Below are 57,671 nucleotides of genomic sequence, written 5' to 3' on the forward strand. Positions count from 1 at the left end.
TGCCCGGGGTGCAGGGACGTGGTCACCAGGCCCCCGGAGGCGGTCTCCTCCTTCAGCATCCGGGCGATCCGGTCCTTCTGGATGCCGTACTCCCCGACCGGCGGGGTGCCCGTGGCCTCGGAGATCGGCAGCTTGTCGGCGGGGCCGTGGCGCCACACGCTGCCGCAGTGCACCAGGTGCCCGGCCTCGCCGCGCAGCCGCTCGACCAGCGCGGTGGCCGAGTCCAGGGTGAAGCAGACGAGGTCGATCACGGCGTCAGGCTCCAGCCGGGCCACGCGGTCGCCGAAGGTCCCCTCGCGGTCCTCCTGCTCCCGGTCGGCGACCACCTGACGCACGTGGTGCCATTCGGGAGCCTCGGCGTAGGCGGTACGGCTGCCACGGCTGATGTTGATGACTTCATGGCCGGCGCGGACCAGTCGGGGGACCAGGAAGGTGCCGATGTGCCCGCTACCGCCGATGACGACGACTCGCATGTTCTTCCCATCAGTGTCAGGTCGGTCAGGTCAGTCTGATCAGGCCCCCGGCGGCACCGTCAAGCTCCACAGGCAGGTCGGCCCGGCGCGGGGCTTGGCAGGCGGTCACTGTCGCGAACACCGCAGCCCGTCGAACTCCCGGCGGGCCAGGGCCTGATACCCGCCTTCGCGAGCCGTCCCTCCGCACACGAGCCGCCGGCCGCGGCCGCGAAACCGCGGCCCTCGGTGGACATCTCGGTGGCACAGGACCGTTGTCAGTGGCGGCGACTAGCCTGCGGGCATGATCGAGACGACCGAGGGCGACCGCGCCTTTCCGCCCGCACTGGCCGAGCTGGCCGGCGTGGAGTTCGACTACGACGACGGCGAGGGCGTCGACTTCGAGCCGTACGACGCCTTCGACTCCGCCGAGGAGACCACCGACTGGCTGCGCCACTGGACCGGCAACCACGAACTGGACGGCGACGCCTACCGGGTCTTCGGACAGGACGGCACCGGTGGCCTCGCCGCCCTGTGGCGCGTGCGACCGGGGCGGCCCCTCGTCGAACAGCCCGTGGTGTTCCTGGGCTCGGAGGGCGAGCGCGGTGTGGTCGCGGCCAACCTGTCCGACTTCCTGTGGGTGCTGGCCGACGGCCTGGGGCCGATGGAGGTCGTGGAGCACGAGGAGTACGAAGCCCGCCCGAACCCGGCGCTGGCCGAACTCGCCGAGCGCCACGCGACCACCCCGCGCCGGACCACCCGCGACATCGTCACAGCCGCCCGGTCCCAGTTCCCGACGTTCTCCGAGGACATCGACGCCCTCTGCCGGTGAGCGGCCTCAAGGCCGACTCCACTCCACGGCCAGGGCCCGGCCAGGGTTGTCGACGAGGATGTGCCCCACCAGTTCCTCACCCAGCTCCACCACGAGCCGCGGACCCACCCGGCGCAGCAGATACGGCATCCCGGGGCCACCGTTGACGGACCGGGCGGCCGCGGTCGTGGTGTCACCGCCCAGGAGCAGACGATCCCCGTGGCCCGCCTCGGCCAGGGCCCGTACCGCGTCCGGCATGCGCCAGTCCGTGGCGTGGTTGGCGCGCGAGGGCCCGTCGAAGGCGAGATAGCAGCCCGATGCCGCGGCCTGGAGGTGAACGGTGAAGTCGGGGGAGCGGTTGAGGTGGCCGAGGATCACCCGCTGCGGCGGCACCCCCAACTCTCCGCACAGCAGGTCCAGTACGTCCAGCGCGCCCGTCCCCAGCTCCAGGTGGACGGCGATCGGCGCCCCCGTCGCGTGGTGGGCCTCGGCCGCGGCGGTCATCGTCCAACGGGCGTGCGCGTCGAGCGCGTGAAAGCCGCCGGCCACCTTGATCAGCCCGGCGCGGACGCCGGACGTGCCGATGCCCTCGGTGAGTTCGGCGACGAACACCTCGGCGAGACGACCGCGCAGTCCGGCGAGGGTCGCGTCCTCGTAGTGGACGGCCTGGTGCAGCCCGGTCGCGGCGACGATCCGCACCCCGGTCTCCCGGGACAGCGCGGGCAGATCGGCGGCCCGCCGCCCCAGCCCGTACGGCGTCCACTGCACCACGGTGCCACCACCCAGCTCGGCGAACGCCGCCAGCTCGGCCCGCGCCGCCGAAAGGCTCCGCAGCTCCTGCCCGGGCAGCTGGGGACTGCCGAAGAACAGATGGTCGTGGGCGTCGCACACACCGAGCTGCCCGGCGGGAACGTCACCGGCCACGGTACGCACCGTGCCCGCGCTCACCACTGCCGTCCCCGCCCCAGCCGCTCCCGGCCCGGTGCCGACACATGCAGCACCTCGAACATCTCGCCGTTCGCCTTGGGCGACTTGTGCGTCCAGAGCGAGAAGTGGACGAGCTCCCAGCGGGCCGTGTCCACGGCGGCCGCCGCGCACACCGCGCCGTCCTCCCCGGCCAGCCGCTCCGTCTCACCCACCGCGTCCGCCATCACCTCAGCCAACTCCACGCCCTCGGCCACCGGTTGGCGCCGCCGTACGGCCCACCGGGCGGGGTCGCCGACGGTGCCGCCCTCCTCGTACGACAGGCCGGTCCACTGGCGCACCGACGGCCGCCCGAAGTCGTTGCTCAACCCCTGGAAAGCGCCTCCCCACAGGAAGGCGTTCATGCCCTCCATGGTGTTCCACAGGTAGAAGGGCGCGTACTGGTTGACGGGCGAGCCGTTCACCCCGCGTTCGCGCAGCAGGTACGTCTTGAAACCGAGCCCCTCCCAGTCGTCCAGCAGATGCCCGACCCGGGCCACGCGGGCGCGGATGACGTCCATGTCGTAATCGGCGGGCAGGGTGAGCTCGTACTGCATGGCGTGCACCGGTCGGCCTCCTCAGGCGGGGTAGTCCTCGGGAGCGACATGCGCGTCCCAGTCGGCTGTCGTGCCGTCCTCCGCGGCCTCGACCACCGCGAGATGGGTCATGAAGGTGCGTGGCCCGGCCCCGTGCCAGTGCCACTCGCCCGGCTCGATCCACACCGTGTCACCCGCGCGGATCGCCTCGACGGGAGCACCCCTGCGCTGCACCAGCCCCTCGCCCTCCAGGACATGGAGCACCTGGCCGTGCGGATGGCGGTGCCACGCGGTGTGCGCGCCGGGCGCGAAGTGGACGTTGAACATCCGCAGCCGGGACGGGGCGGCGGGTGCGGCTATCTCGTCGAGCCACACCGTCCCGGTGAAGTTCTCCGCCGCCCCCTGCGCGGTCCCGGGTCGCTGTCGGGTGATCTGCATGTGTGTCGACTCCTTTACGACGAGTGGGGTGCGAGCAGCGAGAGCAGGCCCCGCACGCCGGTGTCGAACGCGGCGGGCGAGCCGGACGCGCGGGCGAGGACATAGCCGCCCTGGACCGTCGCGAGCACGGTCGCCGCGATCTCCTCGCCGTCCAGCGTGGCCGCGAACTGGCCCTGTTCCTTGCCCTCTTCGACGATCCCGGCGATGCGCTCACGGATCCAGTCGATCGTCTCGTCGACCGGCGCGCGCAGTTCGTCGCTGGCGACGACGTCCGGATCCATCGTGAGCCGGCCGATCGGGCAGCCGCGCAGCACGTCACGCTCACGCCGCAGGTACGCCTCGATGCGCTCGTACGGCGTGCCGGGCCCGCCGAGCGCTCCCTCCGCGGAGGCGCGCAGTTCCTCGGCGGTCCTTCGGATCGCGGCCAGGGCGAGGTCGGGCTTGCCCTTGAAGTGGTGGTACATACTGCCCTGTCCGGCGCCGGCGCGCTCCAGGATGGCCTTGGGGCTGGTCCCCACATAGCCGCGCTCCCACAGCAGCTCACGGGTGGACTCGATCAGTCGGTCCGAAGTGCTCATGCCGTCACTGTACATACTAGTAGTTACAGAAGTCGAGCCCCCGGGGAGCAGACGGAACGGGCCCGCGTACTCCCCGCGAGGTACACGCACTGCCGCTGGCCGTACGACGACCCGAACCCCTCCCCGGAGCCAGTCTCGAAGCGTCACCGATCGACACCTTCAGAACTCCAGGGAGACGAACCGACATGCAGACTCTCGCGAACTGGGACGGCGGACCGGGCCCGTGGATCCTCTTCTTCCCGCTGATCTGGGCGGCCGTCGTGCTCGGCGTCGTCACCGTCCTGCGCCGCACTCTCTGGCGCGGCCGCCGCGGGCCGTGGCGTGCCATGGCCGACACCGGCCCCTCCGCCGACTCGCCGATCGCCATGCTCGGCCGCCGCTTCGCCTCCGGCGAGATCGACGAGGACGAGTACTGGCGCCGACTGTCCGTCCTGGACGAGCAGTTCGGCCGCGCGGCGGGCAAGGGCGGTGCGGCATGACCGCCACGACCGCCACGACCTTTCCGACGGAGACGCTGCCGGCCGCCCGGGTGGTCGACGCCGTGAAGGTGTACGGCAGCGGCGACACCGGCGTGCGGGCCCTGGACGGGGTGAGCGTCGACTTCCCGGCCGGCCGCTTCACCGCGATCATGGGGCCCTCGGGCTCCGGCAAGTCCACCCTCATGCACTGCGCGGCCGGCCTCGACACGCTCACCGAGGGCGCCTCCTACGTCGGCGACACCGACCTCGGCTCCCTCGACGACCGCCGTCTGACCCTCCTGCGCCGGGACCGCGTCGGTTTCGTGTTCCAGGCGTTCAACCTGGTGCCGACCCTGACCGTCGAGGAGAACATCCGGCTGCCGCTGGATCTCGCGGGCGGCAAGGGCGACCCCGAGTGGATCGACGCGCTGATCGACGTCGTCGGCCTGCGCGACCGGCTCCGTCACCGGCCGGCCGAGCTCTCGGGCGGCCAGCAGCAACGCGTCGCCGTGGCCCGGGCGTTCGCCGGCAGGCCCGACGTCGTCTTCGCCGACGAGCCGACCGGAAACCTCGACTCCCGCTCCGGCGGGGAGGTCCTCGGCCTCCTTGGCAGGACCGTGCGCCGTACGGCCCGCACCGTCGTGATGGTCACCCACGACCCGGTCGCCGCCGCCCACGCCGACGAGGTCGTCTTCCTCGCCGACGGACGCCTGGTGGACCGTATGGAGAGCCCGACCGCCGACAGGGTCCTGGACCGCATGAAGGCCTTCGAGGTGTCCTCGGGGACGGCGGCGACCTCGCGGACCCGGACGGAGGATCCCGCATGAGCGCCTCCCTGCGTCTGAGCGTGTCCTCCCTGCGCGCCCACAAGCGGCGCTTCGCCGGCACCTTCCTCGCCGTGTTCCTCGGTGTCGCCTTCCTCGCCGGAACGCTCGTCATGGGCGACACTCTCCGCGCCGGCTTCGACACCATGTTCGGCAACGCGACCAGCGGCACCGACGCCGTGGTCCGCAGCGCCGAGGCCATCACCACGCCGGGGGAGAGCCAGGGGGTACGTGCGCCGGTCGCCACCGACCTGGTCAGGACCGTCGAGCAGGTCCCCGGCGTCGCGGCGGCCGTCCCCGACATCCAGGGCGCCGGCCAGCTCGTGGGCGCGAACGGCAAGCCCATCGGCGGCCAGGGTCCGCCCACCCTCGCCGGCAACTGGATCGACGACCCGAAGCTCAACCCCTACGAGCTGGCCGAGGGGCGCGCCCCGAAGCGGTCCGGTGAGGTCGTCGTCAACCGCGGCACCGCCGAAAAGGGCGACCTGAAGATCGGCGACACCACGGTCCTGCGTACGCCCGACCCCGTCGAGGTGACCATCGTCGGTCTCGCGACCTTCGGCGGCGAGGACGGCATGGCCCAGGTGACCTTCACCGGCATGACCCGGGCCGACGCCGAGAAGTACCTCACGGCCAGGCCCGGCGAGGCGTCGAGCATCCAGGTGCGCGCGGGTCCCGGTGTCAGTCAGCGGGAGCTCGTCGACCGGCTGTCCCGCGTACTGCCCCAGGGCGTCGAGGCGATCACCGGTCAGGAGTCGACCGAGGAGAACACCGACATGATCTCCAGCCAGTTCCTGTCAATCTTCACCACCCTGCTCCTGGTGTTCTCGGGCATCGCCCTCCTGGTCGCCACCTTCTCCATCCACAACACCTTCGCGATCGTCGTCGCCCAACGGACCCGTGAGAACGCCCTGTTGAGGGCACTCGGCGCCTCCCGCCGCCAGGTCACCGCGTCGACGCTGACCGAGGCGAGCGTCGTCGCTGTCACCGCCTCCGCCGTGGGCATCGCGGGCGGCATCGGGGTGGCCGCCGGTCTCCAGGCGCTGTTCCCGACGATCGGATTCCCCTTCCCCGAGGGCGACTTGGTGATCAGCGCGCTGTCGATGCTGCTGCCGCTCGCGGTCGGCGTCGTGGTGTGCCTGGGCTCCGCGCTGCTGCCCGCCGTACGCGCCGGACGCACCGCGCCGCTGGCCGCACTGCGCGAGACGGCCGTGGACCAGTCGGGCGCCTCCCGCGTCCGTGCCGTCACCGGGGCCGGCCTGGCCGCACTCGCCGTGGCCCTCACCCTCACCGGCGTGCTGGTGTCACCGTCCCTCTGGCTCGCGGCAACCGGCGCTGTCCTGGCCCTCGCAGCCTTCGTGGTCCTCGGCCCGGTCGCCTCCACGACGGCCGTACGCGTGCTCGGCGGCCCTCTCGACCGGCTCCGTGGCGTCACCGGGTCCCTCGCCCGACGCAACGCCCTGCGCAGCCCCAGGCGCACGGCCGCCACCGCGAGCGCACTGATGATCGGCGTGGCCGTGGTCTCCCTGTTCACGGTGTTCGGGGCGTCCCTGAAGGCCACCATGGACCAGACCGTGTCCCGGTCCTTCGCGGGCGACGTCGCCGTCAGCACCCCGTCGTTCGGCGCGGGCGGCAGCGGCCTGAGCCCCAGGCTCGCCGGCGCGCTTCAGGCACTGTCCGAGGTGGACACGGCCGTGGGCCTCGGGCGCGGTGTCGCCGAAGTCGACGGCAAGGGAAGGGCGTTGACCGTCACCGACCCACTCGCCCTGGAGCGCACCTTCGACCTCGGCACCGTGCGTGGCTCCCTGCGCGACCTCGGCACCGACGGCATCGCCATCACCCGGGCGGAGGCCCAGAAGCAGGGCCTCACGACCGGGGACAAGGCCCGACTCACCTTCACCGACGGCGAGAAGACGGTCTTCACGGTCCGCGCGGTCTACGGCCGGTCCGAGCTGGCGGGCGATTACGTCATCACCCGCGCCGCCTGGGCCCCGCACCGCACGCAGGACTCCGACACGCTCGTCGCGGTCTCCTTCAAGGACGGCGTGAGCACCGGCGCGGGCAAGGCGGCGGTGGAGAAGGTGGCGGCGCGGTACGGCCATCCCGAGGTGCAGACCCGCGACGAGTACGCGCAGTCCTCAGCCGGCGGCATCGACATGATGCTGACGCTGGTCTACGCGCTGCTCGCCCTCGCGGTCCTCATCGCGCTGCTGGGCATCGCCAACACACTGACCCTGGCGATCCACGAACGCACTCGCGAACTGGGCCTGCTGAGGGCCGTGGGCCAGACCCGTTCCCAGCTCCGCGCCATGGTCCGCTGGGAGTCGGTCCTGGTCGCCGCCTTCGGCACGGTCGGTGGCCTCACCCTCGGCGCCTTCCTCGGCTGGGTCCTGGTCAGGGCCTCGGACGGCACGAGCGACAGCACCTTCGCCTTCGCCGTCCCGCCCCTGCAACTCGCGGTGGTCACCCTGGTGGGCCTCACCGCAGGAGCCCTCGCAGGCCTACGCCCGGCCCGCCGCGCCGCACGTCTCGACGTACTGCGGGCAATCGCGACCGAGTGAGAGGAGTGGGGGGCGACCGCCGGTCGCTCGATCGGCCGGGCGAGAGCGGGAGGGGCGGGCCGGGTGCCGAACGCGCGGGAAGCTTCGAGGGCGGCCCGCGCGTCTCGACGTACTGCGGGTGATCGCAACCGAATGAGTCGGGCGGGACCGAACCGCAGTGGCGAGTCGGGCGGGAGCGAACCACCGGGTGACACCGGCATGAGCCCACCAACACTCACGGAGGGGCACGCCCATGTCGGGACGGCGAACGTGCGGCGGCCCGAAGGGCCGGGCACGATCGTCGTCCCGACACCGCGTGGAAGCGCCCCGCAGGCTGACGAGCGAACGCGAACAGAAGAGTCGTCACCGCCCGGTCAGCCGGCAACGGCGGACCGGGCGGGAGCGTGTTCGGGCCTGCGGGCGTCGGCCCGCACCTCGACGAACCTGAGCGCGGTCTTGTCGAGGACGGTTCGCCGCTGTGGCCGCGCGGCGGAGGGCGTCGGCAGGGTGAACCACACGAACTTCCCCGACTCGCCGTCGGGCCGTACGCCCCAGCTCTCACTGACCGCGGCGACCATCGCGAGCCCGCGCCCGCACGTGGCGAGCAGTTCGGTGTCCTTGATGTCGGCCACGACCGGCAGACGCGGGTCGTGGTCGTGCACCGAGACCATGAGTCGGTCGAGCAGCAGCTCGATCTTCACGGTGCACGTCTTGTCGGGCTGCGCATGGCGGTGGACGTTGGTCAACAGCTCCGTCACACCGAGCACGGCCCGGTCTATGAGGGGATCCAGATGCCAGTAGCGCAACTGTGCAGAAAGGATTCTGCGGACCTGGCCGATCCGCGACGGCAGAGCCTGAAGCTCCACCGTGCAATGCCTGCTTGGGTGACTGATCACGGCTGCGACTCCCCGACGTGAGGTCCGGAAGAACACGGAGTTCGGATCGAGCAGGTGCCTGCGTGAAACGGCCGCCTGCTGTCGTGCCCGGCGGGCTGGTTTGCAGCGTGATCGCCGGTTAACCCAGAGTGATGTGAGACCAGCGTGACGCAGGAGGCGCGATACCGCAACTCGCGGTGACCTACCGATTACGCCCCGCAGCCCGGCGTACGGCCTCGATGAACCGGCGTGCCGCAGGCGGCCCCGGCTCGCCCGGAGCGGGGTCGTGCTCGCCCAGGGTCAGCAGATACCGGTTGCCGTTGAGGTCCGCGAGAGCCCGGTCGTCCGCGGCGAACCAGGGCTTGGAGGCGCGCACCGCCTGAACCGGCGCGCTGTCGATCTCGCTGCCGTAGCTGGTGAGCAGTTCCAGTCGGCCGTCGTTGATCCGGACCTGACCGGCCCGGGTGAGCGAGCGCAACCTCTTCCCGATCCGTACGCCCGTAGCCCTGAACTCCGGCTCCGCCATGCCGCCCCGCCCCCTTGTGCGCGTCGGTGTGCCGACCCGTGCGACCGCGTGGGCCCAGAGCCGGGTTCTGTCGTGATCCAGTGTGCCCCCCGTTCGAGACGTCCGTCCCGCCCGGTGCAGTCTGCCCGCCACGGGCGTCGAGCACCAGTACGCATGACATCTCGCAGGGAGCGCCCGGAGCACTTGTCCGAATGCGCCCCCGCCCCCGCACGCCGTTGCGACCCCAGGGTGCCTTTGAGGCTCTCAAAGGTGTGTTTATGCAGGTGAGAAGCGTGCGGAAGGTGTCTATGATCGAGTCATCGGCTGCGCGACGCGCCGTCGGCGCGAAGTGTTAGGAGCCCCGCCGTGAGCACCCCTCAACAGACCCGGACCGGCGACACCCTCGACATCGACCACAGCGACACCGCCTACCGCGGCTGGCTGAAAGAAGCCGTCCGCAAGGTCCAGGCCGACGCCAACCGCTCGGCCGACACCCACCTCCTGCGCTTCCCGCTTCCGGAGAAGTGGGGTATCGACCTGTACCTCAAGGACGAGTCGACCCACCCGACCGGCAGCCTCAAGCACCGGCTGGCCCGCTCGCTCTTCCTCTACGGCCTGTGCAATGGCTGGATCCGGCCGGGTTGCCCGGTGATCGAGGCGTCCAGCGGCTCCACCGCCGTGTCCGAGGCGTACTTCGCCAAGCTGATCGGCGTGCCCTTCATCGCGGTCATGCCGCGCACGACGAGCGCCGAGAAGATCCGCCTCATCGAGTTCCACGGCGGCCGGTGCCACTTCGTGGACGACCCGCGCACCATGTACGAGGAGTCCGCCCGCCTCGCGGGGGAGACGGGCGGCCACTACATGGACCAGTTCACCTACGCGGAACGGGCCACGGACTGGCGCGGCAACAACAACATCGCCGAATCCATCTTCCGGCAACTGGAGTTGGAGCGTTTCCCGGAGCCCGCGTGGATCGTCGCCACGGCAGGCACCGGCGGCACCTCGGCGACCATCGCGCGGTACGTCCACTACATGCAGCACGACACCCGCATCTGTGTGGCCGACCCGGAGAACTCCTGTTTCTTCGAGGGCTGGAGCACCGGCGATCCGGACGTCACGTGCGACTGTGGCTCGCGCATCGAGGGCATCGGCCGGCCGCGCATGGAGCCGAGCTTCGTGCCCGGGGCGATCGACCGCATGATGAAGGTCCCGGACGCGGCCAGTGTGGCCGCCGTGCGCGCCCTGGAACGGGCCATCGGCCGCCGGGCGGGCGGCTCGACCGGCACCGGACTGTGGAGCGCCCTGAAGATCATCGCCGAGATGGTGGCCGAGGGGCGCCGGGGGAGCGTCGTCACCCTTCTCTGCGACCCGGGCGACCGCTACCTGGACAAGTACTACTCGGACGCCTGGCTGGCCGAGCAGGGCCTGGACATCGAGCCGTACACGGCGGCGATCGCCTCCCTGCTGGACACGGGGGTCTGGCCCGGTCAGGCCGCTCTCAGCAGCCTCTAGCCGACGGTCTGCCTCTGGTCGAGGGGTGGCCTCTGCGCGAAGCTGCATGGTGAATCCGGCCGTCTGACGCGCATCCTCGCGCCCGCGGAGCGGACGTGCAGAAGGACCGGTGACCAGTCAGACGCCCCTTCCAAAGGGCTCCGGCTAGGAACTCTGCGCCGCGAGCCGCCGGTCCAGCCTGCGGACCGCGTCCCGGAAAGCCCGCCCCAGTCCGGGCCGCCCGAGCCTGGCGACCGCACGGAACGCCGCCGTGCCGTCCACGGCGAACGTCCAGCGCACGTGGGTGCCCGGCCCGGCGGGAGTGAGCCGCCACTCCTCGGCGATGGCACGGGCGCCGGGCGCGTTGGCCACGTCCACCCGGTAGGCGTACACCTCGGGGGCCTCGGCCGTGAGGATCGTTTCCTGGAAGCGTCCGCCGCCCCTGAGGTGGATCTCCCGGGTCGAGCCGTCCCCGGTCGAGCGGGCCAGCGTCACCGCGGAGAACCATTCCTCCCAGCCCGGTACGTCCTCCGCGAGCGCCCGGTGGACCGCCTTGGGCGGAGCCGACATCTCCTGCACGAACACCATCCGTACGGGCGCGGCCGCTATGAAGTCGAGCCCCACCTCGCGCAGTTGGTGAGCCATGGACACACTCCCCTGAAGTCCGACGGGAAGGGCCACCCTAGTTGACGCTCAGTCAGATGTCTGTACCGTCAACGGACTCGCCCGCCACGACCAGCCGCCGCAGATGCTCCGAGACCTCCGCGCGCGCCGACGCCGGCAGCCCGGCGTCCGTCACCAGCGTGTCGACCTGTTCCAGCGCGGCGAACGAACTCAGGCCCACGGTGCCCCACTTGGTGTGGTCGGCGACCACCACGACCCGCCGCGCCGACTGCACGAGACGCCGGTTGGTCTCGGCCTCCGCGAGGTTCGGCGTGGACAGGCCGGCCTCGACCGATATGCCGTGCACACCGAGGAAGAGCACGTCGAAGTGGAGCGCCCCGATCGCCTGGTCGGCCACCGGCCCCACCAGCGAGTCGGAGGGGGTGCGCACACCGCCGGTCAGCACGACCGTCGCCGCACCCTGACGGGGGCCCGTGGTGCGCTGCGCCGCGTGGAACACGTCGGCCACCCGGACCGAGTTGGTCACCACGGTCAGGTCCGGCACGTCGAGCAGATGGTGGGCCAGCGCGTATGTGGTCGTACCGCCCGACAGCGCGATCGCCGTACCCGGGGCGACCAGCTCCGCCGCGGACCGCGCGATGTCCTCCTTGGCGGTCAGCTCCAGACCCGACTTCGCCTCGAAACCGGGCTCGTGGGTGCTCGCCTCGACCACCGGGACCGCGCCGCCGTGCACCTTCTCCAGCACACCCTGGCGGGCCAGCGCGTCGAGATCACGCCGTACGGTCATGTCCGACACGCCGAGCTTGCGGGTCAGCTCGTTGACGCGCACCCCGCCTCGGCGCCGGACCTCGTCCAGGATCAGGGCGCGCCGCTGCTCCGCGAGGAGGTTCTGATTCTCACTCACGTACGCTCCGGTCCTTTCGCCTGGGGCCGTCCGACTCGCCTGCGCACCCTCTCCCACGAGGACATTTTGCCCGTCCCTGGTGCGCGGGACGTCCCATACTCGCACGGGCCCCCACCAGGAGCGCCACCGACCGCCCCTACGCGCTCACGTCACCTGGGTGCCAGGGGGCTCCGGCCGTCACCCGGATCGGGGAGATTCCGTGACGAGCGGTGCGCACAAGGCGCTGAGCGGAGATCCTTGTGCCAGCACGGACAGATGCCGACGGCGCGTCACGGGGGAAGTGCGAAGCAGTGGAACCTGTCACCACCATGGGCGCGGACGGCTCGGCCGCCCGGCCCGAGGAATCCGGAACCGCCCTGGAACTCCTGGTCCACGGAGTGGGCGGCACCACGCCGGAGAAGATGCTCGACGATCCGCGCACGGTGCGGATCACCGGCGACGAGGTCGCGGCCGTCTTCCGGCGCGCCGACGACGTCGACGCCGAGAAGCGACCACGCGACGGCCGTACCGGCCCGGTGCCCGAGGCGTACGTCTGGTGCAATCTCACCTCCGGCAACGGCACCCGCGCCCTGTGGCTGCTGTTGCTGCCGTTCATGGTGGTCAACCTCGCGCACTGGATGCGCCCCACCGCACGCGACCGTACACGGACCGTGCGCTTCTACGGCCTCCTGGTACGGCTCGCGAGCCTGACCCTGACCGTTCTGCTGGTCGCCGCCGCGTGCGAGGTCGCCCTGGATCTCGCGGCCTGGCAGTGCGCCGGCACACGCGCGTGCGCCGAGTCGCACTCCTGGCTGGGCTTCCTGTCGCCGGACCTGTCGGACGGCGGCTGGTGGAGCAGGCCGGGCCGCCGCCTCGCGCTGGCGGCCGTGGTCCCGGCCGCGCTGACCGGCCTGCTCTGGTACCTGTCCCACCGCACCTGGAGCGCTTACGAGTCCCAACAGCCCATGGCCCGCCACAGCGAGCCGGAGGAGGACAACGACCGCACCGCACTCGGCCGGCCCGGCTTCTGGTACGGCCGCCGCCTGGTCGCCCGCTTACGGGCCGCCCACACCGCGGCGGGTCTGCTGACGATCGCAGCGGCGGTCAGCTCCACGGCGGCCCGCTTCGACCGCGAACCGGGCGGCCCCGCCCTCCTCGACCCCCTCGGCCGCCTCCTGGAGGCCGGTCTCGTCGCTGCCGGGGTCGCCGTGGTCTGGGTGGTGTGCCGCCGCGGCCGCAGTGAGAAGTACCTGGACCGGCAGCTCGACGAGCATCTCGTACGACGCCTGCCGCTCGCCGCGCTCGTCCTGCTCGCCCTCGCCGCGGTGTACGCCGGCTGGGAACGGCCCGAGTGGCAGTCGCACGGCCGGCTGTCGGGGGACGCCACCTTCGGCGGGATCGCCTTCGTGCAGGGCCTGCTGGTCGTCGCCCTGGCCGTGGTCGCCCACCTGCTGTACCGCACGCATCCCGACCCGCGCGCCGCGATGCGTGGCCTGGCCGGCCCCGCCGTGGCGACGCTGGCCTGCGCCCTGGGCGGCGTGATGTCCGGCGGCGTCTCGCAGCGCGTCGCGGACTGGCTGGACGGCACCGGCGCCACCATCCTCGGCCCGCCGGTCCTGCTGACCTGGCAGGCGTCCGTGATCCCGCTGGTCCTCCTCGTGCTGCTGGCGCACTGCGCCTGGCTCGGCCGGCGCACCTGGCGCTCCGGCCGGGCCCAACGGGGCGCCGTCGAGAGCGAGTACCCCGCGGAGCCCAAGGACGCGGCACGCACCCGCCGCATCGCCCGCACCCGCGCCATGGCGGCCCTCACGGACCGGGGACCCCGCCTGCTCGGAGTGACGTCGGCCAGCACCCTGACCCTCGGCGCCGGAGCTCTCGTCGGCGCCCTGACCTCCCACAAGACACCGGCAAGGGCCACCGAGGGGGCGTACGCCTTCGTCCAGGGGGCCGCCGACACCGCGCAGGCACTCGGCTCCTGGCTGATCGGCCTTGGCTTCATCCTGTTCGTGACCTGGGGCCGCCGCGCCTACAAGGACCCCTCCGCGCGCCGGACCATCGGCATCCTCTGGGACGTGGGCACCTTCTGGCCGCGCGCCGCCCACCCCTTCGCCCCGCCCTGCTACGCCGAGCGCGCGGTACCGGATCTGACCTGGCGGATCGCGACCTGGATCCGTGCCACGCGCGGCCGACTGGTCATCTCCGGACACTCCCAGGGCAGCGTGCTGGCGGCCGCGGCGGCCTGGCAGCTGGAACCGTCGGTCCGGGGGCGGGTCGCCCTGCTCACCTACGGCTCCCCGCTGGAGCGCCTCTACGGCCGCTGGTTCCCGGCCCACTTCGGCCCGGCCGCGCTCACCGCCCTGCACCACGACGTGGACTGCTGGCGCAATCTCTACCGGCTCACCGACCCCATCGGCGGCCCGGTCCGGCTGCCCGGCGACTGCGGTCCCGAGGTGGACCGGGAGCCCCTGAAGGACCCGCTCGCCTACGGCCGCACCGATCTGCACCCGCTGCCCTCGGCGATCCTCGGTCACTCCGACTACCAGGCCGACCCGGTCTTCGCCGAGGAGCGGGCGAGACTGCTGGGCCGGCTCCAGCCGGACGTACCGGGCCCGCGCTCTCAGGACGACTCGGGCAGATCCTCGGCGTAGAGCAGGGTCAGGTCGTCCTTGGTCGGGTCGTCCACGTGGGCGACCCGGCTCGCGTGCCGCTCCACCATCGCCTCGAAGGTCTGACGCGCGGTACGGCCGTTGCCGAAGGCGGGACCCTTGGGCAGCACGGTGAAGTACTTCCGCAGGGCCTCCGCGGCGCCCGGCGCCAGCCGGTACTCGTGCTCCTCGGCCTGCTGCTCCACGATGCTGAGGAGTTCCTCGGGGTTGTAGTCGCTGAAGGTGATGGTCCTTGAGAAACGGGAGGCCACACCCGGGTTGACCGACAGGAACCGCTCCATCTCGGCGGTGTAGCCCGCGACGATCACCACGACCGCGTCCCGGTGGTCCTCCATCAGCTTCACCAGCGTGTCGATGGCCTCCTTGCCGAAGTCCCGGCCCGAGTCCTCCGGCGACAGCGCGTAGGCCTCGTCGATGAACAGCACTCCACCGCGCGCCCTGTCGAAGGCCTCCTGGGTGCGGATCGCGGTGGAACCGATGTGCTCGCCGACCAGGTCGACACGGGACACCTCGACGAGATGACCCTTCTCCAGCACGCCGAGGGAGGCGAGGATCTCGCCGTAGAGCCGGGCGACCGTCGTCTTGCCGGTGCCGGGGGAGCCGGTGAAGACCAGGTGGCGCTTGACGGACGCCGCCTTGAGGCCCGCCTGCTGGCGTCGCCGGCCCACCTCGATCATGTCGGTGAGCGCCCGCACCTCGCGCTTGACGCTGTCCAGGCCCACCAGGGCGTCGAGTTCACCGAGGACGGCCTTCGAGGTACGCGAGGGCTTCTCCGGCTCGGCGGGGGCGATCAGCGGGTCCTGCTCGGTGACGCGCTGCCCGGGGATCGTCCCCAGCAGACCGGGGGAGTGGGACTCCGTCTGCACGACCGTCTCCCGGGCCGCGGGCGGGGTCGGGCCTCCGCTCTCGTCGCTGGTGCAGTCCTCGACGACGGGGCCCGCTCCGGCGGTGTCCGGGGCGTCCGCGAACTCGTAGCCCCCGCGCGCGCAGCGCTCCGTGCGGCACTTCCTGAGCGTCGAACGGGAGCCGTCTATGACGTGGAAGCCGTACCCGCCGCTGCCCGTCACCCGGCAGTTCAGGAAGCTGCCGCGGCCGCCCGCGGACACGTAGAAGCCCGCCTCGGCGGGGGAGTCGACCGTGCAGCGCTCGATCGTCGGGTCGGCGCCCTTGGTGACGATCACGCCGGTCTGGGTGCCGTCCACGGTGCAGCCGTTGAGGGTGCCGCCGCTGCCGTGGTCACGGAACCAGGCGCCGGTCGCCGCGTCCCGGATCCGGCAGTCGTCGAGCTGCGCGGTGGCACCGTCGCTCACCGACACGGCGGTGTTGCGGACCTGGGAGATGTCGGTGTCGACGACGTCCGCGCGCGAGCCGCGGTCCAGGACGAACAGCGCGTCCGGCACGTCGTGCACCCGGCACGAGTCCAGTACGGCGGTGGCGCCGTCGCTGACCCACACGGCCGGATAGTCGCCCGTGCTGTCGAAGATCTCGCACTGGTTGGCGTCCACGCGCGTGCCCGGGTCCCACACCGACAGGCCGTTGCGGCCGAACTGACGGACCGTCGTGCGGGTCAGGGTGAGCACCGAGCGGGAGCGCAGGTCGACCGCGTTCTCCGGGATGTCGTGGATACGGCAGTCGGCCAGGGTCAGGACCGCGTCGGTGTCGAGCGTGACGCCGTCGCCGGTGGTGCGGTGCACATCGCAGTCGGTGAGGTGCGCGGTGGCCCGGCCGGTGATCTGGACCCCGCTGCCGCGGACCTCGTAGACCTCACAACCCACGGCCTCCAGCGCGGAGTTCTCGCCGGTCACCGCCAGGCCCGCGCCCGAGGTGTGGTGGATCCGGCAGCGCTCCAGACGGGGGTGGGCGCCCCCGCGCACCGCGACGCCGGACTGGCCGGCCGCCACGATCTCGCACTCCTCGAACACCCCGCCCGCGCCGTCCAGTACGGCGATGCCGATACCGGCCGGGTTGTCGACGGTGCAGCGGCGCACGGTCGGGCGGGCGCCACCGCGCACCTCTATGCCGGCCGCGGACCGCGTGACGATCCGGATGTCGGCGAGCTCCGGGGTGCCCTCCTCGACGAGCAGGGCGGGCGCGGCCGCGTCCTGACCTTCCACATGCAGGTCCAGCACCACGGCGGAGGCGCGGACAGTCAACGGCACCCCGTCCAGGGGCGCGATCCGCACGGAACCGGGCGACCCCTCGGGGCCGCGCAGGGTCACCGCCCGCTGCACGACGAGGTTCTCCCGGTAGGTGCCGGGCGCGACCGTGAGGACGTCCCCGTCCGCCGCGGCCTCCAGGGCGGCGGCGAGCGACGCGTACTCACCCGTGCGGCGCCGCCACCGCGATGTACCGGTGTGCGTCACCTGGACCGTGCCCTGTGCCATGGCGTTGCTGTGCCCCCACCTCGTAGTACGCGGGTTTGTGCTGCCGAGGAACCTCGGCCGGTCCACCGTAGCGTGCGCGCGGGCGGTGGGTTGACCAGAGCAGCAAGGCCGTCAGCTGCCGGTGCCGGTCCGGCCCCAGTCCGGGCCCGCGCGGTCCCAGGCCTGGTCCCAACGGGCGTACCGGCGACGGACCATGCGCCAGACGGCGAGCCGCCTGCCGCCCTCTGTCAGACCCGCGATCAGCAGGGCCGCCCCGGTGCCGGCGAGAACGGCATGAGTGGTGGCGGTGGCGGAGTCCAGCGGCCGGGCGGCGATTCGCCCGTGGAGGTCCGTCCACAGGCCGAAGTGGTCGCCGCGGTGCGGGGTCTGGAGACCGGCCATGACCGTGCCGTGGTGCGTGGTGCCGTCCGGCGCGGTCCAGTCGGCCACCACCCGGGTGCGCGGATTCCGCCCCGCGGTGGCCTCGGGGTCGGCGTCCAACGGCGAGCGCTCCAGTGTGCGGATCACGGTCGCCGTCACCAGCCGCCGGGAATCCTGCTGTTCACGGACCGACCGCTGGAGCGCGTCCTGGGCCGCATGCCCGGTGACGGAGCCGGTCACCGGCCCGAGCACCAGGATCAGCAGCAGGGCCAGGAGGGCGACCCAGGCCTCGGCCAGGTCGGTCCCACGGCGCAGCGGGTTGCGCCGCCAACGCCAGAGTCCACTGATCGCTCGCACCGTCCGCACCCCCTTCCCGCTCCGTGATAACCCCGGACGGAGTCGTTCACGCGCGGGACCGGCCGAAGAGAGAGCGAAATCACCTGCGGCCGGGTCCTCTCATGAACTCCTCATGAAAGCCCCAACGTGCGGGCCCCCGGGCGGTGTTCCCGTCGGCGGGAGACGGGTGGATCTTTGGCGGAACTCTGTCCCCCGGCCGCCGCGTCGCGCCCCCCGCTCGCTCCTATTCGAGGATCGTGACCGGGTCGCCGACCCGGATCGTGCCGCGGGAGCGGGGCACCAGATTCTGTCCGAAGACGAGCTTGCCGCCGAAGCGGCGGTGCCGGCCCAGGCTGTGCAGGGGCTCCTTGCCGCGGACGGCATGGTCCTGGTCGGTGGTGGTCACCACGCACCGTCCGCACATCTTGGCCACTCGGAAGGTGACGTCCCCGATGGCGAGGAGCGACCAGTCGTCCTCGGCCCAGGCGTCGGTGCCGCCCACGACCACGTTCGGCCGGAAGCGGTTCATGGGCAGGGGGCCCTCGGCCGCGTGCCGGCCTTCGGAGATCAGGGAGTTGAGGGCGTCGAGGGAGGCCGCGGAAGTGAGCAGCAGCGGATATCCGTCCGCGAAGGTGACGGTCTCGCCCGGCAGCGCGTACTCGGGTTCGACCGGACGGCGTTCGGCGGGGTCGTCCATGTGGACGAGGCGGGTCTGCGCGCCGAGGTATGCGCTGCACCACGCGTGCGCGGCCGCGTCGGCGGCGGGCACCCCTTCGACCTTGTCCCCGAAGATGTCCAGCGTGACGGTCTCACCCGGCTCGGGGACCGGCACCGCCAGCGGCTCCACGCCGGGCGCCGACAGCACGACACCGCCGCCGGGCAGCAGCTCGGCGGCGGCCTGCGCGAGGCGCGGGTGTTGTCGCTGGGTGACGACCTTTCCCCCGTCGTCGACCAGCGCCCAGCGCCGGTCTCCGGCCAGCCCCCAGGGCTCCACCTCGGCCTCCTGGAGTGCCAGACTCCTGAACGCCTTGACCGGATGGATGTGGATCGACAACAGCTGTGCATTCCCCATGGGGCCATCGTGCCAGGTGGCACCGACAGCCCGGGAGGGGATCAGTACCCGCGGTACTGCTGGTTGTTGTACGGGTCCTGGTAGGGAGCCGCCGGAGCGGGCCGGGGAGCCGCGGGGCGCATCGCCTCGTAGCCCGTGCCCATGCCCGGGCCGGCCGGACGCGGCTGCTGCTGCGGTCCGGGGTAACCGCGGGGCGCGGCGGCCTGCTGCGGGATGTACGCCGCGGGCGCCTGCTGCAGCGGAGAGGGCTGCTGCGCCTGCGGATAGCCGTAGGAGGAGTAGGAGGGACCCGCGGGAAGAGCGGGCAGCGCGGACGGCAGCGCGGGCAGGTGGCTCGCCGGGACGTCGTACGCGGCCGGCACCCGGATCGGGGCGATCTGCGGGGTGCCCCGCTCGGCCACGAGTGAGTCGTAGATCGGAGTGTCCGGGAAGGAGGCGGAGTAGTAGCCGCCGCCATAAGTGGAGCGGGGGGAGGTCATGGCACATAAGTTAAGCCCACGATGTGCTGGTTGGGGAGACCGATAAGAGGGTTCTTTTCCGTGTCGGCAGTGACGCGGGACCCCCAATGCGAGCGAACTCGGCAAAAAAGGACGCCAATCCAGGTCCCATCCTTGTAAAGGCCGAGTTCCGAGCGGGTTACCGCCGGTTGGCCGACGATCTTCCGGTGCGCGGGATGGGAGTTCGCCGACCCGGGGGAATAGGTTGTGCGGGGAGAACTCCAGGGACCGCCGGGGCGCGTCCTGGCCTGCCGACAGCTGATGGGGGCGGACATGTCAATGCCGAAAGGGTCGAACGCGCCGGTGCCCACGACGGCGCTGCGCGTCGAATTGGGCTGGCGCTCCGGGCCGGGGGTCCCCGACGCGGATGCCTCGGCCCTGCTGCTCGTCGGCGGAAAGGTTCGTTCGGACGCCGACTTCGTCTTCTACAACCAGCCGCAGCACTCCTCCGGAGCCGTCCGCCACGAGGGCAAACGGACCGACGGCGGCCGGGTGACCGACACGCTGCTCGTCGATCTCGCGCGCGTGGAACCGTCGGTGGAGACCGTCGTCCTCGCCGCTTCCGCGGACGGCGGGACCTTCGCCGGCATTCCGGATCTTTACATCGAGGTGCGGGATGCGGCGCGGGGAACCGTGGCGGCGCGGTTCGACAGCACGGGCGCGACCGTAGAAACCGCTTTCGTGCTCGGGGAGTTCTATCGCCGTCAGGGCGCTTGGAAATTCCGTGCCGTCGGCCAGGGCTACGACAGCGGACTGGAAGGTCTGGCAACGGACTTCGGGATCACCGTGGACGAGCCCCAGCAGGCGGCACCGGTGGCACCACCACCCACCCCTTCCTCGCAACCGGTCCGCCTTTCCAAAGTCACGCTGACCAAGGCGGCTCCCTCCGTCTCCCTCGCCAAACAGGGCGGCACCTCGGGCACGATGCGCGTGAACCTCAACTGGCAGGTGCGTAAACAGTTTTCGGGCTGGGGCAGCAAGCGCGGCCGCGCGGTGGCCATGCACGCCGACCTCGACCTCGACCTGTGCGCCCTGTACGAGCTCGCCGACGGCCGCAAGGGGGTCGTCCAGGCGCTGGGCAACACCTATGGAGCCCTGCACCAGCCGCCGTACATCCACCTCGACGGCGACGATCGCACCGGTGCCGTGGCGAGCGGCGAGAACCTCACCGTGAACCTCGACCACAAACGGGACTTCCGGCGCATCCTCGTCTTCGTGACCATCTACGAGGGCGCGCGCTCCTTCGCCGACCTGCACGCCACGGTCACCCTCCAGCCGCAGCACGGCGCCCCGATCGACTTCTCCCTCGACGAGTGCACGGTGCCCTCGACGGTATGCGCGCTGGCCCTGATCACCAACACCGGCGACGACCTGGTCGTGCAGCGCGAGGCCCGCTATCTGGTGCCCGATCGCGGGGTGAGCCCGCAGCGGACGGTGGACCAGGTCTACGGCTGGGGCATGAACTGGACACCGGGCCGCAAGTGAGGCCTCACCGCAAGTGAGTCCTCACCTCTCCTCGCCGACGACGGCGTCCGGGCGCGCGTAGGTGCGGCCCTTCCAGGCCGCGCCGCGCCCCCGGTAGTGCTGCACCGCCGAGTCGACCGTCATCAGGAGATAGAGGAACGCGGTGAACGGCAGCAGGGGAGCGAGCCACAGCGGCTGCCGGTAGTAGCGGAGCATCGGGACGTACGTCCCCGTCATGACGAGCCACGCGAGAGCACCGGGCACCACGGTCGCCGCGCTTCCCGTCGCCAGGCCCGTGACGACGGCGACCGGCGGCACCAGGTAGACCAGCGCGAGCCCGAGGACCGTTCCGAACAGCACAAGAGGGTTGTGGCGCAACTGGGCGTACGCGCTGCGCGACACCATCCGCCACAGGTCGTGCAGCCGGGGATAGGGGCGCACACTGTCCACCCGCTCGGCGAGACCCAGCCAGATGTGGCCGCCCCCGCCCTTCACGGCCCGCGCGAGGGCCACGTCGTCGATGACCGCGTGCCGGATGGCGTCCGGGATCCGCGCGCGCTCGGCGGCCTCGGCGCGCAGCAGGACACAGCCGCCCGCCGCGGCCGCCGTCCGCCCACCTCGCTTGCCGATCCGCCGGAACGGATACAGCTGCGCGAAGAAGTAGACGAACGCCGGCACCACGAGCCGCTCCCACAGGCTCTCCACCCGCAGCCGGGCCATCTGCGAGACGACGTCGAAGCCCCCGGCGTGCGCGGCGGCGACCAGCCGCCGCAGACTGTCCGGCTCGTGGGCGATGTCGGCGTCCGTCAGCAGCAGGTATTCGGGGTCACGCGCGCGTGCCAGGCCGATGCCGTGGCGTACGGCCCACAGCTTGCCGGTCCATCCCGGCGGCGGCTCACCCGGTGAGGACACGGTCAGCGGCAGGCCGCCCTGCCGGCGCGCCAGTTCCCGTGCCAGCTCTCCGGTGCCGTCCGTGCTGCCGTCGTCGACGAGGAAGACCTCCGCCCGCCCCGGATAGTCCTGGGCCAGGAGGGAGGGAAGACTCGCGGGCAGCACCTCGGCCTCGTCGCGAGCCGGCACCACCACGGCCACGGACGGCCAGGCCGCCGGCTCCCGCTCCGGCGGGAGTCTCACATCCGTGCGCCAGAAGAACCCCTGGCACAGCAGCAGCCACAGCCAGGCGGCGAGGGATACGGCGGCGGTCCACGCGATGGCGCTCACGCGCGCAGTCTGCCCCACGCGACCGGCCCCCAAGGGCTCATCGTCTATCGTGGCCGGGTGAAGATCGCGCTCTTGGACTCCGGAATCGGTCTGCTGGCGGCCACCGCCGCGGTACGGCGACTGCGCCCCGACGCCGATCTCGTGCTCTCCCTCGACCCGGACGGCATGCCGTGGGGTCCCCGGACCCCGGACGACATCATCGGGCGCGCGCTCACCCTCGCCGAGGCCGCCGCCGCTCATGGCCCCGAGGCCCTGATCATCGGCTGCAACACCGCCACCGTGCACGCCCTGACCGCCCTGCGCGCCCGTCTGGAGCCGGATCTGCCGGTCATCGGCACCGTCCCCGCGATCAAGCCCGCGGCGTCCGCCGGCGGCCCCTTCGCTATCTGGGCGACCCCCGCCACCACCGGCAGCCCGTACCAGCGCGGTCTGCTCGCGGAGTTCGCCGACGGGGTGCCGGCCACCGAGGTGCCCTGCCACGGCCTCGCCGAGGCGGTGGAGCACGCCGACGAGGCCGCCATCGACGCCGCCGTCGCCGCGGCCGCCGCCCTGACCCCCGAGGACGTGACGACCGTCGTCCTGGGCTGCACCCACTACGAACTGGTCGCCGAGCGCATCCGCGCCGCCGTACAGCGCCCCGGCCGTCCGCCGCTCGTCCTGCACGGCTCCGCCGGAGCGGTCGCTGCCCAGGCGCTGCGCCGGATCGGCGAGCAGCCCGCGCCCGAGGCCGCGGCCACCGGCACCCTCACCGTGCTGCTGAGCGGACGCGAGGGCGCCGCCCTGCCCGCCCCCGCCCTGGCCTACGCGGAGGGCCGGCTCCTGCGAACGGCCACTCCCGCCCGCTGACCGCCGCGGACGGCCGGAAACCCCTGCCCGGAGCGGTTACTCTGCGCGACGAGGTAGCCGCACGGCGAAACCTGAGTAACCTCATAAGCATGAGGGACCACCTCCACGGCGAGAGCTCCTCGCACCACACCGACGTCTGGACCGGCCGCGCCTCCAACCGGATGCAGTGGCTGTTGGCGCTCGGTGGTGCCGCGATCTTGGCGCTCGGCGTCGAGCTCGCGGTCGACTCGGCGTGGACCTCCGGCGTGGCTCCGCTCGTCATGTCCGTGGTCGGCTGCATCGCGGCCGGACTGCTGGTCCTCTTCCTCACGCTCGCCTTCGTGCATGTCGCCCTGAAGGTCGACATGGACTCCCTGGAGGTGCGCTGCGGCCACATCGGTGTGCCGCGCCGCCGTATCCCGCTGGACCATGTCGCCGGAGCCGAGTTCGTCCCGCACGTCAATCCGCGCCAGTGGGGCGGCTGGGGCTATCGCTGGCGCCCCGAGAAGGGCACCGCCGTCGTCGTACGCCGTGGTGAAGGCGTCGTTCTCCAACTGTGGGACGGCCACACGTTCACGGTCACCGTGGACGACGCGGAGTCCGCCGTACGCATCATCCGCGACCGGCTGCGGCCGAGGGCTTCGGGTCCGCGAAGCTGAGACCGGGCCGACCGGTCACTTCCGGGCCGGTTCGTCGGTGAGCGGGTGGGCTGTCGCGAGGCCCGCCAGAAGCCCGACGCCCACCGACACCATGGTGAAGCTCAGCGCGTTGCCGAGCGCGGCAATCGCCGCCAGCACCGTCAGGGCGGCGCCCGCGGTCAGGACGACCGGCGTGGGGCGAGGAGAGCGCCACAGCGCGTACAGCAGCCAGCAGAAGGCCGCGGCCAGCAGCAGCACACCGATCATCCCCTGCTCGGCGGCCATCTGAAGCGGTGCCGAGTGCGGTTTCCCGTCCGGCACCAGGGACTGGGCCGCCGTCGTACTGAGCTCCCCGAAGCGGCCCGGACCCACACCGAGGACGGTGTCCTCGCGGGCCAGGTGGAGGGCGTCGTGCCACAGCTCGATCCGGTGCGGGGTGAGCCGGCCGCGCAGTGACTCGGTGAGCCCGTCCGGCACCGCGTTCCCGGCCACCGCCCAGGTCAGGCCGGTCGCCGCGGTCGCGGCGAGGGCGAGACCGGCGATGCCCGGGCCGCGGTGGCGCGTCCGGCCCGCGGCGAGCGAGCACAGCAGCACCGCGGCGCAGGTGACCAGCCCGGACACCGAATCGAGGGCGGCCGCCGCCACCACGATGGCGAGCGCCAGCAGCCGCAGCAGGACGCGGAGGGTGGGGGCGGCGGTGGTCCAGGCGGCGCAGCACGCGGCACCGGTGGCGAGCGTCAGCAGGGCGGCCGTGGCCCCCGCGTGACCCAGGGGACCGACGATCTCCGGTCCTGGCGTGAGATGGGGGAGCCCGGCTGCCAGGCCCACTCCGGTCAGCGCGGCGGCGCAAGGAGCGGCGACCGGCAGCAGCGCCCCCGAGATCCGGCCGGCGGCGTATCCCGCGGCGACGGCCAGCAGGGCTAGCAGCACGCCCTCCGGACGACCGTCGTGCGCGGCCGCGGTGATCAGCGACCAGGCGGCACAGGCACCGAGCACCAGTACGCCCACCACGTCAGAAACGTTTCGTCTGTCGCCGTCCTCCTCGGAACCGGCCACAGACGTCATCCCCGTGGAACCCACCCCGCCGCCCCCAAAAACCCCGGTCCCCCGACCTGTGGCCCCCGCCGCCCGCATGCCGGCGGCCCGTACGGGGACTCCGGCACACCGTAACGGCTGATGGATGATTTGTGGACGAGTTGTGCGGGATCTTCCCGGCACGGATGCGTGGGCGGCGTCACGGTCACCGGGCGGACCGCGCTGTGGACGCCGAGGTCAACCGCCGTACACTCCCGGAGTGACCGTCACCGCAACTTCCGTGGACGAGTCGGACCGGCTGGAATCGCAGTCCGCGCCCGCCTCCCGCTGGGCCGTCCGGCTCCGCCGTCTCGTCCCGGCCGCCGCCGCGGCGCTCTCCGGAGTGCTGCTCTACGTCAGTTTCCCGCCTCGCACCCTGTGGTGGCTGGCCCTGCCCGCCTTCGCCGTCTTCGGCTGGGTGCTGCGTGGCCGTGGCTGGAAGGCGGCTTTCGGCCTCGGCTATCTCTTCGGCCTGGGCTTTCTGCTGCCGCTGCTGGTGTGGACCGGCGTCGAGGTCGGCCCCGGACCCTGGCTCGCCCTGGTGGCGATCGAGGCGATCTTCGTCGCGCTGGTGGGCGTGGGCATCGCCGCCGTCTCCAAGCTGCCCGGGGCGCCGGTGTGGGCGGCCGCGCTGTGGATCGCCGGAGAAGCGGCACGCGCGCGTGCGCCGTTCCACGGCTTCCCCTGGGGCAAGATCGCGTTCGGGCAGGCCGACGGCGTCTTCCTGCCGCTCGCCGCGGTGGGAGGCACGCCCGTCCTGGGCTTCGGCGTCGTCCTGTGCGGCTTCGGCCTCTACGACGTCGTGCGGCTGGTCGTCGAGCGGCGGGGGACCGGTGCCGTACGGCGGCCCGCCGCGGCCGTAGCCCTGCTGAGTGTGGCCGTACCGGTGGTGGGGGCGTTCGCGGCCCGGACGCTGGTGAGCGACAAGGCCGAGGACGGCACCGTGACGGTCGCCGCCATCCAGGGCAACGTGCCGCGCGCGGGCCTGGACTTCAACACCCAGCGGCGGGCCGTGCTCGACTACCACGCGCGCGAGACCGAGCGGCTGGCCGCCGAGGTGAAGGCCGGCAAGGTCGACAGGCCCGACATCGTGCTGTGGCCGGAGAACTCCTCCGACGTCGACCCCTTCGCCGACGCGACCGCGGCCGTCGTCATCGAACAGGCGGCCAAGGCCATCGACGCACCGATCTCCGTCGGCGGGGTCGTCGAGCGGGACGGCAAGCTCTACAACGAGCAGATCCTGTGGGACCCGGTCAAGGGCCCCACCGACACCTATGACAAGCGGCAGATCCAGCCGTTCGGCGAGTACCTTCCGCTGCGGGGGCTCGTCGGAGCGATCAACAAGAACTGGACCTCCATGGTCCGCCAGGACTTCAGCCGGGGCAGCAAGCCGGGCGTCTTCCAGATGGCCAACGCCAAGGTCGGCCTGGTCACCTGCTACGAGGCGGCGTTCGACTGGGCCGTGCGTTCCGAGGTGACCGACGGTGCGCAGCTGATCTCCGTGCCGAGCAACAACGCGACCTTCGACCGCAGCGAGATGACCTATCAGCAGCTCGCGATGTCCCGGGTACGGGCCGTGGAGCACAGCCGCACCGTCACGGTGCCGGTGACCAGCGGCGTCAGCGCGATCATCATGCCGGACGGGAGGATCACTCAGAGGACCGGCATGTTCGTGGCCGACTCGCTGGTGCAGAAGGTGCCGCTGAGGTCGACGCAGACCCCTGCGACCCGGCTCGGCATCCTGCCCGAGATGGCTCTGGTGCTGGTGGCCGCGGGCGGGCTCGGCTGGGCCGTCGGCGCCGGAGTGCGCAGGCGTCGCGCCGAGGGCGCGTAGGCGCACGAAGCCGTACGTCCCGGGAAGATCACTTGAGCCATGAAGGCGGCCGTTAGGGTCGAGGCATGGCTACTCCTGACTTCATCCGCACCCTGCGGCGTTCCATCGGCCACGACCTCCTCTGGCTCCCCGGCGTCAGCGCCGTCGTCTTCGACGACGAGGGCAGAGTGCTGCTCAACCGCCGCTCGGACACCGGCAAGTGGTCGCTGCTCGGCGGCATCCCGGAACCGGGGGAGCAGCCCGCGGCCTGCGCGGTGCGGGAGGTCGAGGAGGAGACGGGCGTGCACTGCGTCGTCGAGCGGGTCGTCGTGGTCCAGGCGCTCAGGCCCGTGACGTACGACAACGGCGACACCTGCCAGTACATGGACATCTCGTTCCGCTGCCGGGCAGTCGGCGGCGAGGCCCGGGTCAATGACGACGAGTCCCTTGATGTGGACTGGTTCGCGGTGGACGCCCTGCCGGAGCTGAACGAGTTCGGGATGTTGCGGATCAAGCAGGCGCTGATGGACGCACCCACATGGTTCGACCCCATGAGTTCCGAGTGAAGTATGGGGCCTGACCATATGTGGTCAGGGCCGGGTGCTGCCTAGGGTCAGAACATGACCCTCAGCAGCGCCCACCCGGGCCCCCACGCCCCCGCACTAGACCTCGGCGGCCGCACCGCCCTCGTCACCGGCGCCGCCGGTGGCATCGGCCGTGCCTGTGCGCTGCGGCTCGCGGCGGCCGGGGCCAAGGTGAGAGCGGTCGACCGGGACGCGGCCGGCCTGGACGCGCTCGCCGAGCGGGCCACGGGGCTGGCGGGCACCGTCGAACCGCACGTCCTCGACCTCACCGACCTGGACGCCGCCGAGCACGCCGCCGCGGGCACCGACGTCCTCGTCAACAACGCCGGCATCCAACTGGTGCGCCCCATCGAGGAGTTCCCGCCCGAGGTGTTCCACACGGTGCTGACCGTGATGCTGGAGGCACCGTTCCGTCTGATCCGCGGCGCCCTGCCGCACATGTACGGGCAGGGGTGGGGGCGGATCGTCAACGTGTCCTCGGTGCACGGTCTGCGTGCCTCGGCCTACAAGGCGGCCTATGTGGCCGCCAAACACGGGCTGGAGGGTCTGTCCAAGACGGCCGCCCTCGAAGGCGCCCCCCACGGCGTGACCTCGAACTGTGTGAACCCCGCCTATGTGCGCACCCCACTGGTCGAGCGGCAGATCACCGACCAGGCCCGGGCGCACGGCATCCCCGAGGAGCGGGTGGTGTCCGAGGTGCTGCTCCAGGACAGCGCGCTCAAGCGGCTCATCGAGCCGGAGGAGGTCGCCGAGGCCGTGGCCTACCTGTGCGGCCCGCACGCGTCCTTCGTCACCGGTACGTCACTCGTCCTCGACGGCGGCTGGACCGCGCACTGAACGGCACCGGACCGGAGTTTTCCACAGGCCTGACGGGGTGAGCGTGCGATGAGCAATCCTGTGGGCATGTCCAGCGATCACAGGCAGTCCGTCGAGCGCCCCGCCGGCAGTGCCGAGGCACCCTTCCTCGAACTGCTGGCCAGGGGCGCGTCCGCCGACGCCTACGAACAGCCCGTGCTGATCGCCCGCGCCGAGGGAAGGCCGGCCGAGCGGATCGCAGCGCTGGAAGAGGCCAAGGCGGTCGCCCTGCGCGTGCGCTCCGAGCTGGAGGGTCGGCGCCGTCGGGAGGCCGAGCTGTCCGCCCTGTTCGAGACCGCCCACGACCTGGCCGGCCTCCGGGACCTCGACGCGGTGCTGCGGGCCATCGTGCAGCGCGCCCGCTCCCTGCTCGGCACCGACGTGGCCTATCTCAGCCTGCACGACCCGGCGCGAGGTGACACCTACATGCGGGTCACCGAGGGCTCGGTCGCGGCCCGCTTCCAGCAGCTGCGGCTGGGGATGGGCGAGGGGCTCGGCGGACTGGTCGCCCAGACCGCCCGCCCCTACGTCACCGACGACTACTTCAAGGACGACCGCTTCCAGCACACCCTCGCCATCGACTCGGGTGTCCGGGACGAGGGCCTGGTCGCCATCCTCGGTGTGCCGCTGACGCTGGGGCACCACGTCATCGGCGTGCTGTTCGCGGCGGACCGGCGTGCCCGGGTCTTCGAGCGGGAGCAGATCGCGCTCCTCGGGTCCTTCGCCGCGCTGGCCGCGGCCGCCATCGACACCGCGAACCTGCTCACCGAGACCCGCTCGGCCCTGACCGAGCTGGAGCGGGCCAACGAGATCATCCGGGACCACAGCGGTGTCATCGAGCGTGCCTCCGAGGTCCACGACCGGCTCGCCGAACTGGTGCTGCGCGGTGGCGGGGTGCACGACGTGGCGGCGGCCGTCTCCGCAATCCTCGACGGCGCGGTCGAGTTCACCGAGATCGCCCCCACGGAGGCACTGGAGGCATCCCGGGCCGAGGGCCATGCCGTACGGCACGGGGACGACTGGATCGCCGCGGTCGCCGCCGGCGGAGAACTCCTCGGTGCCCTCGTGCTGCGCGGCCACCCCGGGCTCGACCCCGTGGACCAGCGCACCCTGGAGCGTGCCGCGATGGTCACCTCGCTGCTCCTGCTGGCCAGACGCTCTGCCGCCGAGGCCGAACAACGGGTGCGCGGCGAACTCCTGGACGACCTGCTGGACGCCCGGGACCGCGACCCCCGTCTGCTGCGTGAGCGGGCCGCCCGGCTGGACGCCGATCTCGACGCCACCCATGTCGTGCTGGCCGCCCGTCTCGACAGCCCGGCGCCGGACGCCGACCAGGAGGCGGCCGCCCGAAGACGCCTGTGGTCCGCGGCCTCCCACCTCGCCGCCACCCGGCACGGCCTGGCCGCCGCCCGCGACGGCGGCACCGTCCTGCTGCTGCCCCTCACCGCCGGCGACACGGCCACCGAACTGGCCCGCCGCACCGCCGGGCACCTCGGCACGGCCGTCCACGAGGCGGTGACCGTCGGCGCCTCCGCCCCGGTCCGCGACCTCGCCGTCCAATTGGACGCCGTGGCCGCCGCCTACGAGGAGGGCCGCCGCTGCCTAGAGGCGCTGCGCCTTCTGGGCCGCTCGGGGGACGGCGCGGCCGCCGAGGACTTCGGCTTCCTCGGGCTTCTGCTGGCCGGTGACCGGGACATCGCGGGCTTCGTCGAGCGGACCATCGGCCAGGTGGTCGCCTACGACGAGCGCCGGGGCACCGACCTCCTGCGCACCCTCGACGCCTACTTCACGTGCGGGATGAGCCCGGCCCGCACCAAGGACGAGCTGCACGTCCACGTGAACACCGTCGCCCAGCGCCTGGAGCGTGTGGGCCGTCTGCTCGGCGAGGACTGGCAGAGCCCCGCTCGTGCGCTGGAGATCCAGCTCGCGCTGCGGCTGCACCGGTTGTCGGCGCCGCCACGGCACTGACCCCCGCACGCGCAGGCGTACGGGGGCCGGTCGGTCCCCTGTCGGGGTTCAGACGGTCCGGGCGTCCGCCGCGGGGGACGGGGCCGCCGGCTCCGGCTCGGCGTCCGGCTCGTCGGCCAGGTCGCGGTGGCGGGTCTCCTTGGCGACACCGACGGCGACGACCGTCAACACGGCCGCGGCGATGACGTAGAGGGCGATCGGGGTGGAGCTGTCGTAGTCGGAGAGGAGCGCGGTGGCGATGAGCGGGGCCGGGGCACCTGCCGCGACCGAGGCGAACTGGGCGCCGATGGAGGCACCGGAGTACCGCATCCGGGTCGCGAACATCTCGGAGAAGAAGGCCGCCTGGGGCGCGTACATGGCGCCGTGCAGGACGAGTCCGACAGTCACCGCGAGGACCAGGTTGCCGAAGCCGCCGGTGTCGACGAGCGAGAAGAACGGGAACATCCACAGTCCGACGCCGACCGCGCCGAGCAGGTACACCGGGCGCCGGCCGACCCGGTCCGACAGGGCGCCCCAGGCGGGGATCACCGCGAAGTGCACGGCCGAGGCGATCAGCACCGAGTTGAGGGCGGTCTGCTTGGAGACACCGGCGGACGTGGTGGCGTAGACGAGGATGAACGCGGTGATGACGTAGTAGCTGATGTTCTCCGCCATGCGCGCGCCCATCGCGATCAGCACGTCGCGCCAGTGGTGGCGCAGCACGGACACTAGCGGCAGTTTCTCGGCCACGCCGTCACGCCCCGCCTTGCGGGCCTCCGCCTGGGCCAACGCCTGTTTGAACACGGGGGATTCGTCGACGGACAGCCGGATCCACAGACCGACGACCACCAGAACGCCGGAGAGCAGGAAGGGAATCCGCCAGCCCCAGCTGCCGAAGGCCGCGTCCGACAGAACGGCGGTCAGCAGCGACAGCACACCCGTGGCGAGGAGTTGCCCGGCCGGAGCGCCGGTCTGCGGCCACGAGGCCCAGAAGCCGCGTCGCCGGGCGTCCCCGTGCTCGGACACGAGCAGGACGGCTCCGCCCCACTCACCGCCGAGCGCGAAGCCCTGGACCAGGCGCAGAACGGTCAGCAGCACGGGCGCGGCCGCTCCTACGGTCGCGTGCGTCGGCAGCAGCCCGATCGCGAAGGTCGCCCCGCCCATCAGCAGCAGGCTCAGGACCAGCAGCTTCTTACGTCCGAGCCGGTCGCCGTAGTGCCCGAACACCAGGGCGCCGAGCGGACGGGCGGCGAATCCGACGGCGTATGTCAGGAAGGACAGCAGGGTGCCGACGAGCGGGTCGGAGTCGGGAAAGAACAGCTTGTTGAAGACCAGGGCGGCCGCGGAGCCGTAGAGGAAGAAGTCGTACCACTCGATGGTGGTGCCGATGAGGGACGCGGCGACGATGCGCTTGAGGCTGGCGGGGGCTGGTGGAGCGGCTGCGGGCGACGACATCGGCACCACTTCCTGGGGTGTGACGGGGACGTTTGCGTGTCGCCACACCGTAGAAATCCGCACGTCAGGCGCACATGTGGCGGGGCAACATAGTTCGAGGGTTGGCTATGCGTGCGGCCACCATGGGAGGGACCGGACACGGACGGCAACGTGCACGTGCTGTGCCGCGACTGCCACCAGCCCAACCGCTGATTAGGTTGGACGTGAGGGGAGGGAGCCGTGGCGGCGTCGCTCGTACTCGGCCTGCCGGCAGCCGGAACGCCATCGGCGCACCGGCCCGCTCGAACAGCATGGTGGCCGACGCCGCAGCCGGGTGCTACCTCGTCCTGGTCACTGCCGGGTCCACTTCTGGTTGTTGCCGCCGTTGCAGGTCCACAGTTGGACGAGGGTGCTGTTGGTGGTGGCGGCGTCCTTGACGTCCAGGCACAGTCCGGACTGGACGCTGGTGACGGTGCCGTCGGTGTTGAGGTTCCACTGTTGGTTGCTGCCGCCGGTGCAGTCCCAGATGGTGACCTTGGTGCCGGGGGTGGTTCCCCAGTTGTCGGCGTCCAGGCACTTGTTGCCGTAGACCCGCAATTCCTTGGCGGAGGTCTGGGTCCACTGCTGGTTGGTGCCGTTGTTGCAGTCGTAGATCTGGGTCTGCACGCCGTTGGTGGTGCTCACGCCGGGCACGTCCAGGCAGCGGTTGGAGGCGGCCCCGCGCAGTACCTTGCCGCTACCGCCCCCGGGGTTGGTGCCGGTGCCCCAGCCCCACTGGAGGCGGTCGAGGCCGGACTGGCTGGTGACGGTCACGGACAGGTTGGTGCCGCTGCCGGTCAGGGAGGTGATGGCGCAGGAGGCGTTGTCGCAGGGGCCGGGGCCCTGCGTCTGGTCGGCTTGCTTGACGCCGGTCCACAGGACGGTACCGATGCCGAGGCTGCGCGCGGTGTCGGTGATGGCGTAGAGGAAGGATCTGTTGTTGGTGCCGTCCTTGGGGCCGTTGTAGTCGACGCCGGTGGTCATCGGGGCGCCGAACTCGGTCACCACGGCGCGGTCGGCATAGCCGCACAGGTTGTCGGTGAACTCCTTGACCCAGTCGGCCTCGGTGCTGTGGGAGACACCGAACATGCTGTAGGTGTGGATGGACAGCAGGGTGCCGGACAGGCGGGAGTCGGCGCCGATGCCGCACAGACTCGCGTCGCCCCACTGGCCGGGGACGATCACGTGGTCGCGGGGGAGGCCGGGGTAGTGCGCCAGCCAGTCGGCTTCGAAGTTCGGCAGATCGGTGGCGTTGTACGCCCAGGGCTCGTTCATGATGTCGAAGTAGAAGTTGCTCTTCGAGCCGTACTTGTTGATCATCGTGTCCCACATTTTGTAGAAGGCCGCGGTGTCGCTGACCTTCCCGTTCTGCAGCCAGGGCGCGACGATGACCTTCATGCCCAGCGCGGTGGCGGCGTCCAGCGTCGCGGTGTAGCTGCCCCACCAACTTCCCGAGGTGGTCGCCTCGTTGAATCCCATGCGGACGGTGTTGGCCCCCAGGCCCTGGAAGCCCTTCAGGATGGCCGTGGACTTCGTGTACACGGTGCCGTAGTCGTCCGACTCCGACAGGCCGACCGGGATGTTCGGGCCGGTGATGAAGTTGTCTCTGGGATCTGCCCAGTTCACTCCGCGGAACTGATTGGTGTTGGCCGCCGCTGCGGCGGCCTGGCTCGGTGAGGCGGCCTGGGCCGTGCCTGCGGTCAGGAGTCCGAGCAGCGCCAGGGTTGTGGCCGCCGAGCCGGCAACCAGGCGCCGGACAGCCTTAGTCGTGCTGTTCACGAAGTTCTCCTTGCGGGATTGAGGGTCCATCGCGGAACGCCGTGGGATCAGCCCAGGGTCCACTTCTGGTTGCTGCCGCCGTTGCAGGTCCACAGCTGGGCCAGGCCGCCGTTGGCGGTGGAGGCGTCCTTGACGTCCAGGCAGAGCCCGGAGGCGACTCCGGTGATGGTGCCGTCGGAGTTGAGCCTCCACTGCTGGTTGGCCTGTCCGTTGCACGCGTAGGTCTGCACCTTGGTGCCCGGGGTGTTGCCGTAGCCGGCGGCGTCCAGGCACAGCTGCGAGGAGCCGGAGTAAACCGTCACCTCGTTCGACGGTGTGTGCGTGAAGATCTGGTTCGCCCCGCCGTTGCAGTCGTAGGTCTGCAGTTGGGTGCCCCCCGTGGTCGACCATCCCGGCACGTCAAGGCACTTGCCCGCGCCCAGCGCGTGCAACTCGCCCGTGTTCGTCGTGCTGGAGGGGGCGGCGTAGCCGACGGAGGTGATGTTGGACTGGACGGCGTTCTCGGTGGCGTTCGACGGGTAACCGGAGGTCATGACGCCTTCGTAGAAGGTGCCGGCGGAGCTGTTGCTGTTGTCGCCGCCGATACCGAGGAGGACGGCGCCCTGCTTCCTCATCGGGTTGTAGCCCGCGGCGTTGGGGCGTACCCCGTCGTAGAAGGTCGACAGGTTGCCGGACTGGGCGTTGCCCCCGCGGATCGCCCAGTGGTTGGACTCGCCCTTGACGATCGCGGTGGTGAACCGGTGGCTGATCGTCGGGTCGTTGTCGTTGTAGCCCGTGTTCACCCCGGAGAACAGGCCGTTCTCCATGTCGGCCATGATCCACGGGCCGCTGCCGGCGCCGGCGCCCCAGGCCCGGATGCTGCCGAAGTAGATGGCCTCCATGGTGCCGTTGCCGTCGTCGTGGTTGGTGGTCTCGGCGTTGCCGTAGTCGAAGCAGCAACCGCTGTTGTAGTGGCTGCCGTCGAAGATGGCGTACATGCCCTCGGGCTGGTCGCCGGTGGCGATCCCGTTGGTGTTGTTGTTGCGGTAACCGGTGCCTGGGCTGACGTAGACGCCGTAGGCCTTGTGGCCGGCGACGGTGATCGGGGCGGCGGTGGCGTCCGCGAGGGCGTCGTCTCCGTTGGGGCCCGGGCCGTTGAACGTGCCGCGAGGAGCCCGGGTGAGATGGTTGCCGCGGCCGGACTGGTCGTAGATCACGCTGATCTCGCACTTCGTCCCCGCGCAGAACGAGTCCTGCGCGGCCGCGTCGGCGTAGCCACCCGTGGACAGGACGCCGATGTTCCGGGTGGCGTTGTCCGAGGCGCGCGTGACCTGGTAGAGCGGCCCGGTGTACGAGGAGGACAGCGCGCGCGTGGTGCTGTGCGCGGCCACGCAGGGCGTGCCGCCCGCGGCGTACAGGTCGCACGGAAGCGACCCCGCCGCCTGTGCGGTGCCGGCTGTCGTCGTGGCGCCGACCAGCGCGCCGCCGACGAGCACGACCGCGGCTGCGACGCGGGCCCACAGGCCCGCCCGACGGCGTTCGGACGCCGAGGGGGCGTCCGGCGATGCTCTTCTCATCTCACGTCCCTGTCTGTTGAGCCCGCGGCGAGCTGCGGGTTGTCGGCGGTCACTGGGCGGTGAAGGTCCACTGGAGGTTGGCGCTGCCGTTCCAGGTCCACTGCTTGGTGACGGAACCGGAGGCGACCTGGCCGCCGCCGTCGAGGACGAGGCCGGTGGTGCGGTTGGCGATGCTGTACTGGCCGTTGCCGCGGTCGGTGATCTGCCACTGCTGGTGGGGACCGCCGTTCCACGGGGCCTGCTGGGCCGGCGCCCCGTTGTCGGTGGCGCCCCAGCCGTCGGCGACCATGCCGTTGGTGCGGTTGACCAGCCGGTAGTAGCCGTTGCCCAGGTCGACGGCCTGCCACTGGAGGTTCGGGCTGCCGTCCCAGGTCCACTGCTTGAGGTTGCTGCCGGAGGCCACGTTGCCGCCGCCGTCCAGGGCCAGACCGTCGGTGACGTTGGTGACGCGGAAGTACTTGGCAGGGTTGAAGATCACCTTCAGGGAGGTGATGGCGTCGTTGTTGCCGCTGTCGCGCAGGTCGGCGTTGTCGGCGCTGAAGGTCCAGGCCGTACCGGAGAAGTTGTCTCCCGAGTAGCCGATCACCTGGTAACCGGCGGATATGCGCAAGGAGGAGATCGTGCGTGCCGCGAGGCCGGCGCTCTGCAATTGCGCGGCGGTGTAGCTGCCCAGCACGAGCTTCGCCGCCGTGCCCCCGTACGAGACATCGCTGTACGCGCCGGCGACGCCGTTGGCGCTGAGGGCGGGGATCCGGCCGGAGAAGGTGAACTTCAGTACGTACGCGAGGGCGTTGAACGGCGCCGAGGACGACGGAAGGCTGATGTGCAGGCCGTCGCCGCTCTGCGTGGGCGTGGGGAGGTCGACGTACGAGCCGCTGCTGTTGTTCAGCAACTGCACGGACGTCAGTGATCTGAGATCGATGCGTCCGCTCGCCAGGGTGGTGATGGTCGTGGAGCTGCCGGGCCAGCCCAGGACCGTCGCGTACAGAACGTTGTCGGCCTTGTTGCGGGTGAACCGGAAGTCCTTGTTCGTCCCGGCCACAGGGGCGGTGAAGGAGCCTCCGCCCATCTTGGTCGGGCCCTCGCCGTAGGCGGTCCAGGCGCGGGTGGCGTACACGGACTCGCCGAACCGCTTGAGGTAGTCGCCGATGGCGAGCAGGACGTCCTTCTGGCTCTGGGGGATGGTGCCGTCGGCCATGGGGGCGATGTTGAGCAGCATGTTGCCGTTCTTGCTGATCCGGTCGATCAGCGAGTGCAGCATCTGGGCCGTGGAGTAGTAGCCCATGCCGACGGTGTAGCACCAACTGGAGTCGCTGACGCTGTCGTCGGTCAGCCAGTACGGGTCGGTGATGTCGGCCGGTCCGCCGCGTTCGTAGTCGAACACCTCGCCGTTGGTGTTGAAGCCGTCCTTGTAGGTGGCGACGACCTCTTTGCCCCAGGAGATGGCCTGGTTGTAGTAGTAGGAGAGGAAGTTCAGCCGCTGGGTCTCGTCGACCAGGCTCAGGTCGAAGTCCTGCCACAGGATGTCCGGCTGCGCCAGGTCCACGACCTCCTTGAGCTTGTCGTGCCACAGCTGGTTCTCGGCGGCGGTGTCGAGCTGTCCGTACAGCTTCTTCAAGCTGGTGGTCGGCTGGGTGGGCACGTGGTCGTAGAAGCCGTTGAAGTTGAACGCGTGGTGCATGGCGACCAGCAGTTTCAGGCCCTTGCCCCGGATGGCGTCGCGGAACAGTGCCAGCAGGTTCAGGCCTGGCCCGTGCCGGACGGAGTTCCACTCGTTGGCCGAGCTGTTCCACATCGAGAAGCCGTCGTGGTGCTCGGACACCGGTCCGGCGAACCTGGCGCCCGCGTCCACGAACAGCTGCGCCCAGGCGTCCGGGTCGAATCTGCCGCCCTGGGAGACCAACTTGGGCGCGAACTGAACCCAGTTGCCCGCCTTGTCGCGGGCTCCGTCGAGGAAGTTGTGGTACGGCCACACCGAGGGGTCGCCATAGGTGGCGACGTGGTGGCTGTTGGCGCCCAAGCCGGGGATGTACATGTTCCGGGGGTACCACTCGTTGTCGTAGGCGGGGACGCTGAAGGCACCCCAGTGGAAGTAGATCCCGAACTTCGCGTCCTGGAACCACTCCGGAGCCGCCGGATGCTGGTCCACAGACGCCCACGTGGGCGAGTACGACGACGGGGCCGCCAGCGCCTCCGCCGTACCGAGAGTGAGATCCGCCGTCACGGCGGCGACGACTCCCATGGCACTCGACAGGAACACACGCCTGCTGATCGTCATGGAGGAACCCTTCGTCGATTCACGTCGAGGATCGTGAGAGACGGGACGCATCCGTCGAGGATGCCTGCTGTCGTGTTGTTTTATGTTTGATTCCGCGTGTCGCCTCGAGATGTCTGCCCGATGAGGGCGCGTATCGGTGGGGCGGTGATCGTGGCGGCTATAGATAGGATGAATTCTGCACGGTTTGCGCGATGGTCTACTCGGTGTGGCTTCGCGTTCGCCCCGCTGAGGCCCTAGGGCAATGGCAGAGCTTGCCCTGATCGGATCAGGCGGTCAAGGGGTGTGCACACAACTGCTGGAACAAGCATGGGATGTGTCGCTCGGTCAGGTGAGCGTGGCTCAATGCTTGTACTGAGTTGTGGAGAGAGCTGCTGAGACTCTTGACTGTTTGATTCTGAAGCAGTTCCCTGATGCCCGCGTTTGATTGTGCGTCATCTTGATGGGTGCGAGGGCCACCTCGTCTTCCCCGCAGGCGAAACGCGCCACGCGCCCGGCGCGGCGCATCTGCGCGCCCTGACGTCGCGGCACCCCGTCGGTGAACGAGCGAAGATCTCAGGAGGACGTTGATGGCAAGAAGACGTTGGCTCATGGCGATAAGGCGCCGCTGGCCGGCCGGGCTGACCGTCATGGCACTGGCGGCCGCGCTCCTGGTCGGAACGTCCGCGGCGCAGGCGGTCGCCGCATCGACCACGACCGTCACGGTGAACGGGTCGGCGTCGGGGCTGACGTTCGACGGCGAAGGCGCGATCAGCGGAGGCGGAGGCAACAGCCGTCTGCTGGCGGACTACCCGCCGGCCCAGCAGAGCCAGATCCTGGACTACCTGTTCAAGCCCGGCTACGGCGCTCAGCTCCAGATCCTCAAGCTGGAGACCGGCGGTTCGGGAAACTCGACCTCGGGCGCGGAGCCGTCCGTCGAGGAGACCAAGGGCACCATCAACTGCGACGTCGGCTATGAGTTCTGGCTGGCGAAGCAGGCGGTGCAGCGCAATCCCGGCATCAAACTGTACGGGCTGACCTGGTCCGCTCCCGCGTGGGTGGGATCGACGTTCTACAACGCCAACGGGATCCAGTACGTCCTGGACTGGCTGGGGTGCGCGAAGCAGCACGGCCTGACGATCAGTTACATGGGCGGCTGGAACGAGCACGGCTACGACGCGAACTGGTTCCCGCAACTGCGCAGCGCCCTCGACAACAACGGCTACGGCAGCGTGCAGGTCGTGGCCGCCGACGCGAACGACTCCGGCTGGTCGACCGCGGACGGACTGGCGAACAACCCGGCGTTCAAGGCGGCCACCGCCAAGGTCGGCAACCACTACCCGTGCTCCCCGTACAACGGGTCCAGCTCCTACACCCAGTGCACCAGCACCCCGACCGCCCAGGGGCTCGGGCTGCCGCTGTGGGCCAGTGAGAACGGCACGCTGGACTACCAGGACGGCGGAGCGCCGATGGCGCGCACCAACAACCTGGTCTACCTCCAGGGCAAGATGGTCGCGAGCATCAACTGGCCGATCGTGGCAAGCACTTACCCTGATGTGTCCTTCGTGGGCCAGGGGCTGATCAAGGCGGACCGGCCCTGGTCGGGCACCTACGACGTGGGCCTGTCGACCTGGACGATGGCCCACACCACTCAGTTCGCGCAACCGGGCTGGCGTTACCTCGACAGCGGTTCCGGATACCTGGGCGGATCGTCCTACACGCAGGGCAGTTATGTCTCGCTGAAGTCGCCGAACAACCGCGACTGGTCCACCGTCGTCGAGACCACGAGAGCCACCGGCGCGCAGACGGTGACGTTCAACGTGGGCGGCGGGCTGTCGACGGGAGCGGTGCATGTCTGGTCGACGGACCTGGCGTCCAAGGATTCGTCCACATGGTTCGTCCGGAACCCCGATGTCACACCGGACGGCTCGGGGAACTTCACGGTGACCCTCCAGCCGGACCGCTCCTACTCCTTCACCACCACGACCGGCCAGGGCAAGGGGACCCCGGTCAGCCCGGCGGCGGCGGACCTGACGCTGCCGTACAGCGACGACTTCAGCTCGGCGACTCGTGGCAGCCAGCCCCGTTATCTCGGCACGATGGAGGGCGCGTTCGACGTGCAGCCGTGCGTCGGGCGCTCCGGGAACTGTGTCCAGCAGGAGACACCGGCCCGGCCGCTGCAATGGGGCAACTTCAACAGCGACACGCGTCCCTACACCGCCGGCGGCAACGGCAACTGGACCAACTACCAGGTCTCCGCGGACGTGATGAACAAGGCCGCCGGATCGGTGGGCATCGCGGGCCGGCAGAAGAGTGCCGGGGAACAGTGGAACGCGGGGGAGGACCCGACCCATGTGAAGGGCTACTGGTTCTCGCTGAGCGACACCGGCGCGTGGTCCGTCACGCGTTCCGACTTCTCGGACAACGTGGTGACGCTCGCGAGCGGTACGGCGCCGGGCGCGGCGGGACGGGGCACCTGGCACAACCTCGCGCTGGGGTTCAGCGGGGCGACGATCACCGCCGCCATCGACGGTACGAAGGTCGCCACGGTCACCGACACCGCTTACAGTGCGGGCAAGATCGCGCTGTTCACCGGCGGCTACACAGCCGGCGGTCAGTTCGCGAACCTGGCGGTCACGCCACTGTCGGGCGGCACGCCACAGACGGTGACCGTTCCCTACAGCACCACCGGCAGCGGTACCAACCAGTGGCAGTACTCCGGGGCCTGGTCCAGTGGCGGCGGCAACACCTGGTCCAACACCGCGGGCAACACCGCCACCTTGACCTTCAAGGGAAGCTACGTCGCACTGGACTCCGTCGCCTACAACAGCCAGGGAATCATGACGGTCTCGGTCGACGGTGGTGCGGCGACCTCCGTGGATCTGTACCGCAATTCCAGTCAGGGTGTGACCGCGCCGGTCTTCACCGCGAACAACCTCGACGCGACGGCGACCCACACCCTCAAGGTCACGGTCACCGGTACCAGGAACTCCGCATCCAACGGGAGTTGGGCCTCCGTCGCTTCCGCCGTCGTCGGGACACCGACGGCCATCCCGTACAGCACCACCGGCAGCGGTGTCGGCGAGTGGCAGTACTCCGGGTCGTGGTCCAGTGGCGGCGGCAACACCTGGTCCGACACCGCGGGCAACACCGCCACGCTGACCTTCAAGGGAAGTGGTGTGACGCTGGATTCCGTCGTCTACGACGGTCAGGGGATCGTGACGGTCTCGGTCGACGGTGGTGCGGCGACCTCCGTGGATCTGTACCGCAATTCCAGTCAGGGTGTGACCGCGCCGGTCTTCACCGCGAACAACCTCGACGCGACGGCGACCCACACCCTCAAGGTCACGGTCACCGGTACCAGGAACTCCGCATCCAACGGGAGTTGGGCCTCGGTCGCCGACGCGGCCATCACCTAGATTCCCCGCGCCGCGGTGGTGGGCACAAGGCCGCCACCGCGGCCCGGACGACGAAGGAGGAGACAGATGGTGGCTATCGGTAGGGCCGGCCGGGTCTTGCCCCGACAACGCGGCTTGGCGGCAGTGGCTGTCATGACCCTGCTGACCGCGTTACTGGGCGTGGCCGGTGCGCCCCGGGCGTCGGCGGCCACGGTTGACCTCAACGGGTGGTACGTGCTGGTCAACCGCAACAGCGGCAAGGCGATGGAGGACTACAACTACGCCACGGACGACCGTGCCGCGGTCGTGCAGTGGACCCGCCATGACGGGACCAACCAGCAGTGGAGGTTCCTCGACTCGGGCGGCGGCTACTACCGGTTGCAGAACCGGCACTCGGGCAAGGTGCTCGACAACGAGGGCTGGTCCACCACGGCCGGGAGCAACCTCGTGCAGTGGAGCGACCAGAACGCGGCCAACCAGCAGTTCCGGCCGGCGGACTCGGCGGACGGCCGGGTGCGGTTGATCAATCGCCACAGCGGGATGGCCGCGGAGCTCAAGGACGGCTCCACCGCCGACGGGACCAGAGTCACCCAGTCCTGGGACTGGGACGGGAGCAACCAGCAATGGCAACTGGTGCGCGTCGGCAACGTCTCCGGCTCCTCGCTGCCGTCGTCGTTCCAGTGGCGCTCCAGCGGTGTCCTGGCCGGCCCGAAGCCCAACGCGCGGCACGACACCGTGGCCATCAAGGACTTCTCGGTGGTCCGCCACAACAACGAGTGGCTGATCTACGCCTCGGCCGTCGGCCCGAGCTTCGGCTACGGGCTGGAGTTCTTCAAGTTCAGTGACTGGTCACAGGCCGCGTCGGCGCCCCAGACGTACCTGGACGAGGTCTCCCCGATGGGTCCGGGTTACCGGGCCGCACCACAGGTGTTCTACTTCGCCCCGCAGAACCTGTGGTACATGGTCTACCAGACCGGTCCCCCCACCTACTCGACCAGCACCGACCCCAGCAACCCGGCATCATGGTCGGCGCCGAAGACGTTCATAGCCGACGAGCCTCCGATCGTGCAGCAGTACAACGGCGGCTGGCTCGACTTCTGGGTCACCTGCGACACGGCCAACTGCCATCTGTTCTTCACCAACAACAGAGGACAGCTCTTCCGGGCGCAGACCAGCCTGGGCAACTTCCCCAACGGCTTCGGCAACACCACCGTGGCCATGTCCGACTCGGCGTCCAACCTGTTCGAGGCGACCAACGTGTACAAGGTCTCGGGCACCGACCAGTACCTGCTGCTCGTGGAGGCCATGGCGCCGTCCAACGGACGACGCTACTTCCGGTCCTTCACCTCCAACAGCCTCGCCGGGACCTGGACACCGCTGGCCGCCAGCGAGTCCTCGCCGTTCGCAGGCGCCAAGAACGTCACCTTCTCCGGCACACCGTGGACCCAGGACATCAGTCACGGGGACATGGTCCGCATCAACAACGACCAGACCAACACCATCAGTCCCTGCAACCTGCAGTACGTCTACCAAGGCCTTGACCCCAACTCCAGCGGCGACTACAACTCGCTCCCGTGGCGGATGGGCCTGCTCACCCAGACCAACTCGACCTGCTGATCAACCGCACACTCCCGCTCACGCCCCGGACGGTGGCTGGTCAGCCGGCGCTGGCCGCCGTCCACTTCTGGCTGCTGGTGTTGTTGCAGTCCCAGGTGATGACCTTCGTGTTGTTCGCGGTGCCGTCGTTGTCCGCGCCGACCCGAACAGGGGCAGGACACCCTGGCTGTACGGGAGTTGGTGTGCCTGGCGTGCCGTCCGACCGGAAATCAGGGCCGGGGGCGTGCTCGACGGGTGACCGGGCCGAGTCGGAGCGGCCGCGGCCCCGCCCTCGGGCGGTGTTCGTCGCCCACCGGGCCGAGTCGGTCAGCACGTCCCGGCAGGCGACGTCGAAGCGCGGCGACGGCGATCTGGATCAACCACTCGACCGGGTCCACGCCCTCGGTGTCGGCGACATCAGAGGCTGCCGCGATGGCCGTGCCGATCAAGGCGGTGACGATGCCGATCAGGATTGTCCACCGCATGCCGATGCGCTGACGCCCGGGGAGCGCGAGCCGCGCGGGCCGGACTCGCCGTGCGGGAAGCCGCAGGGTATCCGGGAGCGGGATGTCCGAGACGGGCGCGGCGTGCTCGCGCCGCTCGTGTCGAAGCGCGGACGTCCTCCCGCGCTTCGGGTACGGGCGGCACCCTGCAGCCCCGGCCGGGCCTCTGGGCGCCCATGAGTTCGGCCCCGCCCCGGGGGGTTCAGGACGAGCGGCGCGGCCCGGTCGCATGAGCGGTGGCGGCACGCCCCTACGGCACGCCCTTACGGCGCGGGCGTGCCGCCTGTACCTGCGTCATCAGTGGCTCGAATCCCCGGACCGGCGGACCCCTTCCGGGACACAGGGCCGGACGCCGGCCGGCGAGGGCGTCGGGTACGACCTCGTGGGTCAGTTCCGCGAGTTGCCGAACAGCAGGCGGTAGCCGATCAGCAGGACCAGGGAGCCGCCGATCGCCGCGCCCCAGGTGTAGAGGTCGAAGAAGTGGCTCTCCACCGGGCGGTCGAGGAAGCGCGCGGAGAGCCAGCCGCCGACGAACGCCCCGGCGACCCCGATGAGGGTGGTGCCGATCAGACCGCCCGGGTCGCGGCCGGGCAGCAGGATCTTGGCGATGGCTCCGGCGAGCAGACCCAGGATGATCCAGCCGATGATGCCCACGGTGTTGTCCTCCAGACGGGTCAGGCCGGGCGGAGTGCGCCTGGCCCACGCCCCTTCGGTTGCCTGATTGCGCAAGCTTATGGAGTGAGGACAGAGGGGAACAGGGCTGACGGGTTGCTGGTGACAAGTCGTCGACGTTCTTCCACACGCTTATTACATTGCGCAACCGACGAAGTGGAGGCGCTCTCGTGGCCGAGGCGCCACCCCCTTACACTGAGACAGCACGCATGCGTCGACGGTGACCGGGGCGGGACGGGAGGGGATCGTGGCGACACTCGCCGGTGGCTTCGGGGACCCGTCCGTCGAGGTCCTGACCGAGGCGGCCGCCACGTTCGGACTGCTTGCCTCCTCGGCCCGGCTGCACATCATGTGGGCGTTGTCCCAGGGCGAGAGCGACGTCACCCACCTCGCCGACCGGGTCGGCGGCGCGCTGCCCGCGGTCAGCCAGCACCTGGCGAAACTGAAACTCGCCGGACTCGTGCGTTCCCGACGTGAAGGTCGCCGGCAGATCTACTACGTCGACGACCCCGACATCGTGACCGTGGTCCGCGTCATGGTGGGACAGCTGACCGCCCGTACCGTCCCGGCCGCCGGGCACAGCGCCGCCGCCCGCAGCTTCTAGGCGGCGGCGCCGCACGGGCCGTTTCCTCGTTCGACGAGGTCAAGAAGGGTCGGGACGGCGGTGAACCGCGGCTGGGAGGAACTCCCGAGGGCCGGGACCTCGCCCCCGAGGGGCAGGCGCCCCGGAGGTTGCCGCGATCTGTCATGAGATCTCTCACCCGTGAAATGCGACGCCGTCCGTGCTGGTCGCGCCAGGGGTTTGTTAGATTGCGCAACTACGCAACCTAGGCGAAGCTCCCGCTTGGCCTGTCTGTACATCGCCGCGCACGCCCGGCCGCCCCCTCCAAGGCCCGGCCTGAGGGGCCCGACCGTTTCGTGGGAGTGGTAGATGAGCGACCGGTGGGACGGCCCGGGCGGTCAGGCCACGCGCAGCCGCACCGGCCGGGTGCCGGGACAGCGGGAGGGCGAGGCGGACGGACATCGCCCCGGCGGCCGGGCCGCCGCCCGGGCCGCGGCCCGCTCGCAGGGCGGCAAGCGGTCGCGTCGCAGGGCCCGCCCGGTGCGGCGCGGCAGGCGGGTGCTGAAGATCGCCGGGATATGTCTGGCGCTTCTCGTCCTGGGCACGGCCGGGGTCGGCTGGTGGTTCTACCAGCACCTCAACGGCAACATCAACAGCATCGCGCTCGACGGCAAGGGCGGTTCCGAGAAGGCCGACGCGTTCGGCCGCACCCCGATCAACATCCTGGTCATGGGCTCGGACGGCCGGACCAGCAAGGCGGACTGCAAGCTGGGCGGCGGCTGCTCCCAGACCGGTGTGCAGAGCGGAAACGGCAACGCGGACGTGCAGATGGTGGTGCACATATCCGCCGACCGCTCCAACGCCACCGTCATGAGCATCCCCCGCGACACCATGGTCGACGTCCCGGCCTGCAAGGACAGCGAGAGCGGCGAGTCCACGTCCGGCTACTACGGCCAGATCAACAGCGCGCTGCGGTACGGCCCCGCCTGCCAGGTCGCCACCATCCACCAGCTCACCGGCATCCCCATCGACCACTTCGTCAAGCTCGACTTCTCCGGCGTCGTCAAGATGTCCGACGCGGTCGGCGGTGTCTCCGTGTGTGTCGACAACAACGTGTACGACACCTACTCGCACCTGAAACTGTCCAGGGGCGACCACACCCTCAAGGGCCAGGCGGCCCTGGAGTTCGTCCGCTCCCGGCACGGCTTCGGCGACGGCAGCGACCTCGGCCGTACGGTCTCCCAGCACATCTTCCTCAGCGCGATGATCCGGAAGTTCAAGAGCGCGGGCACGCTCACCGACCCGACCGCGGTCTACGACCTGGCCGACGCCGCGACCAAGGCGCTGACCGTGGACGACGGCCTCGGCAGCGTGAAGAAGCTGATCGGGCTCGCCGCCGACGTGAACAAGGTCCCCACCAAGCGGATGACCTTCACCACGATGCAGACCGCCGCCGACCCGAACGACACCAACCGGGTGGTGGTGGGCGCGGGTGCCAAGGCCCTCTTCTCCAGCATCGCCGACGACCAGTCCCTGACCACCGGCTCCGGCAAGAAGTCCACGGCGGCCTCCGCGACCGCCAAGGCCTCGGCGGTGCCCGCCTCCCGGATCGCCGTGACCGTCGAGAACGGCACCGAGATCACCGGCCGCGCCTCCGTCGTCGCGAACGCGCTCACCGGCCAGGGCTTCAGCTCCGCCACGACCACGGCCAACGCGCCGAGCCCCGCGACGACGACCATGCTCACCTACGGCACGGGCCAGAAGGCCGAGGCCCAGACCGTCGCCAAGGCGCTCGGACTGCGCACCTCGCACCTCAAGGAGGGCACGGGTACCGGCCTGACCCTGGTGATCGGCGGCGACTGGACGAGCGGCACCACGTTTCCGGGCGGCTCGTCCTCGCCGGCCCCCGCCGACACGAAGGCCGCGGTCTCCAACGCCCACGCCCAGACCGCCGACGAGGCCAAGAAATGCGCGCAGGTGAGCCCCTACAAGACGGTCTCGCTCAACGGGGTCCCGATGACACCCGCGCAGGCGTACGCGGCGGCTACCGACAAGAAGGACTCGGACGAGTGAGGTGGGGACCGAGTCCGTGGTTGTACAGTTGCGCAAGCTGGCAACAATGAGCGCGGAGAAGGGACGTACGGCATGCTGCGCAACGGACTGGAGCCCTGGCACCTGCTGATCGTGGCGATCATGATCATCGTGCTGTTCGGCTCGAAGAAGCTGCCCGAGGCCGCCCGCGGGCTCGGCAAGTCGATGCGCATCCTCAAGAGCGAGGCCAAGGCCATGAAGGAGGACGGCACCGCGCAGAGCACCGCCGCTCCGGCCGAGCCGGCCGCGCAGGGCGTCCAGGTCGCACCCGGGGAGCCGGCGGCGGCGCGGGGGACGGCCGAGGGCAGCCCGGCCCACTGAACTCCCGTACGCCGGACCGGTTCACTGGCTTGTCCGCGGCAGCGGCGGCCCGGCGCCGGCCTTCGCCCCCTGGGCTGGGTGGCTCTGACCGGGGCGCCGTATGCTCCCGCCCATGAGTGAGGCAGACGAGGGCCCCGGCAGACGAGTTGTCGACGGGCGCTTCGAGTTGGAGGCCCGTCTCGGCGGCGGCGGGATGGGCACGGTCTGGCGGGCCAGGGACCTGGTCCTGCACAGGATGGTCGCCGTCAAGGAGGTCCGCCCGCCCGACCGGGACCTCGCGGAGTACGACCCCGACAGCGCGCGGACGCTGCGCGAGCGGGTACTGCGCGAGGCCAGGGCCCTGGCCCGGATCGACCATCCGAACGTGGTCACGATCCACCACATAGTCGACGGTGGCGAGGGCACCTACCCGTGGATCGTCATGGAGCTGGTCAGCGGCGGCTCGCTCGCCGACCGCCTCGCCCAGGGGCCGATGCCGTCGGCCGAGGCGGCACGGATCGGGCGGGGTGTGCTGGCCGCGCTGGCCGCCGCGCACGACGCCGGCATCCAGCACCGGGACGTCAAGCCCGCCAACGTCCTGCTCAGGTCCGACGGGCGCCCCGTCCTCACCGACTTCGGCATCGCCGCGATCCGCGAGACGACGAGCCTCACCGTCACCGGCTCCATCATCGGTACCCCCGACTTCATGGCTCCGGAGCGGATCTCGGGCCACGAGGGCGGAGCGGCCTCGGACCTGTGGTCGCTCGCGATGATGCTGTACACCGCCGTGGAGGGTCACCACCCGCTGCGCCGCGGCAACACCCTCGCCACCCTCGCCGCGGTGCTCAACGAGGACGTGGCGCCGCCGGTGCGGGCCGGTGCCCTGGGCGACGTACTGATGAGGGTGCTCGTACGGGATCCGGCGGCGCGGCCGTCGTCCGCCGTGCTGGACCGACAGCTGGCCGTGATCGAGTCCGGGCAGGGTAGTCCGGCGACCGCCTGGCACCAGCCCTCCCCCTCCTACCCGCTGAACCCGCCGTCCGCCGCCCAGGGCCCTTCGTACCCAGGGGCCTTCGGCCCGCCCACGGCTCCCCTCGCCGGTGCCCCTGCCGGATTCGGGCCGCCGCCCGTCCTCGCGGGGCCGGGGCAGCCGGTGACCTCGCCGGTGCGAGCGGGCCGTAGGAACCGGCCCGGCCCGGGCGTCCTGCTCGGGGTATCGGGGACCTCGCTCGCGGGCGCCCTGGTCCTGCTGTGGTGGCTGCTGCCCTTCGGAGGGGACTCCGGCGGTTCGGGCGACGCCGCGGACACCGGCGCCTCGTCCTCCGCCATCTCGGCCCCGGAGTCGACCGGTTCACCGGCCGCGGCCCCGGCAGCCCGGCAGTCGAAGGACACGACGACCAAGACCCTGCTGACCGCCGACGGCATCCGCACCGCCGTCAAGGCGCTGGAGCGGGAGACCGGCCGGGACAGGTTCGGCGCCTTCACCGTGTACGACGACTACGTGTCGGCCGAGTTGATGGTCAACGGCAGCGACAGCAAGTACGACAGCTACACGTACCGCCCGGGGCAGGGCGTGGAGAAGGGCATCATCAAGGGCACCTTGTCCGGCGGCGACCAGCCCTTCCGTCTCGGCGGCTTCGACTGGGCCAAGGTGCCCACGCTCCTCGAAGAGGCCCGGAAGAAGCTCAACGTCGACCGTCCGGAAACCCGTTACGTGACGGTGAGACAGCCCAACGACACCTTCGACACCCCCCTCGGCATGGCCGTCTACCTGAGCAACGAGTACAGCCAGTCCGGCTATCTGGAGGCGAACCCCAAGGGCAAGGTCACCCGTGTGATGCCCGCGGAGGACTGAGGGCCGCCCGGAGTACGGGTCACCGCGCTCAGAGGGCGATGACGACGAGGGCGGTGTCGTCGGCGTTGCCGGTGGGGGGCAGCAGCTCCGCCAGGAGCGCGTCGGCCAGCTCCTCGGGGCCGGCGTGGCGGTGGCGGGTGAGCGCGTCGGTGAGACGGGCCAGGCCGGTGTCGATGTCCTCGGTGCGGCGCTCGATCAGACCGTCGGTGTAGAGGACCAGCGTGGCGCCCTCCTCGAAGGGCGTGGTCGCCTCCGGGCGGGTGCCGTGCTCGGGGCTGGCGCCGAGCGGCGGGTCGGTGGCCCGGTCCAGGAAGGACACCGAGCCGTCGGGGTGCAGCAGGACGGGCGGGAGGTGGCCCGCGCAGCTGTAGGTGAGGGTGTGGTCGTCCCAGTCGATGAAGGCCGTGGCCGCCGTGGTCGACTCGGCGCCCGCGACGGAACGGGCGTACAGCCCGAGGGCCTCCAGCGCCCGGGCCGGCCCGTCGGCGACGCGGGTGGCGGCGCTCAGAGCGCTGCGCAGCTGGCCCATGACGCAGGCGGCCGCCAGACCGTGCCCCACGACGTCACCCACGGCGACGGCGAAGCGGTCGCCCGGCAGGTCGACGAGGTCGTACCAGTCACCGCACACGTTGAGGGTGCCCACGGCGGGCCGGTAGCGGACGGCCGCCTGATGGTGGCCCAGGGGCCCGGGGGCGGGCAGCAGGGCCTCCTGGAGCGCGAGGGCCACCTCGCGTTCGCGGGCGTGGGCCTGGCGCAGGCGTTCGTTCACCTCCTGGAGTTCCCGGGCCCGGGTGTACAGCTCGGCTTCCAGCACGCGTGCCCGGCTGTCGCCGCCCGGGCCGCCGCGGGCACGGATGAGTTCGGTGACCTCCTCCACCCGGTGCACGACCAGTGTCACCTTCCCGTCGCTGCCGAGGACGGGGGCGTTGACCGGGCTCCAGAAGTGTTCCCGCCAGTGCCCGGGACGCTGGGGGTCCTCGATGTCGTAGCGCAGGACCGCCATGGTGTCGCGCTCGCCGGTCGCCACCGCACGCAGCATCGACTCCCGTGTCTCGCGCATCCCGGCCGCGGCCGGGTCATTCGGGTTCTCGGGGAAGACGTCGAAGATGTAGCGGCCCAGCAGCTGCTCGCGGGCGCGACCGGTGTTGCGTACGAAATCGTCGTTGACATCGACGTACACCAGTTCGGGCGTCAGGAGCGCCACCATGCCGGGCAGGGCCCGGAAGACCGCCGCGTAGTCGATCTGCGGTTTCCTCATGTGCAGCCTGCCTCGACACGAGCCATCATGATGTGATTTTCCACGATAGAGGGGAACAGGCCGGCCTCACGACAGCTACCGTCGTCGCGCGGCAGTGAACGACCTGGTTCGGATTCGTCGCGGGCACGGCACCCGGCCGGTCGCCCGAGTCCCGGAAGGACCCACTCCCATGCGTTACGCAGTCCTCGGAACCGGCATCGTCGGCCGGACGATCGCCGGAAAGCTCGCCTCCCTCGGCCACGACGTCGTCATCGGCACCCGCGACCCCGGGGCCACTCTCGCACGCACCGCACCCGACGGCATGGGCAATCCGCCGTTCGCCCAGTGGCACGCCGACCACGGCCAGGTGCGCCTGGAGACCTTCGAGGCGGCCGCGGCCTTCGCCGAGGCGGTCGTCAACACCACCGCCGGCGAGCAGAGCCTCAACGCCCTCCGAGCGGCGGGCGCGTCCAACCTGAGCGGCAAGGTCCTCATCGATGTCGCCAACCCGCTGGACTTCTCCGCCGGGATGCCGCCGACGCTGGACCCCGTCAACACCGACAGTCTCGGCGAACGGATCCAGCGCGCCTTTCCCGACGCCAAGGTCGTCAAGACCCTCAACACCATGAACTGCTTCGTCATGGTGGAGCCGGCCCGGGTGGCAGGGGAGCACACCGTGTTCGTCAGCGGCGACGACACCGGGGCCAAGAAGACCGTCACCGCCCTGCTGGGCTCCTTCGGCTGGCCCGAGGCGAGTGTCATCGACCTGGGCGACATCACCAGCGCCCGCGGCGTGGAGATGCTCCTGCCGATCTGGCTGCGCCTGTACGGCACGCTCGGCCACGGTGACTTCAACTTCCACGTCCAGGGGGCCCGGCCCGGCGCCTGAGCCCGGCCGGGCCGGTACGGGCTCGACGGCGCTCCGGCTCAGGAGCGCGGACCCCGCGGCTGCCGGATCGGCGCGCTCGTCCTGGGCCGTACGAGTGTCATCCCGGGCGGCGCGCGACACGGCTGGACGGACCGTTGTCCCTGGCCGGCCGCCGTGGACGGGGGCAGGGCGGAGCGCACGTGGCAGCGGACGGCGAAGGTGCCCGTGGGCCGGATCGTGCACCCGCGTCATGCCCTGCCCGCAGTCGGCCCATGCGCTCCGCGCACTCCTGGCGGATCCTGAAGACAGGCGCAGTTCCTCAGCTTCACCGGAAGGCCGCCATGACCGGCACCCCGCACAGGGTCAGTGACGTGATGACCCGCACCGTCGGCGTTTTGAGCAGCGACACGCGCCCTTCCCGTCGTGCACGGCGAGCACCGGCTCGTCGGTGTGGTGTCCGAGTCCGACCTGCTGCCCAAGGGGGAGTGCCGCGACGGCGATCCGGACCGGTACACCCGTTGTGGCGGCTCCCCGACCTCGCGAAGGCGGGGGCGCGGGTCGCCGAGGAGCTCGCGCGGGCCGCGCGGACCATGGCGCGGTTCAGCGTCAAAAGGGTGTTCCTGCGGGACACCTCGATCGTGCCGGTCGCCGCGCGTCTCGTCCGGGCGACCCGCCGGCCTGAGGCCACGCCGGGCGGTTTCCGGACGCCCGCCCGCCCGTAGAGGAGATGGGGTGACGGCTCATGGTGAGGACGGGTCGTACGCGCGTGCGGAAGGTGTGGTGGTGGCGGTGGCGGCGCAATCCGCTGCGCAGGCGCAGCGACAGGCTGGAGGCGTGGCTCGTCCTGGCCACCTGGACCCTCGCCCTGCTGGGCGGCCTGCTCGCCGGAGCGGGGGCGGCCGTCGGCATGGAGGACGACCTCGCCGCCCGGCGTGCCGCACTGCACGCCGTGTCGGCCGTACTCGTCGGGAAAGCGGACCGCACGGCACCCGTGACGGCGGACGGAAGCGAGGAGACGGTGCGGGCGAGGGTGCGTTGGACGTCACTCGACGGATCCACGCACACAGGAGTGACCCGGGTGGCACCGGGCACCGGGGCGGGCACCTCGGTCACCGTGTGGACCGACCGCCAGGGTGACCTCGTGCGCGCACCGCTCACCGTGGCGGAGGTGCGCTTGCAGTCGGTGCTGACGGGCGTCCTGGTCGCGGCCGGCACCGGCGCCGTCGTCTTCGGAGGCGGACACTGGGCACGGCTGCGGCTGGATCGCCGGCGGCTGCGGGACTGGGAGGCGGAATGGGCTCGCGTCGCCCCGAGCGGCGGACGAACATGACCGGTTGACGGCGTCGGCCAGGCCCGTCGCGGGGATTCATCCCTCACGGGTGCTGTACTCACGGGTGCTGTACTCACGGGTGCTGTCGGCCGGATCGAACAGCTCGATCCAAGGCGCGGTGGTCCATCGACGAACGTCAATGCAAGCAGGGGGAGAGAGTCGTGAGCGAGCAGTCGAGAGAGCAGTCCAGCGACCTGCGGGAGACCGTCCGTCGGCGGTACGCGGCGGCAGCCCTGCAGGTCACCGAGGGTGGCAGTGCCTGTTGCGGGCCCGAGCCGGTCGAGGTCGACGACAACTTCGGCTCGACCCTGTACGCCGCCGACGAGCGTGACGCGCTGCCCGCCGAGGCCGTCGCCGCTTCCCTCGGTTGTGGCAACCCGACCGCGGTGGCCGAACTGCGCGAGGGCGAGCGAGTCCTCGACCTCGGCTCCGGCGGTGGCATGGACGTCCTGCTCTCCGCCCGCCGTGTCGGGCCGACGGGCCGGGCGTACGGGCTGGACATGACCGAGGAGATGCTCGCCCTCGCGCTGGCCAACGCGGCGAAGGCGGGCGCCACGAACGTGGAGTTCCTCAAGGGCTCCATCGAGGCGATCCCGCTGCCCGCGAACACGATCGACGTCGTGATCTCGAACTGTGTGATCAACCTGTCCGTCGACAAGCCCGCCGTCTTCGCGGAGACCTACCGCGTCCTCAGGCCCGGAGGCCGCCTCGGCGTCTCCGACGTGGTCGCCGACGACGTCCTCACCGCCGAACAGCGGGCCGAACGCGGCGATTACGTCGGCTGTATCGCGGGAGCCCTGTCCTTCGCCGAGTACCGCACGGGCCTGGAGGCCGCCGGCTTCACCGGCATCGAGATCGTCCCCACTCACGCGGTCGCCGAGGGCATGCACTCGGCCATCGTCCGGGCCCTCAAGCCCGCAGCCCACGCGGGCACCAGCCCTGAGGGGTGTGGGGGCTCGTAGATCTGCGGGTGCGGGCGGGATGCCGGAGGATCCGGATCGCGCTCGTCCGACGCCCTGCACCCCGGCGCGGACCGAACGAGCGAAGTGCCGTCTCACTGTTCGACGAGAACGCGCGGCGAAGCAGATGCTCGATGTCGCCGTGCCCCGCCCGCCGTGAGAGGAACGGTGGCCCGGTCGCCGCCCGGGTGGGCACCGCATGCCGCCGGTGGGCTCAGGCGGGCTCAGGCCGGGACAACAGCCGAAGGGAGGGGGTCACGGTCTCCGGCCAACCGCAGTGTCGCGAGGGCCGCGAGCCCTGACATGACACCGAAGGTGAGGGCGGCCGGGACGCCCGTGCCGAGCGCGGAGAACACGTGCACGGGGCCCCACACGGCGGCGGTGTCGTCGACCGCCATGTGCAGGACCTGGCTCGCGAGCAGTCCCAGCACGGTCGCGCAGACCGCGCCCAGCACCATCGCCGGCGCGGTGGTCCGGGTGAGCAGGCCGGGCAGCAGGCGCAGCGACCACCACACCACGGCCAGCAGGACCACGTCGGCGGCCCGGTACAGCAGCCAGTGGCCGAAGGACATGGTCGACGGGCCGCTCCAGGCGCCGAGCAGGAGCCACTGACGCAGCAGATCACCGGGCTCGGACAGCAGGCCCGCCCCGCTGAACGACGTCTGGATCCAGGCCGCCACCGACTGGTACGACAGAACCACCAGCGACACCGCGACCACCGCCGTTCCGACGCCGGCGGCCGTGCGGGCGGCACGCGGCGGCACACTGCGCCGGGGGAGCGGGACCGCGCCCTTGGCGGTGACCCGCGCCACGACCACGGTGAGGAGGGCGGTCGCCAGCCCCGCGAACACCGCGACCGGCCCGCTCGACGCGATCACTCCCGCGAGCTGCGGCAGGACCCGGTAACTGCCGCGCCCCCGGGACGCGATCAGCCAGGGCGCGGAGACCGTCACGGCCAGGGTCGCGGCCACCGGGCCCCAGGCCCACAGCGCGAGCAGCGTGGCCGGCGTACGGCCCTGCGTCGGCGGCATCCTGCGGAGCAGGAGCAGCGCGCCGGCCACGAAGAACGCGAAGAGGGTCACGAACCTGATCTGCATCGCGGTGCGGTACAGCTCGGAGTACCGGGTGCCGCCGCCGCCTCCGTCCGTGCCCGTGCCGACGGACCCGTCGGACGGCAGGGCGGTCGAGGGGTCGTACGACCAGGGCGTGAGCCAGCGCCGGAGTTCGTTCACCGAGTCCACGTCGAACACGCTGGTGCTGCCGCGCAGTTGGAGGGCCTGCGCGCTCGCCCCCGCCCACCACAGCAGCAACGTGATCAGCAGCCCGCCGACCAGGGCCGGTATCACCGCGCGCCGATATGCCATGTGTGTGCTCCCCCGCCTTGACCCGGTGTCCGTAGGTGTCTCGAACAGAGGAAGAGTAGGGCGTGATGAGGCCTTCGGTGATCTCGTCGTCGGACAGGCCGGTGGTCACCAGGGACACCGCCTCGCGTTCCGCCGCACAAAGGTGGTGCGCGTGACACAAGGGCCGCCTCTTTCGATATTCGTTTGCATACGTCCCTCACGCGGGTCAGCCTCGCCTGACCGAAGACGAAAGCAGAGAAGTTGACCACGCAGACCGACCCCGTCGACCACGAACTCGTCCAGGCCGCGGCGGATGTCGCCCGCACGCGTTGCCGCGGCGACAACCACACCATGGCGGCCGCGGCCCGTGCCCGGGACGGCCGGATCGTCACGGCCGTGAACGCCTACCACTTCACGGGAGGCCCGTGCGCCGAACTGGTCCTCATCGGGGCGGCGGCCGCCCAGGGCGCCTACGAGCTGGACACGATCGTCGCCGTGGGAGACCGCGACCGCGGGGTCGTTCCCCCGTGCGGCCGCTGCCGGCAGGTCCTGCTCGACTACTTCCCCGACCTCGAGGTCATCGTCGGCGCGGGCGCCCGCACCCGGACCGTGCGCATCACCGACCTGCTGCCCGAGAGCTATGTCTGGGCCGATCACCAGCTCGACACCGAGTGAACGAGCCGACCGTATCGATGAGAGCGTGGCATGGTCACCACTTCGGTGGACAGCAGCGTGGACAGCAGTCTCGACGACCCTGCCCCTGAGCCGGCGGCCGGCCCGAAACAAGGAGCGACAACCATGCGGTACCGCACACTCGGCAGCTCGGACCTGAACGTCTCGGAGATCTCGCTCGGATCCTGGCTCACCTACTCCGGCGGCATCGAGGCGGACGCGACCCGCGCCTGCACCGAGGCGGCCTTCGACGCCGGCATCAACTTCTTCGACACCGCCAACGCCTACGGCCGGGGAGCCGCCGAGACCGCCTGGGGCGAGATCCTTTCCGCCCACCCCCGCGACTCCTACGTCCTGGCCACCAAGGTCTACTTCCCGATGTCGGACGACCCGGCCGACCGGGGGCTGTCCCCCGCCCACATCGCCCAGCAGATCGACGCCTCCCTGACCCGCCTCAGGACCGACCACGTCGACCTCTACCAGGCGCACCGTTTCGACTCCAGCGTGCCGGTCGAGGACACCGTCGAGGCGTTCCAGAAGGTCGTCGAGCAGGGCAAGGCCCGCTACATCGGCTTCAGCGAGTGGACCCCGGAGCAGATCCAGGCGGCCATCGACCTCGCCGGTCCCGATCTGTTCGTCTCCTCCCAGCCGCAGTACTCCATGCTGTGGCAGGCCCCCGAGGCCGAGGTCTTCGGCCTGTGCGCCGCGAACGGCATCTCCCAGATCGTCTGGTCGCCGCTCGCCCAGGGCGTCCTGACCGGCAAGTACAAGCCGGGGCAGCCCGTGCCGGAGGGCAGCCGGTTCGCGTCCGCGGACATGGCGGTCTCCCAGGACCTCGTCTACAACGACGCCATCCTGGAGGCGGTCCAGCGTCTCGTCCCGATCGCCGAGCAGGCGGGGATGAGCATGCCCACCCTGGCGCTCGCCTGGGTCCTGCGCCGCACCGAGGTCGCCTCCGCCATCACCGGCGCCTCCCGCCCTGAGCAGGTCCACGCCAACGCCGCCGCCTCCGGTGTGGAACTGTCCGACGACCTCCTCACCGCCGTCGACCAGGCCCTCGGCGATGTCCCCGTCACCGAACCGACCCTCGCCCCCGGCGCCCAGGCCGGCATCAAGCACCGCTGAACTCGTACGGCGGCCCGCAAGCCGACGAGGCGGACGAGGGCGGCAGCCGCTCGTCGGCGTGGGCGCCAGCCACCGCGCCGCCGGCTTCAGGCGGACGTCACCCTCGGCGAACGGCCGCTGCCCTGCGGGGAGTTGGGGCGGCATCTCCTTCGCGACGTGGCCCTCGACGTCGTACGCGTACAGATGGCCTGTGGCGTTGGTGCGGCAGCGGCCGAAGTCGAGTCGGTCCTGGGGGTGCCCTTGCGTTCGGCGCCGCCAGTCGCCGCCGCCCCGGCGTCGCACGATTGACGCCCCCGCGCCCCCTGCCTACCGTCGCCCCAACACATCTGAACAGGCAGGTCGACGATGGCAGATTCCGCGGGATCCCCCGACAACAGATCCACCACCCGGCAACTGCAGGTGGAGACCCACGGGCTGGACGTGATCGGCGACGCCGAACGCAAGGGCACCCCCAGGACACTGTTCTGGCCTTGGTTCGGGGCCAACGTCAGTGTCCTCGGGCTGAGTTACGGCGCCTTCGTGCTCGGTTTCGGGATCTCCTTCTGGCAGGCGCTCGTGGCCGGCGTGATCGGGATCGTCTTCTCGTTCCTGCTGTGCGGTTTCGTCGCGGTCGCCGGAAAGCGTGGCTCCGCGCCGACGATGGTGCTCAGCCGCGCCGCCTACGGGGTGCGCGGCAACCGCCTCCCCTCGGTCGTCTCCTGGGTGCTCACCGTCGGCTGGGAGACCGTGCTGTGCGCCCTCGCCACCCTGGCCACGGCGACCGTCTTCGGACGGCTCGGCTGGGGCGGCGGGACACAGACCCAGGTGATCGCGCTCGTCGTGGTCGCGGGACTCACCGTCGTCGGTGGGGTGATGGGCTTCGACCTGATCATGCGGCTGCAGACCGTGATCACCGTGGTGACGGGCGTACTGACCGTCGTCTACGTCGCTCTCGTCGCCGACCACATCCACTGGAGCACCGTCAGCGCCCTCCCTGCGGGCTCCGCCCAGGAGTTCATCGGCGCGCTGGTCTTCATGATGACCGGCTTCGGCCTCGGCTGGGTCAACGCCGCCGCCGACTACTCCCGCTATCTGCCCCGGACCTCGTCGAGCCGGGGCGTGGTCGGCTGGACCACCTTCGGCGCCTCCGTGGCACCACTGCTCCTGCTGGTCTTCGGACTGCTGCTGGCCGGATCGTCCACCAAGCTCAACGACGCCGTCGCCGCCGACCCGATCGGCGCGCTCACCACCATCCTGCCCACCTGGTTCCTCGTGCCCTTCGCCGTGGTCGCGGTCCTCGGCCTGGTCGGCGGGGCCGTCCTCGACATCTACTCCTCGGGCCTCGCCCTGCTCTCGGCGGGCCTCAGGATCCCGCGCCCGATGGCGGCACTCGTCGACGGCGTCCTGATGATCGCGGGCTCCGTGTACATCGTGTTCCTCGCCGACGACTTCCTCGGCCAGTTCATGGGTTTCCTCACCACCCTCGGTGTCCCCATCGCCGCCTGGTGCGGCATCCTGCTCGCCGACCTCTCGCTGCGCCGCCGCGACTACGACGAGAACGACCTCTACCGCCCGAGCGGCCGCTACGGCGACGTACCGCCCACCCCGCTGATCCTGACGGTCCTCGCCACTGCCCTCGGCTGGGGCCTGGTCACCAACTCGGCCGCGAGCTGGCTGGACTGGCAGGGCTATCTCCTCGCCCCGTTCGGCCTCGGCGGCACGTCCGGCGCCTGGGCGTACGCCAACCTCGGCGTGCTGGCCGCGCTGGCGGTCGGCTTCCTCGGCACCCTGGCCCTCGGCCGCGGACGGGTCCGCGCACAGGAGGACGCCGTATCCCGCGCACAGGAGGACGCCGTATGACGACAGGGCTGCTCGCGGTCATCGACATGCAGCGCGTCTTCGCCGAGCCCGACAGCCCCTGGGCCGCTCCTCGCTACGCCGAGGCGGCAGCAGGCGTACGACGGCTGCTGCCGGCCTTCGCCGAACGGGTCACGTTCACCCGCTTCGTCGCCCCCGCCGAGCCCACCGGCGCCTGGCGGGCCTACTACGCGCGGTGGTCCTTCGCCCTCCAGCCGCCGGAGGCCCCGCTGTGGTGCCTCACCGACGAGTTCGCCGACCGGGCACCGCACCTGATGGACGCGACCACCTTCGGCAAGTGGACCCCCGAACTGGCCGCCCGTGTCGGCCCCGAGGGCCGGCTGGTCCTGGCCGGTGTCAGTACCGACTGCTGCGTCCTGTCCACGGCCCTCGCCGCCGCCGACGCGGGCGTCGAGACCTTGGTGGTGTCCGACGCCTGCGCCGGGGTCGACGACGCCTCGCACACCAGGGCGCTGGACGTGATGGAGCTGTACGGGCCGCTGATCCGGGTCGTCACCGTGGACCAACTGATCGGCAACTGACGGCACTTG

At 71.1% G+C, this 57,671-nt stretch carries 48 protein-coding genes and 2 pseudogenes (1 of these 50 cut by a window edge); 27 read left to right on the top strand and 23 right to left on the bottom strand.

The features are described from left to right. Nucleotides 1-473 carry the 5' end (the start) of an NAD(P)-dependent oxidoreductase gene (locus D1369_RS37155; protein ID WP_007380072.1) on the bottom strand. It extends 499 nt beyond the left edge of the window, so only the first 473 of its 972 coding nucleotides appear in the window; its start codon is at nt 471-473; its stop codon lies off the left edge, out of view. A 280-nt stretch (nt 474-753) separates the two neighbouring features. Here D1369_RS37155 and D1369_RS37160 point away from each other — a divergent pair, with 280 nt between their 5' ends. Beyond that, on the top strand, nt 754-1,281 hold the full coding sequence (locus tag D1369_RS37160; protein ID WP_118082882.1) for an SMI1/KNR4 family protein: 528 nt from the start codon (nt 754-756) through the stop codon (nt 1,279-1,281). 6 nt (nt 1,282-1,287) lie between these two features. Here the strand turns inward: D1369_RS37160 and D1369_RS37165 are convergent, their stop codons facing one another. The 4 genes from D1369_RS37165 to D1369_RS37180 are packed head-to-tail and all read right to left on the bottom strand — an operon-like array spanning nt 1,288 to nt 3,790. Further along, nucleotides 1,288-2,211 (bottom strand): phosphotriesterase, encoded by a 924-nt coding sequence (locus D1369_RS37165; RefSeq protein WP_162951045.1) that lies wholly within the window; start codon nt 2,209-2,211, stop codon nt 1,288-1,290. After that, on the bottom strand, nt 2,205-2,789 hold the full coding sequence (locus tag D1369_RS37170) for a DUF4865 family protein (protein ID WP_007380070.1): 585 nt from the start codon (nt 2,787-2,789) through the stop codon (nt 2,205-2,207). The genes D1369_RS37165 and D1369_RS37170 overlap by 7 nt, the downstream gene beginning before the upstream one ends. Before the next feature lie 12 nt (nt 2,790-2,801). Further along, nucleotides 2,802-3,197 (bottom strand): cupin domain-containing protein, encoded by a 396-nt coding sequence (locus tag D1369_RS37175; protein ID WP_007380069.1) that lies wholly within the window; start codon nt 3,195-3,197, stop codon nt 2,802-2,804. Between the two features lie 14 nt (nt 3,198-3,211). Next, a complete protein-coding gene (locus D1369_RS37180) occupies nt 3,212-3,790 on the bottom strand; it encodes a TetR/AcrR family transcriptional regulator (RefSeq protein WP_037898990.1) in 579 nt (192 codons plus the stop codon). Between the two features lie 170 nt (nt 3,791-3,960). Here D1369_RS37180 and D1369_RS37185 point away from each other — a divergent pair, with 170 nt between their 5' ends. The 3 genes from D1369_RS37185 to D1369_RS37195 are packed head-to-tail and all read left to right on the top strand — an operon-like array spanning nt 3,961 to nt 7,618. After that, complete coding sequence (locus D1369_RS37185) at nt 3,961-4,254, top strand: SHOCT domain-containing protein (protein ID WP_007380067.1); 294 nt, start codon at nt 3,961-3,963, stop codon at nt 4,252-4,254. Then, nucleotides 4,251-5,060 carry an ABC transporter ATP-binding protein gene (locus D1369_RS37190; protein WP_007380066.1) on the top strand — a complete coding sequence of 270 codons (810 nt, stop codon included), beginning with the start codon at nt 4,251-4,253 and terminating at the stop codon, nt 5,058-5,060. The genes D1369_RS37185 and D1369_RS37190 overlap by 4 nt, the downstream gene beginning before the upstream one ends. Beyond that, nucleotides 5,057-7,618, top strand: a complete 2,562-nt coding sequence (locus tag D1369_RS37195; protein WP_007380065.1) for an FtsX-like permease family protein — start codon at nt 5,057-5,059, stop codon at nt 7,616-7,618. The genes D1369_RS37190 and D1369_RS37195 overlap by 4 nt, the downstream gene beginning before the upstream one ends. Nucleotides 7,619-7,971: 353 nt before the next feature. On the opposite strand, the gene D1369_RS37200 is transcribed toward D1369_RS37195, so the two are convergent. Both D1369_RS37200 and D1369_RS37205 read right to left on the bottom strand, forming a co-directional pair. Continuing rightward, nucleotides 7,972-8,493, bottom strand: coding sequence for an ATP-binding protein (locus tag D1369_RS37200; RefSeq protein WP_007380064.1), 522 nt, complete (start codon nt 8,491-8,493; stop codon nt 7,972-7,974). Between the two features lie 181 nt (nt 8,494-8,674). Beyond that, entirely contained in the window at nt 8,675-8,998 is a 324-nt protein-coding gene (locus tag D1369_RS37205) for a hypothetical protein (protein ID WP_007380063.1), read from the bottom strand. Nucleotides 8,999-9,343: 345 nt separating this feature from the next. On the opposite strand from D1369_RS37205, the gene D1369_RS37210 reads away from it, so the two are divergent. Further along, nucleotides 9,344-10,489, top strand: coding sequence for a PLP-dependent cysteine synthase family protein (locus D1369_RS37210; protein WP_007380062.1), 1,146 nt, complete (start codon nt 9,344-9,346; stop codon nt 10,487-10,489). Nucleotides 10,490-10,633: 144 nt separating this feature from the next. On the opposite strand, the gene D1369_RS37215 is transcribed toward D1369_RS37210, so the two are convergent. Together D1369_RS37215 and D1369_RS37220 are read right to left on the bottom strand one after the other, a co-directional pair. Beyond that, nucleotides 10,634-11,113 (bottom strand): SRPBCC family protein, encoded by a 480-nt coding sequence (locus D1369_RS37215; RefSeq protein ID WP_007380061.1) that lies wholly within the window; start codon nt 11,111-11,113, stop codon nt 10,634-10,636. Nucleotides 11,114-11,165: 52 nt separating this feature from the next. After that, nucleotides 11,166-11,996: a DeoR/GlpR family DNA-binding transcription regulator gene (locus tag D1369_RS37220; protein ID WP_007380060.1), complete on the bottom strand. Its 831-nt coding sequence runs from the start codon at nt 11,994-11,996 to the stop codon at nt 11,166-11,168. A 308-nt stretch (nt 11,997-12,304) separates the two neighbouring features. Here D1369_RS37220 and D1369_RS37225 point away from each other — a divergent pair, with 308 nt between their 5' ends. Further along, entirely contained in the window at nt 12,305-14,623 is a 2,319-nt protein-coding gene (locus D1369_RS37225) for a hypothetical protein (protein WP_037898985.1), read from the top strand. On the opposite strand, the gene D1369_RS37230 is transcribed toward D1369_RS37225, so the two are convergent. From D1369_RS37230 to D1369_RS37245, 4 genes are all read right to left on the bottom strand, one after another. Further along, nucleotides 14,593-17,025, bottom strand: a complete 2,433-nt coding sequence (locus D1369_RS37230; protein ID WP_037898983.1) for a right-handed parallel beta-helix repeat-containing protein — start codon at nt 17,023-17,025, stop codon at nt 14,593-14,595. The two genes, D1369_RS37225 and D1369_RS37230, sit on opposite strands and share 31 nt — an antisense overlap. 111 nt (nt 17,026-17,136) lie before the next feature. Then, nucleotides 17,137-17,742, bottom strand: coding sequence for a hypothetical protein (locus D1369_RS37235; RefSeq protein WP_007380057.1), 606 nt, complete (start codon nt 17,740-17,742; stop codon nt 17,137-17,139). Between the two features lie 223 nt (nt 17,743-17,965). After that, the gene (locus D1369_RS37240) at nt 17,966-18,793 is read right to left on the bottom strand and encodes an MOSC N-terminal beta barrel domain-containing protein (protein ID WP_007380056.1); all 828 of its coding nucleotides are present in this window, start codon (nt 18,791-18,793) and stop codon (nt 17,966-17,968) included. Nucleotides 18,794-18,834: 41 nt separating this feature from the next. Further along, nucleotides 18,835-19,272, bottom strand: coding sequence for a DUF6643 family protein (locus D1369_RS37245; protein ID WP_007380055.1), 438 nt, complete (start codon nt 19,270-19,272; stop codon nt 18,835-18,837). Nucleotides 19,273-19,569: 297 nt separating this feature from the next. On the opposite strand from D1369_RS37245, the gene D1369_RS37250 reads away from it, so the two are divergent. Further along, nucleotides 19,570-20,775, top strand: a complete 1,206-nt coding sequence (locus D1369_RS37250) for a TerD family protein (RefSeq protein WP_037898982.1) — start codon at nt 19,570-19,572, stop codon at nt 20,773-20,775. Between the two features lie 21 nt (nt 20,776-20,796). Here the strand turns inward: D1369_RS37250 and D1369_RS37255 are convergent, their stop codons facing one another. Continuing rightward, a complete protein-coding gene (locus D1369_RS37255) occupies nt 20,797-21,993 on the bottom strand; it encodes a glycosyltransferase (RefSeq protein WP_007380053.1) in 1,197 nt (398 codons plus the stop codon). 39 nt (nt 21,994-22,032) lie between these two features. Here D1369_RS37255 and D1369_RS37260 point away from each other — a divergent pair, with 39 nt between their 5' ends. After that, entirely contained in the window at nt 22,033-22,821 is a 789-nt protein-coding gene (locus D1369_RS37260) for an aspartate/glutamate racemase family protein (RefSeq protein ID WP_007380052.1), read from the top strand. A gap of 89 nt (nt 22,822-22,910) precedes the next feature. Next, entirely contained in the window at nt 22,911-23,459 is a 549-nt protein-coding gene (locus D1369_RS37265) for a hypothetical protein (protein WP_007380051.1), read from the top strand. Between the two features lie 15 nt (nt 23,460-23,474). On the opposite strand, the gene D1369_RS37270 is transcribed toward D1369_RS37265, so the two are convergent. Beyond that, entirely contained in the window at nt 23,475-24,503 is a 1,029-nt protein-coding gene (locus tag D1369_RS37270; protein ID WP_240436122.1) for an O-antigen ligase family protein, read from the bottom strand. Nucleotides 24,504-24,732: 229 nt separating this feature from the next. Between D1369_RS37270 and lnt the strand changes: the two genes are divergently transcribed. The 4 genes from lnt (at nt 24,733) to D1369_RS37290 (ending at nt 29,732) form a co-directional block, all read left to right on the top strand. Next, nucleotides 24,733-26,346, top strand: a complete 1,614-nt coding sequence (lnt, locus tag D1369_RS37275; protein WP_118082884.1) for an apolipoprotein N-acyltransferase — start codon at nt 24,733-24,735, stop codon at nt 26,344-26,346. 65 nt (nt 26,347-26,411) lie between these two features. Then, a complete protein-coding gene (locus tag D1369_RS37280) occupies nt 26,412-26,891 on the top strand; it encodes an NUDIX domain-containing protein (protein WP_007380048.1) in 480 nt (159 codons plus the stop codon). A 54-nt stretch (nt 26,892-26,945) separates the two neighbouring features. Next, entirely contained in the window at nt 26,946-27,746 is an 801-nt protein-coding gene (locus D1369_RS37285) for a 3-hydroxybutyrate dehydrogenase (protein WP_007380047.1), read from the top strand. A 66-nt stretch (nt 27,747-27,812) separates the two neighbouring features. Beyond that, nucleotides 27,813-29,732: a GAF domain-containing protein gene (locus D1369_RS37290; protein WP_118083172.1), complete on the top strand. Its 1,920-nt coding sequence runs from the start codon at nt 27,813-27,815 to the stop codon at nt 29,730-29,732. A 48-nt stretch (nt 29,733-29,780) separates the two neighbouring features. Here D1369_RS37290 and D1369_RS37295 read toward each other — a convergent pair whose 3' ends face one another. The 4 genes from D1369_RS37295 to D1369_RS37310 all read right to left on the bottom strand — a co-directional run bounded on the left by D1369_RS37295 (nt 29,781) and on the right by D1369_RS37310 (nt 36,797). Next, nucleotides 29,781-31,166: an MFS transporter gene (locus D1369_RS37295; RefSeq protein ID WP_037898974.1), complete on the bottom strand. Its 1,386-nt coding sequence runs from the start codon at nt 31,164-31,166 to the stop codon at nt 29,781-29,783. Nucleotides 31,167-31,496: 330 nt separating this feature from the next. Then, nucleotides 31,497-32,963 (bottom strand): ricin-type beta-trefoil lectin domain protein, encoded by a 1,467-nt coding sequence (locus D1369_RS37300; protein ID WP_037903058.1) that lies wholly within the window; start codon nt 32,961-32,963, stop codon nt 31,497-31,499. Between the two features lie 47 nt (nt 32,964-33,010). Next, the gene (locus D1369_RS37305) at nt 33,011-34,519 is read right to left on the bottom strand and encodes an arabinofuranosidase catalytic domain-containing protein (RefSeq protein WP_007380042.1); all 1,509 of its coding nucleotides are present in this window, start codon (nt 34,517-34,519) and stop codon (nt 33,011-33,013) included. Nucleotides 34,520-34,568: 49 nt separating this feature from the next. After that, nucleotides 34,569-36,797 carry an alpha-L-fucosidase gene (locus D1369_RS37310; protein WP_037898972.1) on the bottom strand — a complete coding sequence of 743 codons (2,229 nt, stop codon included), beginning with the start codon at nt 36,795-36,797 and terminating at the stop codon, nt 34,569-34,571. A 566-nt stretch (nt 36,798-37,363) separates the two neighbouring features. On the opposite strand from D1369_RS37310, the gene D1369_RS37315 reads away from it, so the two are divergent. Both D1369_RS37315 and D1369_RS37320 read left to right on the top strand, forming a co-directional pair. Further along, a complete protein-coding gene (locus D1369_RS37315) occupies nt 37,364-40,192 on the top strand; it encodes a hypothetical protein (RefSeq protein ID WP_082319355.1) in 2,829 nt (942 codons plus the stop codon). 132 nt (nt 40,193-40,324) lie between these two features. Beyond that, complete coding sequence (locus D1369_RS37320; protein WP_007380039.1) at nt 40,325-41,788, top strand: non-reducing end alpha-L-arabinofuranosidase family hydrolase; 1,464 nt, start codon at nt 40,325-40,327, stop codon at nt 41,786-41,788. A 332-nt stretch (nt 41,789-42,120) separates the two neighbouring features. Here the strand turns inward: D1369_RS37320 and D1369_RS37325 are convergent. Then, a pseudogene (locus D1369_RS37325) lies at nt 42,121-42,336 on the bottom strand (hypothetical protein); the annotation flags it as partial. 321 nt (nt 42,337-42,657) lie between these two features. After that, nucleotides 42,658-42,924 (bottom strand): GlsB/YeaQ/YmgE family stress response membrane protein, encoded by a 267-nt coding sequence (locus tag D1369_RS37330; RefSeq protein WP_007380038.1) that lies wholly within the window; start codon nt 42,922-42,924, stop codon nt 42,658-42,660. A gap of 265 nt (nt 42,925-43,189) precedes the next feature. On the opposite strand from D1369_RS37330, the gene D1369_RS37335 reads away from it, so the two are divergent. The 4 genes from D1369_RS37335 (at nt 43,190) to D1369_RS37350 (ending at nt 47,750) form a co-directional block, all read left to right on the top strand. Beyond that, nucleotides 43,190-43,546 carry a metalloregulator ArsR/SmtB family transcription factor gene (locus tag D1369_RS37335; RefSeq protein WP_037903054.1) on the top strand — a complete coding sequence of 119 codons (357 nt, stop codon included), beginning with the start codon at nt 43,190-43,192 and terminating at the stop codon, nt 43,544-43,546. Nucleotides 43,547-43,873: 327 nt separating this feature from the next. Further along, the gene (locus tag D1369_RS37340; protein ID WP_240436123.1) at nt 43,874-45,577 is read left to right on the top strand and encodes an LCP family protein; all 1,704 of its coding nucleotides are present in this window, start codon (nt 43,874-43,876) and stop codon (nt 45,575-45,577) included. Nucleotides 45,578-45,649: 72 nt separating this feature from the next. Continuing rightward, entirely contained in the window at nt 45,650-45,916 is a 267-nt protein-coding gene (gene tatA, locus D1369_RS37345; protein WP_007380035.1) for a Sec-independent protein translocase subunit TatA, read from the top strand. Nucleotides 45,917-46,028: 112 nt separating this feature from the next. Then, the gene (locus tag D1369_RS37350) at nt 46,029-47,750 is read left to right on the top strand and encodes a serine/threonine-protein kinase (RefSeq protein ID WP_162951046.1); all 1,722 of its coding nucleotides are present in this window, start codon (nt 46,029-46,031) and stop codon (nt 47,748-47,750) included. A gap of 28 nt (nt 47,751-47,778) precedes the next feature. Here D1369_RS37350 and D1369_RS37355 read toward each other — a convergent pair whose 3' ends face one another. After that, nucleotides 47,779-49,008 (bottom strand): SpoIIE family protein phosphatase, encoded by a 1,230-nt coding sequence (locus tag D1369_RS37355; RefSeq protein WP_007380033.1) that lies wholly within the window; start codon nt 49,006-49,008, stop codon nt 47,779-47,781. A gap of 169 nt (nt 49,009-49,177) precedes the next feature. Here D1369_RS37355 and D1369_RS37360 point away from each other — a divergent pair, with 169 nt between their 5' ends. The 4 genes and pseudogenes from D1369_RS37360 to arsM all read left to right on the top strand — a co-directional run bounded on the left by D1369_RS37360 (nt 49,178) and on the right by arsM (nt 52,147). Next, nucleotides 49,178-49,876: an NAD(P)-binding domain-containing protein gene (locus D1369_RS37360; protein ID WP_007380032.1), complete on the top strand. Its 699-nt coding sequence runs from the start codon at nt 49,178-49,180 to the stop codon at nt 49,874-49,876. A 320-nt stretch (nt 49,877-50,196) separates the two neighbouring features. After that, nucleotides 50,197-50,472 (top strand): annotated as a pseudogene (locus tag D1369_RS37365) (hypothetical protein); the annotation flags it as partial. A gap of 125 nt (nt 50,473-50,597) precedes the next feature. Continuing rightward, the gene (locus tag D1369_RS37370; RefSeq protein ID WP_037898965.1) at nt 50,598-51,185 is read left to right on the top strand and encodes a hypothetical protein; all 588 of its coding nucleotides are present in this window, start codon (nt 50,598-50,600) and stop codon (nt 51,183-51,185) included. A gap of 161 nt (nt 51,186-51,346) precedes the next feature. Then, nucleotides 51,347-52,147, top strand: coding sequence for an arsenite methyltransferase (arsM, locus tag D1369_RS37375; protein WP_007380029.1), 801 nt, complete (start codon nt 51,347-51,349; stop codon nt 52,145-52,147). Between the two features lie 221 nt (nt 52,148-52,368). Here the strand turns inward: arsM and D1369_RS37380 are convergent, their stop codons facing one another. Continuing rightward, nucleotides 52,369-53,508 (bottom strand): hypothetical protein, encoded by a 1,140-nt coding sequence (locus D1369_RS37380; RefSeq protein WP_007380028.1) that lies wholly within the window; start codon nt 53,506-53,508, stop codon nt 52,369-52,371. 240 nt (nt 53,509-53,748) lie between these two features. Between D1369_RS37380 and D1369_RS37385 the strand changes: the two genes are divergently transcribed. The 4 genes from D1369_RS37385 (at nt 53,749) to D1369_RS37400 (ending at nt 57,662) form a co-directional block, all read left to right on the top strand. Further along, nucleotides 53,749-54,162: a cytidine deaminase gene (locus D1369_RS37385; RefSeq protein WP_007380027.1), complete on the top strand. Its 414-nt coding sequence runs from the start codon at nt 53,749-53,751 to the stop codon at nt 54,160-54,162. Nucleotides 54,163-54,285: 123 nt separating this feature from the next. Then, the gene (locus tag D1369_RS37390; RefSeq protein WP_118082886.1) at nt 54,286-55,284 is read left to right on the top strand and encodes an aldo/keto reductase family protein; all 999 of its coding nucleotides are present in this window, start codon (nt 54,286-54,288) and stop codon (nt 55,282-55,284) included. 345 nt (nt 55,285-55,629) lie between these two features. Then, nucleotides 55,630-57,123: a cytosine permease gene (locus D1369_RS37395; RefSeq protein ID WP_118082887.1), complete on the top strand. Its 1,494-nt coding sequence runs from the start codon at nt 55,630-55,632 to the stop codon at nt 57,121-57,123. Beyond that, nucleotides 57,120-57,662 (top strand): cysteine hydrolase, encoded by a 543-nt coding sequence (locus D1369_RS37400; RefSeq protein ID WP_007380025.1) that lies wholly within the window; start codon nt 57,120-57,122, stop codon nt 57,660-57,662. The genes D1369_RS37395 and D1369_RS37400 overlap by 4 nt, the downstream gene beginning before the upstream one ends. Nucleotides 57,663-57,671: the final 9 nt, after the last annotated feature.

It is taken from the genome of Streptomyces sp. CC0208 (genome assembly GCF_003443735.1).
GTDB lineage: Bacteria > Actinomycetota > Actinomycetes > Streptomycetales > Streptomycetaceae > Streptomyces > Streptomyces sviceus.

Bases quoted from the DNA above. Each gene is read 5' to 3' on its own strand.
- D1369_RS37160 (WP_118082882.1), top strand. From the start codon at position 754: ATGATCGAGACGACCGAGGGCGACCGCGCCTTTCCGCCCGCACTGGCC.
- D1369_RS37175 (WP_007380069.1), bottom strand. From the start codon at position 3,197: ATGCAGATCACCCGACAGCGACCCGGGACCGCGCAGGGGGCGGCGGAG.
- D1369_RS37180 (WP_037898990.1), bottom strand. From the start codon at position 3,790: ATGTACAGTGACGGCATGAGCACTTCGGACCGACTGATCGAGTCCACC.
- D1369_RS37185 (WP_007380067.1), top strand. From the start codon at position 3,961: ATGCAGACTCTCGCGAACTGGGACGGCGGACCGGGCCCGTGGATCCTC.
- D1369_RS37190 (WP_007380066.1), top strand. From the start codon at position 4,251: ATGACCGCCACGACCGCCACGACCTTTCCGACGGAGACGCTGCCGGCC.
- D1369_RS37195 (WP_007380065.1), top strand. From the start codon at position 5,057: ATGAGCGCCTCCCTGCGTCTGAGCGTGTCCTCCCTGCGCGCCCACAAG.
- D1369_RS37205 (WP_007380063.1), bottom strand. From the start codon at position 8,998: ATGGCGGAGCCGGAGTTCAGGGCTACGGGCGTACGGATCGGGAAGAGG.
- D1369_RS37215 (WP_007380061.1), bottom strand. From the start codon at position 11,113: ATGGCTCACCAACTGCGCGAGGTGGGGCTCGACTTCATAGCGGCCGCG.
- D1369_RS37225 (WP_037898985.1), top strand. From the start codon at position 12,305: ATGGGCGCGGACGGCTCGGCCGCCCGGCCCGAGGAATCCGGAACCGCC.
- D1369_RS37230 (WP_037898983.1), bottom strand. From the start codon at position 17,025: ATGGCACAGGGCACGGTCCAGGTGACGCACACCGGTACATCGCGGTGG.
- D1369_RS37240 (WP_007380056.1), bottom strand. From the start codon at position 18,793: ATGGGGAATGCACAGCTGTTGTCGATCCACATCCATCCGGTCAAGGCG.
- D1369_RS37245 (WP_007380055.1), bottom strand. From the start codon at position 19,272: ATGACCTCCCCCCGCTCCACTTATGGCGGCGGCTACTACTCCGCCTCC.
- D1369_RS37250 (WP_037898982.1), top strand. From the start codon at position 19,570: ATGCCGAAAGGGTCGAACGCGCCGGTGCCCACGACGGCGCTGCGCGTC.
- D1369_RS37265 (WP_007380051.1), top strand. From the start codon at position 22,911: ATGAGGGACCACCTCCACGGCGAGAGCTCCTCGCACCACACCGACGTC.
- D1369_RS37270 (WP_240436122.1), bottom strand. From the start codon at position 24,503: ATGACGTCTGTGGCCGGTTCCGAGGAGGACGGCGACAGACGAAACGTT.
- D1369_RS37280 (WP_007380048.1), top strand. From the start codon at position 26,412: ATGGCTACTCCTGACTTCATCCGCACCCTGCGGCGTTCCATCGGCCAC.
- D1369_RS37285 (WP_007380047.1), top strand. From the start codon at position 26,946: ATGACCCTCAGCAGCGCCCACCCGGGCCCCCACGCCCCCGCACTAGAC.
- D1369_RS37290 (WP_118083172.1), top strand. From the start codon at position 27,813: ATGTCCAGCGATCACAGGCAGTCCGTCGAGCGCCCCGCCGGCAGTGCC.
- D1369_RS37295 (WP_037898974.1), bottom strand. From the start codon at position 31,166: ATGTCGTCGCCCGCAGCCGCTCCACCAGCCCCCGCCAGCCTCAAGCGC.
- D1369_RS37305 (WP_007380042.1), bottom strand. From the start codon at position 34,519: ATGAGAAGAGCATCGCCGGACGCCCCCTCGGCGTCCGAACGCCGTCGG.
- D1369_RS37310 (WP_037898972.1), bottom strand. From the start codon at position 36,797: ATGACGATCAGCAGGCGTGTGTTCCTGTCGAGTGCCATGGGAGTCGTC.
- D1369_RS37315 (WP_082319355.1), top strand. From the start codon at position 37,364: ATGGCAAGAAGACGTTGGCTCATGGCGATAAGGCGCCGCTGGCCGGCC.
- D1369_RS37320 (WP_007380039.1), top strand. From the start codon at position 40,325: ATGACCCTGCTGACCGCGTTACTGGGCGTGGCCGGTGCGCCCCGGGCG.
- D1369_RS37340 (WP_240436123.1), top strand. From the start codon at position 43,874: ATGAGCGACCGGTGGGACGGCCCGGGCGGTCAGGCCACGCGCAGCCGC.
- tatA (WP_007380035.1), top strand. From the start codon at position 45,650: ATGCTGCGCAACGGACTGGAGCCCTGGCACCTGCTGATCGTGGCGATC.
- D1369_RS37350 (WP_162951046.1), top strand. From the start codon at position 46,029: ATGAGTGAGGCAGACGAGGGCCCCGGCAGACGAGTTGTCGACGGGCGC.
- D1369_RS37355 (WP_007380033.1), bottom strand. From the start codon at position 49,008: ATGAGGAAACCGCAGATCGACTACGCGGCGGTCTTCCGGGCCCTGCCC.
- D1369_RS37360 (WP_007380032.1), top strand. From the start codon at position 49,178: ATGCGTTACGCAGTCCTCGGAACCGGCATCGTCGGCCGGACGATCGCC.
- D1369_RS37370 (WP_037898965.1), top strand. From the start codon at position 50,598: ATGGTGAGGACGGGTCGTACGCGCGTGCGGAAGGTGTGGTGGTGGCGG.
- D1369_RS37380 (WP_007380028.1), bottom strand. From the start codon at position 53,508: ATGGCATATCGGCGCGCGGTGATACCGGCCCTGGTCGGCGGGCTGCTG.
- D1369_RS37390 (WP_118082886.1), top strand. From the start codon at position 54,286: ATGCGGTACCGCACACTCGGCAGCTCGGACCTGAACGTCTCGGAGATC.
- D1369_RS37395 (WP_118082887.1), top strand. From the start codon at position 55,630: ATGGCAGATTCCGCGGGATCCCCCGACAACAGATCCACCACCCGGCAA.
- D1369_RS37400 (WP_007380025.1), top strand. From the start codon at position 57,120: ATGACGACAGGGCTGCTCGCGGTCATCGACATGCAGCGCGTCTTCGCC.